The organism is Gracilibacillus ureilyticus, from assembly GCF_900111195.1.
Classification (GTDB): Bacteria; Bacillota; Bacilli; order Bacillales; family Amphibacillaceae; genus Gracilibacillus; species Gracilibacillus ureilyticus.
The window spans coordinates 51,906-109,576 of sequence record NZ_FOGL01000014.1 but is presented as its reverse complement, the minus strand read 5'-3'; the positions used below and the strand labels follow the sequence as shown (position 1 = coordinate 109,576).

Genomic DNA, 57,671 nt, shown 5'->3' with positions numbered 1-57,671 from the left:
AGAAAGGTAATATTGCTTTCATTATTATTGCTCCTTATCTTTACTGTAATAACGATATTTTAACAAAAATAAACGGCTTCGTGTATGGAATTATTAATCTTGTCTCACACTAGACGAGAGGTGATAGCGAATGACAACAAGAGATTCCATAGAAAACTTGTTAATTGAAGGCCAGCATATCATTCAGCAGGCTGAGGAACAATTAGATATGTCCAACCGAAGTCAATTTATGATGAATGAGGATTACAGAAATGCACAATTGGAATTGGAAAAACTGGCACAGAGTATAAACAAAGTGATGACAAGTGCCAATGCCCAGCAAAGAGAGCAGCTGCATCGTTTCCAGCTTGTCGTTAATGAAAGACTGAATGATATGATCCTTGACCAGGTAGATGTCACGAGATTTGAATAAAAAATGGTGGGACATAACTTCTTATGTTCCACTCAATAAATGTTAATGAAATAGATAATACGTTTAGCAGATTTTTTTCAGCTTATTTGCTTTATGGATTGTTTTTTTATTTGTATTAGTGTACTATTTTGATAGTACACTAATACATGAGGTGATTATATTGCAATTTATCGGGTTGTGGAAAAAGGAAATGGCTATGATGCGGGGATTCCACATTATTGTGGGACTTGGCCTGTTGGCAGTGATCGTCTGGATGATCTTTAATAAAGGTGATGAAACACAAATTGTCAGTATCACCGGACTGGCTAGTATAAGCTTGGTTATAATGCCGGCTACTATTATTTTCAGCTTAAATATGGAAGTGCATGAATTGGTTCTCTTTTTGTATAGGAGAAATACGATAGCAAAAATGATCCATATTAAATTTTTGCATGGATTTTTAAACTCTGTCGTCTTTTTTATTGCAACACTTTTGCTTGCTTTTATATTGAAGTTATTTAATCGAATTCATTTTAATCTAAGTGATTTCTTTCAGGAATTTGCATTTAATATGCTCGATTTTGGATTAATATCGATTGTTGGATCGATATTATTATATTGTGCATGGGTGCTGCAACAGTGGCTTAAATACAAAATAGGTGCTTCAATCAGCATGGTAATTATAATCGCACTGATTTACCAATGTACTTACCTTATCCCTATGATTGGTGATTTTTTAACATTTTTCAGTGGTCTGTGGAAGGTTAAATACAACGTCTTTTATGAAAGTAATCAATTGATACTCGAAGAAAATTATATTTCCTTCAGCTATATAATTGCGTTAATTCTTTTGCTGATACTTATTTATTCACTTGTCACACTGCTATTAAAGAGGAAGGTGGAGGTTTAACGGTGGCACAATATTTTCGTACAGATAAGCCGATCTATCTTCAAATAGCTGATGAGATCATTCAGGAAATTGTTAGCAATAAGAAAAGCGAAGGGGAAAAGCTGCCTTCTGTCAGGGAGCTTGCAATTGATAAAGGAGTCAATCCAAATACAATACAACGTGTTTACCGGGAATTGGAAGGAAAGAAACTAGCTGAGACAAAAAGAGGGCAGGGGACATTTGTAACAAGTGATCAGCAAATGATTAGCCAGTGGAGAAGCTTACTTGTTAAACAATATGTTCAACAGTTTATGCAAGATATGAAAAAGCTGGGATTTACCAGTGAGGAAATTCAGTCAAATTTGTCCCAATTTAAGGGGGGAGAAGAAGATGATTAAAATCGAGAATATAAGTAAAAAAGTGAGAATGAAAAGAATTCTCCACGATTGCAATGCTGAGCTGAGAATCGGGAGAATAATCGGAATTGCCGGGGAAAATGGTTGTGGAAAGACTACTTTAGTAAAGCTTCTTGCAGGCATTCTTAAACCAACCCATGGAAAAATTACAATGAATAATAACAAAGATAGAAGCAGTGTGGTTGCATTTAGTCCTGATAGTGAGTATTTTTATCCGTGCTTTACAATAAAGCAATTAATCGAATTCTATCATTCTCAGTTCAAAGACTTTGATGAAAATAAAGCAGAACAAATGGCGGATTTTTTTCAATTAGATAAAAGTGAAAAAATAAAATATTTGTCAAAAGGACAATTAGGAAGAGTGAAGATAGTGGTTACACTCTCCAGGAAAGTGCCATTTCTCATATTGGATGAACCGCTTGCCGGGCTGGATCCTATTGTGAAGCAAAAGATTATTAAAAGTATCATTCAATTTGTGAATCTGGATGAACAAACTTTATTGCTTACAACCCATGAACTATTGGAAATAGAACCATTACTCGATGAGATCATTGTAATGAAGAATGGATCCATAATTGAGCAGATGGATGTGGAAGATATTCGCACAAATAAAGAACTGGGGTTACAAGACTGGATGGAAGAAATTTATATTTGAATGTAATAATGAGTATGTGCTTACAAGTATAAAAAATTGATAATTAATTAATCTGTGGTGAAGTGGGCCGGAAATACTGAAAGTCTCATAGATGAAAAATAAATGAAACCTTTCGCACTAGTGAACCGTAAAGTATTACAGAAGATCAGAAAGGGGACATTATTAATGATAGGTGTTCTAATAGCATCATTAATAGCGATGATTATCTATTTCATCGGAGTAATTATTACAGTTAGTATCTCAAAAGAAGGGACAACGAATATATTAAAAAAAGGATTAGGGTGGTTTTTGGTTGGTTATGCAGTAACAGCAGTAATCTTTTATTTCATAATGCCGACTGTTACTGTACCTAACATGCTGATTGCTAATACTATTATCGCTGTAGTATTACTCCCGCTTTTCCTGTATTCCATACAGGTTGGGGAAAAAGCAGAGACAAGAAAACTAACTCCATTAGTTGCATTAATTACCCTTGCGGCAATAGGAATTATTATAGTAACCATTGCAGGCTTCGCCAGTCTAGATGAAGCACATCAGTCGATAGATGTATCAATGGAAGAAGAGGCAAAACCACTGTCTAAAGATGAAACACCAATAACGGTAGCACCGGAATTTGCCCGAAACAAGATTCAAAAATCAATGAGTGTTGTACCTAATCCACAATTTTATGACTTAGGCAAGCTCCAAGTGCAGAAAGTTAATGGTGAGGTAGTTTATGTAGCACCTGTTGAATTTTCGGGATTTTGGAAATTTGTACGCGGAAAAGAAACACCGGGTTATTTTACTATCTCTGCAACGAATGTAAATGCACAACCGGAATTCCATGACAGTCCAATGCAGTACACTAACTCAAGTTACTTTCACAAAAATGTCAACCGCGTAATTTATAATAAATACCCGCAATATATTCAAAGTGGGGAAGCGCAAATTGAGGTAGATGAAGATGGAAAACCATGGTATGTGCAATCTCTTTATCGCCCTGTGCATATAACAAATAAACCCGATATGAAGGAGCTTATGGTAGTTGTAATAGATCCGGTAACGAGTGATATGAAAATGTATCATACAAGTGAAGCACCGGAATTTATTGAGGGATCCATCAGTTCTGAAATTGCTTCATTGCAAAATGATTATTTTGGTAAGTATATTCACGGATGGCTGAATAGTGTATTTGGTAAACGTGATGTAAAGATTCCTAATGAGTCAGGGTCTGAATCTAGCGTGACACCAATATTTGATGAAAATGGGTCTATGTTTTACTTTACTGACCTGACTTCACCAAAAGAGAATATTGATTCTGCACTGGGATATACATTAATTGATGCCAGAACAGGTGAACTGACTTATTATAGTGGAGAGACCAATAACGCTATAATGGATAGTGAAGGTGCGAAACAAATTGTGAATAAAGAATTTCCTGAAAAACGCTGGGAAGGCTATATGCCTGTTTTGTATAATATTGACGGTAATCCTACATGGGTTGTAAATGTTCTTGATCCAAATGGCTTACACAAACAATATGCATATATTAAAGCAAATGATTCTGATTTTGTTGTTTTTGGAGAAACTGCAAACAAGGCACTCGATGCCTACCGGATGGCACTGCTGCAGAATCCAGGTAATGTCGGAGCGACGGATGAAGCTTTGTTGGAGACGAAAACAGGTGAAATTAACCGCGTTCTCGTTACTTCAACAGAGCAAGGGCAGGTTGTACAGTTTTTATTACAAGCAGATCAAACAATATATACAGTAAATGCAAGTAACGTACCTTTAGCTATATTTTTAGAAAAAGGTGATAAAATTACTGCAGAAGTTAATATGTTAGACAACGGAACGGCAACTGTTGAAACAATGAAAATAGAAGGATTAACACAATAGGAAAAAGCATGGTGCTCAACTTGTGAGCCCATGCTTTTTCTATAAAATATTTTCTGCCTTTTTTAGTCTTCGGTAAATCTCCATACATATAGTCCCGCACAATAATGCAGTGAGGGCAAGGAAAAAATAACCTGCCTTCATGCCTAACTGATTACTAGCTTCATAGGTTGGGCGTAGTGATAATACTGTAACGCCCTGGATAATATAACCGATCAGTAAATTCGATAATACGGTACCAATTCCAATTAATGTAACAGTAAATGTAATTGCAGTATCTGTACCTTTAGTGTATTTTTTCGCAATAAGTGCCATCATTGTAGGATATATGGGGCCAATACCGAATCCGGAAACAGCAAATAATATGGCAAATTTCTCCCCAGCGAATATAGGTATCATACTGGTGATCCCTGCAAATAGGGAAAAGAGAATGATAGACTTCGTATATCCGAAGCGATCTGTTACAGGACCGAGTAAAAGCCTTGCCAGCATAAATGAGAAAAAGAATATCGATAACATAGCTGAAGCATCCTCTAATTGCCATTCATTAACTTTTACTAAATAATTGACAAGCCATGAAGCCATCCCTAACTCCGCTGTCACTGCCATAGATAATGCAAAAACGATTAACCATGCAATAGGATCCTTTAATAGTTTTTTGATAGATGTACGATCTTCTGTCTCATCATTGTTATTTTTTGGAAATCTGCTCAGTAGGACGGGGACTAATGGTAATAAAGATAAAGACAGCATAATCATATACATTCCCCGCCAACCGAGAATGGCAGAAGAAATTTCCCATCCCATCAAGTGTGCTGCAACGATAGGTGCCACTGTTGAACCAAGCCCGTAAAAAAAGTGTGATAAGTTAAGCATCGTGCCTGTATTTTTAGTGAATATTCTTGCAGCAATTATTGCGAGTCCAATCTCCAGCATTCCATTTCCTAAATATAGAAGGAAATAGCCTCCTGCCAGTGTAGTAAAATTTATAGATAAGTAAATAGAAAACCCGGAAAAGGCCATTAAAACAAATGTAATAATACTTGTAACTTTTGCGCCGATCTTGTCAATTAACCATGAAGTAAAAGTACAGGCAATTAAAAAGCTAAAAGAGTTAATTGCGAGTAAAAGTCCGAGCTTACCATCGCTCAGATTAAACTCTGTCTGCATGTCGGGGAGTGCTGGCCCCTTAATATTTTCCGAAATACCGAAAATTAAAAAACCACCGAAAACAACCATCAATAAAAGGGCGTAATTTGTTCTGTTATGAATATTCATGAATTCTTCTCCTGTATTCTTCTAAGTATGACTATATTGTAAGTGCTTAGATGAAAAGTGTAAACAACCATGTACCCAAATGCTTTCCCGAGAATTTAACTTTGTTCCACTACTATAAATAATGCATCATTTTTACATATAAGAGTGCATTAAATGGACCGGTTCTGCCTGTTTTTTGGACAAAAAATGTCTGATAAGAATTTTATGTATGAATTAACGTACCTTTTTCAATTAATCATTAAAAATATGTTATGATTATAGAGGAATATAATTACTGATGACGAAGTAAGGGAAATGAATATTACTTGATTTGGGATGGATGGATCAGGAGGAAAAGAATGATCGAATTTACGAAAAGGCAACAGGAAATTATTGAAATATTAAAGAAACATGAACCTATAACTGCAGAACAAATAGCCGAAATGCTTGGAGTCAGTAAAGGGACGATTCGGTCTGATTTGGCTGTACTGGTAATGACCGGAAATATTGAAGCCAAACCTAAAGTAGGATATTTTTTAGGAAAGAAAAGTCTTAACCATATGGAACGGTCAGAATGGTGGCATAAAACACCTGTAAAAGAAATTCAGAGTGTTGCTGTTACTATAGATGCCTCGACTACTGTTAATGATGCGGTAATCTCACTTTTTCTAGAAGATGTGGGAACATTAGTTGTTGTAAATGAAGATAATTTCCTTTCGGGAATTGTCTCCCGGAAAGATTTATTAAAAGTAACATTAGGGAATGCGCAGGCTGCTTCTATGCCAATTCAACTTGTTATGACAAAAAAACCAAAAGTTTATACAGTTGAGCCTGATGACAGTGTGTATGAGGCTGCTCGGAAGTTAATTTATTATCAAATTGACAGCTTGCCTGTTGTAAAAAAAGTAAACGAAAATCCTCATTCATTAAAGGTAGTAGGAAGGATTACGAAAACAAATATTGTTAAGTCATTAATTGAAGTGGAGTCAGAAGCATAGAACAAAGGGGAGCGTAAGTATGGTATTAAATAATAGGTTTATTTATGTATGTTCAGATGCTGTTGGAGAGACTGCCGAGGCAGTTGTAAGAGCTACCATCAGACAGTTTACTAACAATGAAGTCGGAGTTAAGAGATATAGTCATATCCAGACTGAAGAAGAAATTGAAGCAATTGTTGGTAAGGTAAAGCAAAATCACAGTTTTATTGCATATACTCTCGTTCAGCCGGAATTACGTGCAAAAATGCAACAGGAAGCAATTCGCCAGGATATTCGGGCGGTTGATGTTATGGGTCCGATGATGCAAGCATATATAGACACCTTTAATGATAATCCGAAACCGGAGCCTGGCCAGAGACAAGTATTGGATGAAGAGTATTTCAAACGTATCGAGGCAGTCGAATTTGCAGTTAAATATGATGATGGCAAAGATGTAAAAGGATTACTGCTAGCGGATGTTGTGCTTATCGGCGTTTCGAGAACTTCAAAGACACCATTGAGTATTTTCCTGGCACATAAAGGGATTAAAACAGCTAATTTACCTATTTTGCCTGAAATGGAACCGCCAGAAGAGTTATTTGAACCAGCTGACAGAATGGTAGTCGGTTTGACTATCGATCCGGGACATCTGCTTAAAATAAGAACAGAACGTTTAAAGACATTAGGTTTGCCTGCACAGTCAAAGTATGCATCAATGGATCAAATAAAAAAAGAACTGAAAACAGCTGATAATTGGATGAAACAATTAGACTGTCCTGTGATTAATGTCTCAGATAAATCAATAGAGGAAACCGCAGGAATTATTATGAAAATTCGTTCAGAAATATAATTTAATTGTTTTACTATGGAGGAGTGAGTTGATGAAGAAAAAGGTATTAGTTACAGAACCAATCCCACAAAAAGTTATCGAGTATTTAGAAAAGGAAGTTGAATTAGAGAGATGGGATAAATCAGAAAAAATGCCAAGAGAGCAACTACTTGAGAAAATCCCGTCTTTTCATGGATTACTAACCTCTAAAGATACTATTGATAAAGAGTTTTTGCAGACAGCTAATCGTTTGGAAGTCGTTAGTAATATCTCAGTTGGTTACGATAATTTTGATGTGGAAGCGATTAAAAAAGCGAATGTTCTGGCAACACATACTCCATATGTCCTTGATGAAACAGTGGCAGATTTAATTTTTGGATTATTATTGGCAACTGCCCGTCGTATTCCCGAGCTGCATCAATATGTGAGAGAAGGTAAATGGAATCGGTCTGTTGATCATACCTTATTCGGATATAATGTTCATCATAAAAAACTGGGTATCATTGGTATGGGAAGAATTGGCGAGAAAGTGGCCAGACGAGCAAAATCAGGGTTTGAAATGGATGTTAGTTACCACAACAGGAATAGGAATAAAAAGGTGGAAGAAGAGCTTGGTGTATATTATGAAGAAATGGAAGAACTGTTGCAAACTTCGGACTTTATTCTGTTAATGACACCGTTAACAAAACAAACCTTTCATTTAATCGATGAAGAGGCATTTCGAAAAATGAAGCGAACCTGCTTTTTCATTAATGCTGCGAGAGGTGCTGTAGTTGATGAAGATGCACTGATTAATGCTTTAAGGAATAAGGAAATATTAGGGGCAGGATTGGATGTATTTGAACAGGAACCGGTCAGTCCGGCAAATCCGTTACTTAAAATGGAGAATGTTGTTACATTGCCGCACATTGGATCTGCAACAGCAGAAACTCGCGAACAAATGAAGTTATTTGCAGCAAAAAATATGATACAAGGCCTAAGAGGAACAAAACCTGATGCATTAATTAAAGAATTGCAGTAGAAAGAACAAGAGAAGTCATGGGATAATGGGCATTTTTTAAAAGATATATCATATAATGCGAGCACAGCGAACCTTAGCAGGATTCTCTGTGGCATGAGAAAATGCAGAAAAATGCTTTCAAATTGGAATGAATCATGTATGATAGTATTTGTGAATATATGATTGGCAGAAAAATGTGGTAATGAGGTGGGAAAGTGGATATAATTAAAGAATCAATGCAACTCCCGGTTGATAATTTTTTAGGAATGTTAATTTATGCTGTAATATATATGTTGACTGCCGGTGTTGTTGCATCCTTGGCACTCCGTTTTATACCGAATAAAATCCCATATGGTGTAAAGAGTGTTATTGTTTTTCTAGTAATTCTTATAAGTATTTTTCTATGGTGGCAGACAATAATTAAACCTACAATCTAAGAAAGAATTTAATAGCAAAGTACTTCTTATAAAGAAAAGCGTTTTTCTTATTCCTTTTTTAAGAAGTATTTTTTTAATTAAAGGAAATCTACTTAAAAGCAGGTTTGTGAAGTGATATCCATGGTTATTTACATATTAATGGTGGAATAATGAAGTAACAGTATAGAAAGAATCTAATATCAGCATTTATTCACTGTTCGTCCAATGAGGAGGTATAGCCATGAACCATATAATTTCAAAAGGCAAGTCTGTAGAAGAAGCTGTTGAACGTGGTTTGCTTCTGATGGACGCAGCCAGGGAAGAGGTAAATATAGAAATTATTCAGGACAGCACGGGAGGATTCTTAGGGTTACGAAAGAAACCAGCTATTGTAAAAATATCACTTTCTGCTAAAAAGAACGGCGAAGAGTCCAATACTCAATCAGAAGAACCATTACTTGAGGAAATGATAGATTCTCTGGAAGAATTATCAGAACCAGAAGTAAGACCAGCTCCAGTTAATAAATCTCATTCCATTGGTAAGAACGATGCAGAAATAGCATCGGTAAATAATAATCGACTTTATATTAAATCTGACGACAGTAAGCATTTTGCCACAATATCAATTGGTGAAGGAATAAGTTTCTTTAAAAATGGTCAGTTAATTTCAGATAAATCAGTAATTGTCAGTCCTAAAGATGATTACAGGCTGGAATATGAAAGTTATGAAGAAAAACCTACTTCATGGACGGTAGTAGTTTCTAAAGACAAGTTAGAGGCAATATTGGAAGTTAAACCTGGTGAGGTTATTCTAAGAAATTTAAAAAATGTTCCACCCGGTGATCACATTGCTTTAGAGTTGGAAGAGTCCGTAAAGCCTGTTAATTCACTAACACGAGAACAAATAATTGAACAATTGAAAAATGACAATGTTACATTTGGATTAAATGAGAAGGCTATCCAGCATGCGATAGAATCTAAGAATAACGGAAAGTTTGTCGTTGCAGTTGGTAAAGAGCCAAAACATGGATTAGACGCAGAACTGGAAGTTAAGGTTCCGGTAAATACTGAAAATGGACTTGTAGAAGATGAACATGGAAATGTGAACTTCCGTGATACAACGATTATACCAAATGTTGAAGTTGGGACAATTATTGCTATTTTACATCCGTCAATCCCCGGCTTACCAGGGATGTCTGTATTAGGAGAAGAACTTGCTGCAAAACAGCCCAAAGATCTGCGCGTTATCTCCGGTTCAGGTACTAATATCCTGGAAGATAAAATAATATCAACAGAATCCGGAAGACCAGTTATCGAACAAAGAGGCAGAACAGTTAAAGCAATGATTATGGCAAAGCTTGTTCATGATGGCAATGTGAATCTTTCTTCAGGGAATATCCGCTTCAGTGGCGATATAGACATACTGGGGGAAGTTGAAGAGAATATGACAGTTGAAGCCGGTGGAGATATTTTTATTCACAAGGCAGTAAGTGAAGCTGTACTTACTGCTTCCAAGTCCATTATTACAAAAGGAAATGTCTTTAACTCAAATTTGACAGCGGGGAAACATAATCTTCTTATCATGGAACTTGGCCACATATTACGAATCCTTGATAAGCATATGGATAAAATGCTGCAAAATATTCAGCAGCTGACAACAGCTAAAGCTTATAAATCAAATGAACTGCTCTCCAAAGGATTAAAGCCGTTAATTATACTGCTGCTGGAAAAAAAGTTTAGAGATTTCAAAACTCAGGCAAAAAGGTATGTAGATATTGTGGGAAAAGCTGCCGATTTTATTGAAGAACCTGAATGGAAAACTGTTGCGGTTGAGTTGAAAGCACTTTTTTTAACATTGTCAAATCAAGTTGTTTCATTAGATAAGCTGGAAAGACTTCAGGAATTAATGAAAGAACTGGCGAGCTCAACCGAAGCAGATGTTGAGCCCAATTCGTATATTACCCTTGCCAATGTCACAAATAGCAAAATATACTCAAGTGGAAATGTAACGATAATAGGTAAGGGATGTATCAACTCAAAAGTACACTCTGGCGGTAAGTTAAACATCAGTGGAATTTTAAGAGGTGGAGAGGTATATGGCCGACTTGGCATAAATGTCGGAGAGGTCGGCACAGTTACTGGAACAAAAACGGTATTATCGGTTCCTGAAGATCAATCAATTATTATTATGAAAGCGCATGAGGGAACCATAATAAGAATCGGAGATGCAATTAGACCAGTTGTTAAAGAAACGACATTTATTAAAGCGAAGCTCGATAAGGAAGGACAAGTCGTATTTGGATAGGGAGGGTTGTAAATGCTTGAATATCAAGTAAAACATATAAATGACAGGTGTACAGTTTTATTAGCAGGTGATCTTGATTTTGATTCTACTGAAAAAGTAGCCGAGGATCTCGCACCACAAATCCTCCAGTATGAATCCATTCAATTAGACTTCCAGAAAGTTAATTTTGTTGATTCATCAGGAATGGGTTTATTAATTCAATTAGTAACCACATTAAAAGACAATGATAAAGAAATTAAAATTGTGAATGTGAATAAAGATATTTTAGAAGTTTTTGAGCTTGTTCAAATGCCGGAGATTATAGGACATGATGTCATGGAAGATAACTAGCAGAAAATAAAGTGAGACCGCCCGTTGGAAGTCTCACTTTATTATTAGTTGATTCTCGCTAATTTTTTTGTGACGTTGGTTTTTGTACTTAGCTTTGATTGCAGTTGTAAGGTAAGTGTTGTTAAGAAGCAAAGTAATAGTCCAATGGAAATAGTGAGAAAGAATATGTTATATTGAGAAACATTTAATACAGCCAGAAAGCACAATGAACCAATATTTCCATAAGCACCGACCATTCCGGAAATTTGTCCTGTCTGGTTTTTCTTAATCAGTGAAACCATGGAAAAAATTGCTCCGGAAGCTGCCTGGCTGATCAGTGAGCAGCATACAATCAACAATATGACTAAATAAATTGGCCAGCTGTTTTGCATAAATGACATACCTGCATATAAACATGACAGGAGTGCGAGCAAAAGTAACAATATTTTTTTTCGGCCGAACCGGTCACTTAACCATCCGCCTGCCGGTCTTGCAAACAGATTGGTAAAAGCAAAACTGCTGGCTATCGTACTGGCAATAACAGCATTTACAGCAAAGCTGTTTTGGAAGTACATTGGCAACATGGAAATGATAGCTAACTCTGATCCGAATGTAGTAAAATAGCCCATACTCAGAATAGCAACATTTTTCATAGAATACTTTTCAGTGTCAGGTACTTTATTTTTAATATATTCTTCATTTCTTCTCCACCTTTTACCCATGTTGAATAAATAAGTGGTCCCTGTAATTAGAAATGACAGCAATGCTAAATGATCAGAAATGATATTATTTTGATTGAGGGTCCATATGAGTATTCCAATCCCGCCATAAATTGGGAAAGAAATGATTGTTAATATGATGAGATCGCTTTTAGTAGTTGCTTGTAACGGTGCCACATTTTTTGTATATGGAAACTCTCTCCAATCAGGTGTGTTCTTTGCTGTAAAGTAAAAAACTATTCCGTAAATTAGCGCTAATATACCAGTAAGCAGAATGGCATATCTCCATCCATTTTCTCCGCCGATAATTAATGCAAGTGGTGGTAAAGTTAGTGCAGCAAACGATGAGCCAAAGTTCCCCCAACCAGCATATATTCCCTGTGCAAAGCCTACCTTGCCTGCAGGAACCCACTCTGTTACCATCCGGATTCCGATAACAAAACTTGCACCAATTGTCCCGAGGATAAGTCTGGATATTAGCAACTGTACGTAATTTGTCCCAATAGCAAAAAAGAAACAAGGTACACTCATTGTTATTAACAGGATAGAAAATACCTTTCTCGGTCCGTAGCGGTCTACTAACCGGCCAATAATGATTCTGCCGGGAATACTTAATGCAAGATTAACGATCATTAATGCTCCAATTTCTTTATCTGTCAAATCTAGCTGTAACTGTATAGTTGATTGAAATGGTGCCATATTAAACCAAACCATTACACTAATGAAAAATGCAAGAGTAGAAATGGTTACCATTTGCTTTTGTCCGTGATAATTGTTTTTGGTTGTCATAATAATCTCCCTGTAATAAAGGTTCGTAAAATTAGTTAGTGATGGAAAGGACTAATTGTGGCTACACTCATCTTAAATCCAGGCATTCGACAATAGGGATCAAGCTGTTCTCCTACAAGCCTGTTGACATTTTGGTTTTCTGCCCAATGGAATGGTATAAAAATGGTGTCTTTACGAATAGACTCAGAAAATTGACTGCGAACAATGATCCAGCCTTTTTCTGAAGTTACTTTCACTAGTTTGTTTAGTTCTATGCCGAACTTCTGTGCAGTATCTGGATGGATCTCCATATAGGCTTCCACATTTCTTGCTGCTAGTGATGGACTCTTTCTAGTCTGTTCACCTGTTAAATAATGGGACATCACTCTTCCGGTAGTAAGGTAAAGTGGATAATTTGAGCTTATTGCAGGTTTGCGTTTTATCGTATCAATTTTTACTACTGCCATTCTTGCTTTACCACCTTCATGAGCAAATTTTGTTTCAAATAGACGTATCGTTCCTGGTGTTTCTTCTGATGGACATGGCCATAGAACGCCATTTTCTCTCCTTAGGCGATCATAAGTAATTCCGTAATAATCAGCTTTACCCCCGCGGCTCGCAACCCTTAATTCTTCAAAAATACTTTCAGCAGAATCATAATTAAAGTATTTTTCTTTGCCTAACACTTTGGCAATTTCACATAAAATTTGCCAATCATGTTTTGCCTTCCCCTGAATAGGGAAGCTGGCTTCTCTTAACAAAACCCTGCCCTCTAAATTGGTGAATGTACCCTCATCTTCGAGATAGGATGTGGAAGGTAAAACAATATCTGCTAACTGAGCGGTTTCTGATAAAAACAAATCAGCAACAACTAAGAAAGATACTTTTTCCAATGCCTTTTTCACGAAGTTAGTATTTGGATTGGAAATAACAGGATTGGAACACATAATAAACATACTCTTAATCTTATCCTTATTAATATGCTCAAACATTTCGTAAGCAGAAACACCTTTTTTCGGGAGGTCCTTTTCCCTTATGCCCCATACCTCTGCAATATAATTTCGATCAGCTTTATTTTCGATCGATCGGTATCCAGGCAATTGATCGGCTTTTTGACCATGTTCTCTTGCTCCCTGGCCATTTCCTTGTCCTGTAATGGCACCATAGCCGGAATAAGGTTTACCGATTTTTCCTGTTGCAAGTAAAAGATTTAAAAAAGCCATAACGGTTTCGGTACCGTTGATTTGCTGCTCGATCCCCCGGGCGGTAAATATCATTCCTGATGGCTCATTAGCAAACACTAACGCTGTTTGATAAAGTTCTTCCATCGAGATCCCTGTTTCATTAATAATTTCTTCAAAATTTAATGAAAGAATGTAGTCTTTTACGAGATCAAAATGCTCCGTGCGATCAGCAATAAATGCATCATCAATTAATCCTTTTTCAATCATTATTTTCAACAGACCATTTGCAAGAGCGATATCTGACCCTGGTTTTAATTGAAGGTGTAAGTCAGCGAGTTTAGTTGTACTTGTTTCTCTTGGATCAACTGCAATAATATATGCTCCATTTTCTTTTGCTTTTTCAAAGTAGGGCATGATCGTTGGCTGGCATTCTGCAATATTGGTGCCGGCGAGAATCATCACACGCGTGTTAGGAATCTCATTTAAACCGAATGTAAACCCGCGGTCAAGTCCAAATGTCATATTAGCGCCTGTCGCAGCAGAGGCCATACAGAGTCTGCCATTATAATCAATATATTTTGTCTGTAAGGCTACTCTTGCAAATTTTCCTAGTAAATAGGCTTCTTCATTCGTAATAGATGCACTGCCATAAACGGAAATGGCATCTTTGCCATACTCATGCTGTATTTGCTGAAACTTGTTTTTAATAGTTCTCAATGCAGTTTCCCAGGATACTGGAACCAATTCATCGTTTATTCTCATTAAAGGCTGTTTCAGTCTGTCATTATGAAGGGCGTGCTGATGGGCGTTCATTCCTTTTACACACAATCTGCCCTGGGAAGTTGGATTGTCCTTACCAATCGTTTTGTATTGCTTTCTTGATACAATTTTCTGTTCAATTAATTGCATTTTGCATTGCATACTGCAATATGGACACTGGGTATCATATACTTTTTCTGACTGTGCGTTTTGCTGTTTATCACGGAAATACTTTAACATTAGTTCTGTCATACGGTGGTCATCCTTTCTAACGAGTTCACAATTATTCTCCGTATTTAATGGAGGTGGCTTCACCCAGTGCTATAACGTCTGGTTTTGTAATCATCTCATATTCTCACTTTACTGTTTTCTTTTTTCTAATCGACTGGTCTTCCATTAACCTGGCTAATAACAGATTTTGCAACTCTTTATTAAATAGTGCTTCGCGTATGTGGACAAGTCCGACTCGATTCGCCCAGTTTCCAATCGATTCATTGAAACTGGCGGACTGCCTGTAATATTGAATGAAAGAAAGCACTATTTTTTGTGTATCCTTAAGCGAACGGGTAACAGTTAGTAAATTGTGGCTGTAAACAGAAGGATCATATACATAAATTTCCCAAAAGTCATTCGCTGAAATTATATAGATGTCTTTAGAGATCATTGCTTGTCCGGACGGAACGGAATCTATAATTTCCATATCGATCCGGCAGGGCATTTTCAAATATTCCGTTTTTTCCTCAATAAACGTTGCGAGAGATAAAGCAGATGGCGAAGTGTCCACTTCAACACTTTTTATCATATTGTCTGTAAAGGAAAATAACTTCATATTCAACTCTTTGCAGACAGAAATGAACTTTCGTTCTGGCACATCGTGAAGAATGATTCGATTATCCTTAATTTTTGCCGGAGATAGCTGATTGTTTAAAACTACCTCACTTATTTTCAGTAATTGTTCACCGGTAACTGTACCTCCGTAAAGTTGCGGAATAATAGTATAGCTGCCATTATGCTGCTTAGTTGCATTTATATTTTCATCAACATAGATAAATTGTTGATCATGATTATTTTCCGGATAAATCATTTCCAGATAATAAAGCAGTGCTGCCTCACAATGCGGGCAACCATTGAGTGTTTTCCACCTTAGTTCTTTTCGAACAGTATCTATGGAAGACAAGTTTCTTGTCTGGATTTCACTGATAACATCATCTTCGGATAGCTCCGTACAAGAACAAAAGCGAAGCTCTTCAGTAGTTTCATAGAAATGATCACTTCTTATATATGCAAGTAATTCTTTGACAACAGGCTTACAACCGCCACAGGAACTGGACGCTTTGGTACAGCTTTTAATTTCGTCAACTGTCTGCAGGTCTTTCGACAGTACATTGTCAATGATGTTCCCTTTTGTCACGTTATTGCATGTACATACATGCGCATCTCGTTTCAAGCAAGCGGCATATGAATCTTCAATATTTACGGGTTGTAAAAGATTAGCTTTTTCTTTATCAGGAGTGAATTTTTTCTTCTTTATAATATCCAGTAGTCTGGGACCTGAAGAAGTCTCTCCAAAGAGTACAGCCCCTATCACTTTGTTCTCTTTGAATAGGACTTTTTTATATATGCAGGACACTTCGTCATAAGCAGAAATAACTGTAGTATCATCAGAGGTATTAATGTTTCCGACTGAAAATACATCAACCCCTGAAACTTTCAATTGGGTTGATAACACCGACCCTGTATATGGTTCTGTTTTTTTCCTGCATAAATATTTAGCTAAAATCTCGCCCTGCTCATATAATGGTTTTACTAATCCATAAACAATTCCTTTATGTTCCGCACATTCGCCAACTGCAAAGATGTCTTTTTGATTTGTTTCCATCCATTCATTAATGACAATCCCCCGGTTTGTCTGGATTCCGCTGTTTATAGCTAACTCTGTGTTTGGCTTAATGCCGGCAGCCATCACTACCAGATCTGTTGATAATTCACTTCCGTCTGTGAAGCGTATTCCTTCCACTCTGTCTTTTCCGATGAATTCTGCTGTTTCTTTCTTCAAAAGAAAACTCATTCCCTGATCTGTCAATACCCTTTGAAGCATGGCGGCAGCCTTCTCGTCTAATTGGTTATTCATCAACCGATCAGCTAAATGAATTACGCTTACTTCCATTCCTAAATTCAATAATCCGCGAGCTGCTTCCAAACCTAGAATACCTCCACCAATAACTGCAGCTTTCTTATAACTTTTTGCTGTATCGATCATTCGCTTACAATCATCAATTGTTCGAAATGCCATCACACCTTCTTTATTGCTGCCGGGAACAGGAAGGATAAACGGAACAGAGCCAGTTGCTATGATTAATTTATCGTAAGCAATTTGACGTTTTGATGTACTTACTGTTTTATTTGAAGAATTAATCAAATGGACGGTTTCGTTAGGATAAAGGGTAATTTCATTCCTTTCATACCAGTCCCAGTCATTTAGTATGATCTCATTAAAAGAAACATTACCTTGCAGAACAGAAGACAACATAATACGACTGTAATTTGTATAAGGCTCTGAACCGAAAATTGTTATATGATAAAGACTGGAATCTTCTTTTAAAATTTGCTCAATACATTTTAAACCAGCCATTCCATTTCCTATTAAGATAAGCTTCTCTTTCCCCATCAGGTGATACCTCCCACAAATACTGCTATCTTTACATGTAACGAAAGTTAACATGAAATTTAATAACAACCTTCTATAAGGTTCTTTTTTTAAAATAGCCAATTCCTTTAAATAAATCGTACCATCGTCCATACTTTGATGTCTTTCTGTTTGTAAGGTTATTTAACAGATTTTTCATGAAGGATTCATTGTGAAGGAGTTAAAAACCATGTAAGAAAACTTAACAAATGTTTGGAAAGTATTAATTTAAAAGGGTACGCTTTATACATGTTAAATTTCCGAAAACAAATTGGGGGACTAGGCATGGAGAAGAAAAAACTTGTACTGATAGGTAATGGTATGGCGGGTATCCGAACTATTGAAGAGATCTTGAAGTTGTTACCGGAAGAATTTGAAATTACGGTGTTTGGTAAAGAACCTTACCCGAACTATAACCGAATACAGTTATCAAAAGTATTGCAGGGTGATACGGAAATAAAAGATATCACATTAAATGAATGGGATTGGTATGAGGAAAATAACATCCGATTATATCCTGGAGAAACAGTTACAAAAATCGATAAAGATATTCAAACGGTGTATACCGATAAAGGAAAAGAAACACCGTATGATTATCTTATTATCGCAACAGGCTCTAATCCATTTATGCTCCCGCTGCCGGGTGCAGATAAAGAAGGGGTAACGGCATTTCGAGATATTGAAGACTGTGAGAAAATGATTCATGCATCAAAGAATTATAAACGCGCAGCAGTAATAGGTGGTGGTTTACTAGGTTTAGAAGCAGCCAGAGGACTTCTGAATCTAGGAATGGAAGTAGATGTCATTCATATCGCAGATTATTTAATGGAGCGTCAGTTAGATCGTTCGGCTGGTAAATTACTGCAAGAAGAGTTAGAAGCTCAAGGCATGAACTTCCTGCTGGAAAAGCAGACAGCTGAAATTTTAGGAAAAAAACGTGTCACTGGCTTAAGATTCAATGATGGAGGGAAAATACCAGCAGATCTAGTTGTAATGGCAGTAGGGATTAAGCCAAACGTTCAGTTAGCAAAAGACACGGGGTTAGAAATTAACCGGGGGATTGTAGTTAATGATCATATGGAAACAAATGTCCCGAATATTTATGCGGTAGGGGAATGTGCAGAACATAATGGGATGGTATATGGTCTGGTTGCACCGCTTTATGAGCAAGGTCAGGCACTGGCAAAGCATATTTGCGGGATGAATCATCAGGGCTATAAAGGTTCTGTATTATCTACCCAATTAAAAGTTTCTGGTGTGAATGTATTTTCAACAGGATTAATTAACGAAACAGACCAGACGAAGTCAATTAAAGTGTTTGATGAATGGAGAAACACTTATAAGAAAATTTTAGTAGAGGATGATAAATTAGCGGGAGCAGTGCTTTTTGGTGATACGAAAGAAGGTACTAAACTACTAAGCTTAATTAAAAAAGGTGCAAATGTAGAAGAATATTTAGAAAGTTCCCAGAGCCAGGATGATAATGAAAGTATTGTAGTATCCATGGGTGATGAAGAAGTCATTTGCGGGTGTAATGGTGTAACAAAAGGCACCATTGTCAATGCTATCAAAACTCAAAATTTAACCTCGGTAGAAGAAGTAAAAGGCTGCACAAATGCTTCGCGATCCTGCGGTACTTGTAAGTCGCTTGTTGCTGATTTATTAACACATACTTTAGGTGATGAGTACGAAGCGGATGAAAAAGAAACAGTTTGTGCATGTACAGATTTATCAAGAGATGAAGTGATCGCAGAGATTAAAGAAAAACATTTAACTCATTCAAGAGAAGTGATGAATGTACTCGGTTGGAAAACAGAAGAGGGCTGCTCAAAATGTAAACCTGCATTAAACTATTATCTAGGGATGGTTTATCCTAAAGAACATGAGGATGAGCGTGAATCAAGATTTGTTAATGAAAGGCTGCATGCGAATATTCAGAAAGACGGTACTTATTCCGTTGTACCGAGGATGTATGGCGGGGTTACAAATGCTGAGGATTTAAGAACAATAGCAGATGTTGCAGAGAAGTATGATGTTGGCATGATTAAATTAACTGGTGGTCAGCGGATTGATTTACTTGGCATAAAAAAAGAAGACTTGCCAAGTGTATGGAAAGATTTAGGGATGCCATCTGGTTATGCATACGGGAAGACCCTTCGTACAGTAAAAACATGCGTGGGAGCAGAATTCTGCCGTTTCGGCACACAAGATTCTACAGGGATGGGAATCAAACTCGAAAAGAAATTTGAAGGGTTAAATACTCCGCACAAAGTGAAAATGGGTGTATCTGCATGTCCTCGAAACTGTGCAGAAGGCGGAATTAAGGATGTAGGTGTCATAGGGTTAGATGGTGTATGGGAAGTATATGTAGGGGGAAATGGTGGTACGGATTTACGAAAAGCTGATCTGTTGGCAAAAGTGAAAACAGAAGATGAGGTATTAGAGTATACAGCAGCATTCCTGCAATATTATCGTGAAAATGCCCGATATCTGGAAAGAACTTCTCACTTCGTTGAAAGAGTTGGATTAGAGCTAATTCAGGAAGTAGTTTTCAATGATGAATTACGCCAGGAGCTTTGTAAAAGAATGGACGATGCACTATCTGTCTATAAAGAACCTTGGAATGAAGTGTTAGAAAGTGAAACGACATTAAGAGATTTATATGAGAAAGTGCATGCAAAATAATAGATGGGGGATTTTACTATGGAACAGACAGTTAAGAAAGTATTTGTCGGCAAATATAGTGAACTGCCAGAGCGTCTGGGAAAGACTGTAATATTAGAAGATAAAGAGATTGCAGTTTTCAAACTTGCAAACGGTGATGTACGTGCGATTGAGAATCGCTGTCCTCACCGCGGCGGAGTGCTGGCAGAAGGTATGGTTAGCGGTGAACATGTGTTTTGTCCTCTACACGATTGGAAGATTAATGTTACAGATGGATTGGTACAAGCACCTGATGAAGGGTGTGTACAAACGTTTGAAATCATGAAAGAAGATGAACAAGTATATGTTCTCGTTCCAAGTGAAATAACACAATCTTAGAATGAATGAGGAAAGTGCACAATTATGCACTTTCCTCTGCTATTTATTCATCAAAATTGAGGAGGAAGTGTAATGGGAAAAGTTTATTTGGTAGGAGCAGGGCCAGGGGATCCAGATTTAATTACAGTGAAAGCCTTAAAGTGTATTCAAAAAGCGGATGTTATTTTATATGATCGTCTGGTTAATCAGCAATTGATCAAAGAAGCAAAACCGGATGCAGATCTTATTTACTGCGGAAAATTACCAAAGATGCATTTTATGAAACAGGAAACGATCAATCATTTGCTGGTCAAATATGCAAAGAAAGGGAGAACTGTGGTAAGATTGAAAGGTGGTGACCCATTTGTTTTTGGCAGGGGAGCTGAAGAAGCAGAAGTCTTGGCGAAACAAGGAATTGAATATGAAGTGGTCCCTGGTATTACTTCAGGTATAGCAGCTCCTGCATATGCTGATATTCCCATTACGCACAGGGAAGTAGGCAGATCTTTTGCTGTTATTACTGGTCACTGTAAGAATGGTCAGCCTGGTGAGATTAATTGGGAGCAGCTGGCGAATTCTGTTGATACTTTAGCTATATATATGGGGATGAGTAATCTTTCTTTTATTATCGATCAGCTCTTGAAAGCTGGTAAAAGAAAAGAAACACCAATCGCGATTATCCATGCTGGAACAACTGAACAGCAGCGTATGGTTTCGGGTACTTTAGACTCCATTCTGGAAATTGTAAAAGCTGATAAGATAAAAAATCCGGCTATGATTATAATTGGAGAAGTTGTGCAAATTGGAGAAAACCTGAGGCGATTAAAAAATATACAATGGCAAGAGGATTTAAAAGAGGTTATCGAAGCGTACTAGGAGTGATAAAGTGGAAGCTGTAATATATATTTGTCATGGAAGCAGGGTAAAAGAATCAAAGACAGAATCTTTTGAATTAATAAATAAAGTAAAGCAGAAGATTTCTGTTCCTATACAGGAAGCCTGTTTCTTAGAGTTACAGGAACCGAATTTGGCAGAGACGGTTAAAAAAGTGGTGAGCCTCGGGGCAGAAAAAATTACTATTCTTCCTGTATTATTATTAACTGCAGGACATGCAAAAGTAGACATTCCAGAAATAATTGATAAAGAGGTAATGAAATACCCGGAGATAGATTTCCATTATGGCAGACCGATCGGTGTAGACGATAAGATGGTGAGAGCAGTGAAGGATCACATCGAGAGAACAACTGATAATGTGGAGAAATATGATATTGTCTTCGTAGGTAGAGGGAGCAGTGATCTACAAGCTATACAGGATACCGAATCGATAGTTTCCATGTTAAGAAAAGAGTATCCTCACAACAATATAGAGAAATGTTTTTTGGCTGCGAGTAAACCAAAGTTTGAGCCATTTCTAAAAGAGAAAGTAATAGACCTGGAAAAATCGGTGTTAATTGTCCCGTATCTGTTATTCACAGGACTGTTAATTAAAGGAATTAAGGAATATATTGAACAATTTTCCTTAAAAGAAGGACAGGAAATTCTTCTTTCTGAGTATTTAGGCCATCATGAAAATGTTGTGTCCGTTTTACAAGACCGGGTGGAAGAAGCCAGAGAGGAGTCGAAGCTCAGTGCAGCAATGGATTAAAGAAGTAGCAAGAGGCCAAAAAGGAGCAAAAGATTTAAGCTATGAAGAGACAATAGAAGTAGCGGAAGCTATTTTTTCCAAGTCAGCAACAGATGCACAAATTACTGCTTATTTAATTGGTGAGCGAATTAAGACCGAATCTGCGGAAGAGTTACTAGCATTTATCCGAAAGTTACAAGATTATTCTCGTAAATTTACGGTGTCAGAAGAGATCAAGGCAAAAATGATAGATTTCGCCGGACCTTATAATGGCCGTAACTCCTTTGCGGCAACCATTCCTGTTTCACTATTGCTGGCAGATTACGGTATTCCGGCCTATTTGGCTGCAAGTGATACGTTACCTCCTAAATTCGGTACATCAATTAAAGAAATTATGGGAGAACTGGGCTGGCATGAGAACTTATTGAATTTGGAAGAAAATAAAATTATTCATTTGGACCCGGAAGCGTACTGTGAACCCCTGAAGGAATTAAGACGCATCAGGGAAGAGATTGGTGTAAGAACATTACTGAATACTGTTGAAAAATTGCTGAATTTAGCTAATGCTAAAAGTATAATGCTAGGAGCCTTTCACAGGACTGCTATTAACAAACTGAATGACGTTTTTAAACAGTTGGATTATGACAATGTATATATTGTGCAGGGGTTAGAAGGCTCAGAAGATGTCCCGGTTCATCGAAACAGTTTTGTATTTCACTGGACCAAGGATAATTTACAGTCATTCACAGTTAAACCAGCAGATTATGGACTGCTATGCAAAGAGTTTGATAAAAACCAGAAGTTGTCTGCAGTTGATCAGGCAAAGATAATTAAATCAATCCTATCTGGTGAGAGAGTGGAAGAGAACACTTATTATTATAATCAAACTATACTCAATGCCGGACTTAGATATTATTTGTTCGGAGTGGCTGTATCAGTGGAAGAAGGAATTGAAGTGGCCAAAAAGCAATTAGATAAAGGAAATATAATTGAGCTTATCAGTAGCTGGAAAGAGAATGCTATAAAGACATAAGGGCAAATGTGGGAATTTTTTTCACATTTGCTCCTTTAATTTTAGCAAAAAGGCAGCTTGCTCTTTGCTATTGAAAATAGGTTCTTCAACTACCGAATAAAGAATGTGATGCTTCTGCTCATCTGGCAGTGGTGAATTTTTTACCAATCCCCTTACCTGAAATAGAAAATCTACATATGATTCATAACTGACTGTATATGTATTTTGAAGCTCTTCTTTAATTTTTTTAGCTAAGAAGGGACTGGATGCACCGGTGGATATGGAAATTTGTAATTTTCCGCGTTCAACTGTGACGGGGAAATCAATGTTTCCTTTTTCAGAATCGTGACATGCATTTATCCATGCATCGGCAGGTGCATTTGTCAATACCATTTGATTAACCGTATCGTTGTTTGTTGCAATAATGATAAGATCGTGACATGCTAGATCATCTGGTGAAATTTGTTTCTTTAACCAGGTGATATTCTCTCTCATGGTTAGTTTATTCAAACCTGAGGTTATTTCCGGACTGATAATTGTAAGGGAGCTGCAATGGTTATACAATCTTTTTACACGTCTTTCGGCTATCTTTCCACCACCGATTATCACTATCGATTTATCCGATAAATCGACCATTAACGGAATTTTTTTCATTGACAAGGCTCCTTTTTTAAAAATAATACTTCTTCCATATTGTATTATGAAAAAAAAGCCAGGACAAGCTAATTGACAGATAATGTAGCGTTTTTTAAACTAATGATATAGATAAAGATAAAGTTAAATAAATATTTCGAATTTGAGATAATAAGTGATAGAAAGGTTGAGTTGATGAAACATATTTTTAAAAAAGGGAAAAGCTTAAATGGTCCTACTTTGTTATTGTTACATGGCACAGGAGGGACAGAAAATGACTTATTAGGGTTAGCAGAGATAATTGATCCTGATGCTAATATTTTAAGTGTTAGAGGGAATGTTTTGGAAAATGGAATGCCCAGATTCTTTAAACGTCTTGCAGAAGGTGTATTTGATGAAGAGGATCTTATTTTAAGAACAAAAGAATTATATGAATTCATTGACGAATCTGCAGAAGAATACGGCTTTGACCGCAATTATGTCGTAGCAGTTGGTTATTCAAATGGAGCAAATATTGCCGGAAGTCTGCTTTTCCACTATCAGGACGCCTTAAATGCTGCTATTTTACATCATCCGATGGTTCCGCGCCGCGGTATTGAATTACCTGATCTAGCCGGTGTGAAAGTGTTCCTCACAGCAGGACATAATGATCCAATATGTCCGGAACAGGAATCAATAGATTTAGAACGAATTCTTACGGAAAACGGCGCGATGGCAGAAATTCACTGGGAAAACAACGGCCACCAGCTAACAAGATCAGAAGTGGAAGCTGCAAGCGAATGGTACCAGCAAAATATATTATAAAGAGAAGCTATGTATCTTTTTTTGATACATAGCTTTTTTTTACAGCTATAAATTGGAAAAAAGCTTCTCACATTTGATAATAATTTAAATTGTTCTTGCAATTTTGATTTTTTACAATATAATTAAACTGTACTAAACATACTAATACAGTTAATACAATTAATACAGATCATACAGTAGAAAGGTAGGGAGGCTATGTTTGAGCTCGATTTGCGAAGTAGAAGGCCGATTTATGAGCAATTAGTCGATAAGCTGAAGCAGTTGATCATTAATGACGTACTTAAACAAGATGAACAATTACCATCCGTCCGTACACTGGCTCAACAGTTATCGATCAATCCAAACACAATTCAAAAGGCATACCGCGAATTGGAAGCACAAGGATATATATATTCTGTGAAAGGGAAGGGAAGTTTTGTGAGTCAAATGGTAGCAGAAAATAATGAGCACCAAATAAAACAAGCCAAAGACCAATTAAAGAAGCAAATTGCTGAAGCTTTGTTTATTGGTTTAACCGTCCAGGATTTGAAAGAAATACTTGAAGAGGTCATTGGAGGTGAACCGAATGATTCTAATGCAGAACGTAAATAAAAAGTTTGAGAAGGATCCCATTTTAAACAATGTTTCTCTTAATGTGAATAAGGGTTCCATTTATGGGTTATTAGGATCAAATGGAGCGGGGAAAACTACTTTATTAAAAACAATGGCAGGAATTATTAAACAAAAAAGTGGTACGGTGGAAATTGAACAAAAGCCTGTATTTGAAAACTATTCCATCAAGGAAAGGTTAATCTTTATTCCGGATGTATTATTCTTTTTCTCTCAATATACAACAAGGCAGATGGCAAACTTCTATAAGAATATGTATCCGAATTGGAATAATGATAGATTCACTCAGATGCAACTGCTGCTGGATCTTGATCCTGACAAGAAAATTCACCGGTTTTCTAAAGGTATGCAACGTCAAGTAGCTTTCTGGTTAGCGCTTTGTGCAATGCCCGATTATTTAATTTTAGATGAACCTTTCGATGGATTAGATCCGGTAATTCGTAAAAAAATTAAATCATGGGTCATTCAGGATGTTGCAGATCGTGAGATGACGGTTGTCGTATCATCTCATAACTTATCAGAAGTAGAGGATATTTGTGATGCAGTGGGAATCATTCATCGTGGCGAACTACTGCTTGAAAAAGAGCTGGATGATTTAAAATCTGATATTCATAAAGTCCAATTAGCATTTAAACAAGAGGTGTCTGAAGATATCTATCAAGGATTGGACGTTCTTCACAAAGAAAAAAGAGGCAGTGTTCATGTTTGCATAATCCGTGATGACTACTACGAAATTGAAAAACAAATGGAACCGTATGATCCAGTTGTATTCGATATATTGCCGCTAACATTGGAAGAGATTTTTATCTATGAAATGGAGGGTGCTGGATATGCAATCGAGAACATTCTACTTTAAAAAAGAACTTTTGAAGCAGAGTTTCCGAACAACAGGGTGGATTGGTATTGCATACTTTATTGCATTAACCATTATATTACCATTGCAAGTGGTCATGGATATATCAGCTGAGCGGGACGAATATAATACGTATTATTTTGAGAGAGTTGATGACCTGTTTGATATTAATGGTCCATTACAAATTATCACAATTTTAACGGTACCTTTCCTAGCAGGAATATTTGCTTTTCGGTATATCCAGGTAAAAGGATCTGCAGACTTTATACATAGTCTTCCATTATCCAGAAACAAATTATTTCATCATCACTTTTTGGTTGGATATGCAATGGTCGTCATCCCGGTAATTGTCACAGGATTAATCTTGTATATTATGAGTAATACGATGGATGTGGAAGAATTATTTCTTCAACGAGATGTTGGAGTATGGCTGTTTTTCACTGTCATTATTGTCAGCTTAATGTATTCATTTACTGTTCTGGCCGGGGGAATTACTGGTGTATCCGCGATACAGGGAATGCTAAGTTATATTTTTTTAATCTTTCCGGTTGGAATCGTTTATTTAATTTTCTTCAACCTTGAAATGTTATTAAGCGGCTTTTCTCCAGGATATCTGTGGGAAGAAAATTATTCCGGATGGTCTCCAATTGTACAGTCTGTTTTTTTCTTTGAGTCTGGAGAAATTGATTATAATGTAATGTGGATATATGCTGTGATTGCCGTGATATGTTACCTTATAGCACTGGTTCTGTATCGTTGTCGCCCAGTAGAAGCTGCATCACAAACGTTAATCTTTCATTACTTAAAGCCAATCTTCAAAATAGGCGTAACCTTTTGTTTTATGTTATTGTTCGGAACTTATTTCGGGATGGTGCAGGAGCAATATATTGGCTGGATAACTTTTGGCTATATATTTGGGGCATTACTCGGATATTTGATAGCAGAAATGTTAATTCAAAAAACATGGCGTGTGTTTGGCGAGTGGAAAGGCTTCTTCATCTATATCGGCATTTCTTTACTTGTCCTCGCATCATTAGTTTTTGACTGGTTCGGTTACGAAACAAGGGTTCCTCAAGCAGGAGAAGTAGAAGGCATCCAGATAATTGATTTTGTCAGCTATTATGATGATCCTTCAGTTGAATTTGATGAGTTACCGAAAATCGAAGACGAGAAACTAATAAAGCTGATTACTGAATTTCATCAGGAAATCATAGATACAGGGACTTTGGATAGAGACTGGCAATCAGATTCATCAGAAATATATATCAATTATTATTTAGATAACGGCACCAATATTAAACGCCAGTATTTTATTCCGTCTGTTAAAGAATTTAAAGAATATTTAAAACCGGTGTATGAAAATGAAATTTTCCGGAAAAACAGCCGCCATTGGCTTTTTAGTGAAAAAACCGATGTGAAAAATATTAGAATTCACACTTACAGAGATGATGCAGTAATAAGTAACACGCTTGAGTCCCGATTAATGGATGCATTACGGGAGGATTATTTAAATGCTTCTTTCGAGGAAATTATGGCAGGAGAAGAAAGCATTCTAACAATTGAATTCGAATTGGAGGATAATAATTACTATTCTCCCTTTATAGATGTACCACGCAGCTATACAAATACAATGGATCTGCTCGAAAAAGAAGGATTTCATAAATTTACTGATCTTACGGAACAGGAAACGGTAATGATAGCAGTGAAAAACGAATCTTCAAAGCTTAAGTATCTTCATGAAGTCCCTTTTACGGACGCAAGTAAGTTAAAGGATGTATTTGTTACACAAGATCTAAACCAGATTGAACAAATAGTGAAGCTTGAAAAAGAATATGATTACGATGGCAAATGGACGATTGCTGCATTTGGACCAGGAAGAGATGAATACATTACTTCTTTTACTGTTAATGAGGAACAGTTGCCAGCATTCGTAAAAGATTATTTTAAATAGGTAACGAGGGAGGTGATCCAATGATAGGTGTTGAAAACAGAGAGATATGCTTTGCAGATTTGGTAAATAAATATCAGGAGATGATGTTCTATACTGCCCTGCAAATTTTAAAAGACTGCCAGCTTGCAGAAGATGCAGTACAGGAAGCATGGATTAAAGTATTTCGATTTTCAGTTGATCAAAGTAAAATCGATAAGATTTCCGCATGGTTAAGAACGGTCACCTCCCGAACAGCCATTGATATGTTGCGTAAAGAGAACAGATCGAAAATGATTTTACTTGAGGAAGATATAAATATAGAGGAGTTAAAAATATGTTCTGTGGAGCATGTAAATGAAGAAATGGCTATAAAAGGAACGTTTGAAGAAATAAAAAAATGTATGGATCATTCAAGTGATAAATTAAAGTCGGTCTTTTATTTGAAAGTGGTGAAAGGATATCAGGATACGGAAATATCAAGTATATTGAAAATTTCAGAGTCTGCAGTTAAAACAAGGCTATTTCGTGCCCGGAAACTGATAAAACAGCATTACAAAGTATACAACGATATTAAGCCAGGAGCATAAAATATGCTTCTGGTTTTCACTTTTTGAGAAAAGAGTTATAATGGTAGTGATAAAGTTGCTGAAAAAGGATGAAACAGATGAGCTTCATAATATATGTTGTCCTCCCATGGATTTTTTTATGCTTATTTATTATTGGCGGAATCTACAGCTTGTGGAGAAAACTACCGTACTGGTGGGGATTTGCCAGTTGTGCAACTGGTGTTGTTATTTACTTAATTGGTAATGAAATTGTGGGAGGCTATAACGGAATGAGTTTAAGCCTGATTGGCGCATTGCCATTTACCATTGGGTTATTTATTTTATTCTTTTTATTCGTGGGAAGTAAGTTTCAGTAATCCATAATTTGTTCATCATAAGCTTGCCGCAGATGGAGATCATATAACTGTACCCAAATGATTAGGAGGGATCCTTATGCGTAGACGTAATGCGGTATTGCCGATGCTTGCTTCCATTGGAATTGGTGCATATGCTTATTTCCAAATGCGAAAAGGTAAAAACCCTACAAACATGGGCTAATTCTTAAAAATGAGTGTTGAAAAGTACCTCAACGGGTCTTTTCAGCACTTTCTTTATTATTCCATTATTAGAATTTTCAAATTATCTTTGATATAATGGGGGAGTATGACATGATATAAGAAATGAGGGACAAAAGCATGGCGAACAAACGTTATATTGGTTATGTTGGTACATATACGAAGAAAACAAGTAAAGGTGTTTATCGTTTTGAGTTAGATCTGGATAAAAAAGAGTTAAACAATGTCCAGGTAGCGACGGAATTAGATAATCCTACATATGTAACAGTAAGTAAAAACAATAAATTTCTTTATGCGGTTTCTAAAGAAGGAGATCAGGGTGGAGTGACATCCTTTTCTATTAGTGAAACTGGTGAGTTGAAAAAATTGAACAGCAAGGCATCTGCGGGTTCTCCACCTTGTCATGTGAGTGTTAACAGTGACAACAGTCTGGTTGTTGCAGCGAATTATCATACCAAATTAGTGGAAGCATATACAACGGAAACAGATGGTTCTTTAATAGAAACAGCTTCTGCAGAACATAATGGTTCCGGACCGCATCAGCGTCAGGAAAAACCTCATTTGCATTATGCAGGATTCACTCCAGATGAAAAATATGTAGTAGTAGTAGATTTAGGGACAGACACTGTAACAAGTTATCAATATACAGAAGGAAAACTGGAAGAAGTGGCTGTTCTCCAGACACAAGCAGGAAGCGGACCAAGACATCTTGTTTTTCATCCAAATGGGGAATACGCTTATGTGATGACTGAATTAAGTAATGAGGTAATTTCACTTCGTTATAAAGGTGAGGGAAAATTCGAAGAGATTCAGTATTTGTCAGCTATTCCTGAAGACTTTACAGAAAACAGCCAAGGTAGTGCCATCCATATTTCCTCTGATGGAAAGTTTGTTTATGCAGGTAACCGTGGCCATAATTCCATTGCTGTTTATAAGGTAGAAGATGATTTTACACTTTCCTTTGTGGCATGGACGGATACAGAGGGCGACTGGCCAAGAGATTTTGTACTGGATCCATCTGAGCAATTTGTTATCGCATCTAACCAGGAATCGGACACTCTCGTTTTGTTTGAACGGGATAAAGAAAATGGAACACTTACACTCATACAAAAAGATGTAAAAGTACCTGAGCCTGTTTGTGTAAAATTTTTAAATCAATAAACCGGAAATAGTGAAACTCGAACGTATTATAGACGTTCGAGTTTCATAATTTCTTATTCAAGAATTCTGTGATTTACATCTGTATCAATGATTGGATGATCGTCTTCTTCCACTTTTGATACAAAACCATCCCCATTGCAAATGGAACAGGTGTAATGCCATTGTTCATCATCCATTAGCATTCCAGATCCTTCACATGCTTTACATCTCATTTCTTGTGACCCCATTTTGACCAACCTTTCCTATGCTTTGTTTTTAATCCAGTTAATAACCCCGCCCTGGAGAATGATATCAATATGACGTTCTGTTAAGTCATGCTCTACTTGAATCGATTTGTTACTATCCTTTATTTCCACCTCGAACCGGGAAAGCTGCTTAATTGTTTCATGAATATTCTTAAATGACAAAATACTGCCTTCCTGAAGTTTATTATAATCTTCTGTATGAACAAATCGTAATGGTAAAATACCGAAATTTATTAAATTCTGTAAATGGATACGTGCAAAGTCTTTCACTAAAACAACTTTTAGCCCTAAATATCTTGGAGCTAATGCTGCATGCTCGCGACTGGAACCTTGGCCATAATTGAATCCGGCTATAATGGCGTGACCATGGTCATCTCTTGCTTTCATTGCTCTTTCATAATAGGTGTCGTCAACTATTTCAAATGCGAAAGTACTAATCCGTTGTATATTACTTCGATAAGGTAAAACTCGTGCACCACCTGCTAAGATTTCATCAGTAGATATATTATCCGCCATCTTGAGTAAAACAGGTATATCAAAATTATTTTCGATTGGAGCAAAACCAGGGAGTGACGTAATATTCGGACCTTTTTCTAATAAAACAGTTGTATTATCTTCAGGAGGTGCTTCGAGCATACCGTCATCCCCAGCCCTTTTTGGTAACTTTATTTTTGGATAGTTCATATCTAAAGTTCGCGGATCTGTAATTACACCTGTCAGAGCAGATGCCGCTGCAGTTTCTGGGCTGCAGAGAAATACACTATCCTCTCTGGTACCAGATCTACCTGGGAAGTTTCTTGGGGTTGTGCGCAGGCTGTTTCTGTCACTTGCAGGGGCCTGCCCCATTCCGATACAGCCATTACAGCCAGCTTGATGCATTCGTGCGCCTGCTGCTAATAAGGTACCGATATATCCATTGTCGCTAAGTTGTGTTAAAAGCTGCCTTGAAGTTGGATTAATATCAAACGAAATACCAGGCGCGATTTTTTTTCCTTTGACAATCTCAGCTGTTATAGCAAAATCTCGATAGCCGGGATTAGCAGAAGAACCGACATATGATTGGTATATAGGCTCGCCAGCAACTTCACTCACAGGTACAACATTTCCTGGGCTTGATGGTTTTGCAATAAGTGGCTCGATTGTTGATAAATTTAATTCTTCATGTAAATCATAATCGGCACCACGATCTGCTTTTAGTTCAATCCAGTCACTGCCCCTGTCCTGGTTTTGTAAAAATTCTTTTATCACATTATCTGAAGGAAAGACAGTCGCTGTTGCTCCGAGTTCCGCCCCCATATTGGCTATTACATGACGATCCATTGCAGATAAGGTGTCTAGACCAGGTCCATAATATTCAATAATTTTCCCAACCCCGCCTTTTACACCATGTCTCCTTAACATTTCAAGGATCACATCTTTGGCACTGACCCAGTCGGGAAGCTCCCCCGTAAGCTTAACACCCATTATTTGAGGCATTTTTACATGATATGGTTCTCCGGCTATAGCCATTGCTACATCTATACCACCTGCTCCCATTGCCAGCATTCCCATACATCCGTTGGCACATGTATGGCTGTCAGAGCCGAGCAAAGTTTTTCCTGGTTTGGCAAGGCGCTGCATATGTACCGGATGACTGACGCCATTTCCAGGTCTGCTGTAATAGATTCCGAATCTTCTCGCAGCACTTCTTAAAAAGAGATGGTCATCCGCATTTCGGTAATCTTCCTGTATGACATTGTGATCAACATATTGGGCAGAAACTTCGGTCTTTGCTTTATCTAGCCCCATAGCTTCAAGTTCCAGCATTACCATTGTACCTGTAGCATCCTGGGTTAAAGTCTGGTCGATTTTTAAGCTGATTTCCATACCAGCTTTCATCTCTCCATCAATTAAGTGAGTTTCGATTAATTTTTGTGCAACATTTTTTTTCAATGAAATAACCTCCACGCATGAACTATAAAAATAGTTTGCACAGTTTCCGGGAAAATAATCAAAGGAAAAAAGCCTTCACACCAAATGGTATGAAGACTATATAAGTTATTTAAATCATTACTTTGCACATATCATTCGTTAATGCAACGGGATCTTCAACAGGAAGACCTTCGATAAGGAGAGCCTGGTTATATAAAATGTTAGTATATAATTTTACTTTCTCTTTATCTGTGTTATGTGCATTTACTAATGTATTAAAAATCTCATGCTTATTGTTAATTTCGAGTACTTTGTTTGCTTGGATATTCTGATTATCAGGCATTTGACGGAGAACCTTCTCCATCTCAATTGATACATCACCTTCTGCTGATAAGCAGACTGGATGTGATTTCAATCGTGTTGATAACTTCACATCTTTCACTTTATCTCCTAAATGTTCTTTCATTTCTAAGAGTAAGTCCTTATGTTCTTCTTTTTGTTTCTCTGCCTCTTTTTTTGTTTCCTCATCTTCCAGGTTTAAATCTCCACTTGAAACAGATTTAAATTCTTTTTCATCGTAATTCAATAACATTTTAATCGCAAATTCATCCACTTCATCCGTGAAATAAAGTATCTCAAATCCTTTGTCTTTAACCATTTCTGTTTGTGGAAGTTTCTCAATCCTTTCATGGGATTCACCAGTTGCATAGTAAATATGCTCCTGTTCTTCTGGCATTCGTTCCACATATTCCTTAAGACTGACTAATTTCTTTTCTTTAGAAGAATAGAATAGCAGCAGATCCTGAAGCTTATCCTTATTTGCTCCAAAATCACTGTATACACCATATTTCAACTGGCGGCCGAAAGCATCAAAGAATTTTTCGTATTTCTCACGGTCATTTTTCAGCAGGCTCTTTAGATGGTTACTGATTTTCTTTTCGATATTTTTTGCTATTAATTTAACCTGGCGATCTTGTTGCAGAATTTCACGTGAGATATTCAAGGATAGATCCTCAGAATCCACAATACCACGAACGAAACTGAAGTAATCTGGTAGAAGATCTGCACATTTTTCCATAATCAATACACCATTGGAGTACAGCTCCAGCCCTTTTTCAAAGTCTTGGGAATAGTAATTGAAAGGCAACTGCTCCGGAATATATAAGATCGACTGGAACCTTACCATTCCGTCTACACTTACATGTAAATGGCTTAATGGCTGATCGAAACCAAAGTGCTTCTCCTGGTAAAAGGAGTTATAATCTTCATCTTTTAATTCCTGTTTGTTTTTTCGCCAAATCGGAACCATACTGTTAATGGTTTGTTCCTCTGTTACGTCTATTAGCTCATCTTCATTATCACTTTTCGGCTGCTTTTCGGTTACATCCATTTTAATCGGATAACGAATGAAATCAGAATACTTTTTAATTAATGATTTCAATCGGTATTCTTCCAGGAATTCGTCATAATTCTCGTCCTCAGTATTTTCTTTTAGGTGGATGATAATTTCAGTCCCAATATCCGCTTTGTTAAATGGCTCAATGGTGTATCCGTCTTGTCCATCTGATTCCCACTTATATCCTTCCTCATTATGTAACGCTCTCGTGTATACTGTCACTTTATCTGCAACCATGAAGGAGGAGTAGAAACCAACCCCGAATTGACCGATAATTTCCTGACCATCTTCCATTTCTATTTCCTTTTTAAAAGCGAGGGAGCCACTTTTTGCGATTGTACCTAAGTTTTCCTCAAGTTCATCCTGATTCATTCCTATTCCAGTGTCTTTAATTGTTAACGTTCTATTTTCTTTATCTGGCTCAATCCGAATAAAATAATCATCTTTGTTGAAAGAGATGCTATCATCAGTCAACGCCTTGTAATAAATTTTATCAATAGCATCACTAGCGTTTGAGATTAATTCACGTAAGAATATTTCTTTTTGAGAATAAATGGAATGAACCATCATTTCTAGTAGACGTTTTGATTCAGCTTGAAACTGCTTTTTCTCCATCTCATTTGCCTCCTACTTTTTACTTTTTCTATGTATGGTTAGCACTCGAACATACAGAGTGCTAACACCTATTAATTTAGTACAAATAGCAAGGCATGTCAAGGGATTGACGAATGGATCAGTGATCAGCAGTTAGTAAAAAACTTGCTTATGCTGTATAAACAAGCTACAGAAGTAATTTATTTTTCATCCAGTTGAGGATGATCGCATTGCATTCATTATAATACTTTGTGGGCACCTGGTGTTTCGATTTTTCAATAAACGCTATTTCCACATCTTTCACTTTCTCTTCATATAAATACTGATATTTATGAATATAAAAATCATGAGCTCCGTAAATCAGCAGCAGTGGTACATTTATCTGCTCCAGATTATTAGTATTAATATATTTTAAACCTGTTATATATTGTCTTACTAAGCTTGATGGATCAGTCTTCCTTATTTCCTGATAAATTTCGTTAGCTGCATCTGAATTTCGAAAGTGATTTTTAGATAGAGCAAGAGCTAAGATATTTATTAGCCTCTTTTTGGCTACCCAGATCCCCAGTTTATACTCTTGTCTTAATAGAAAACTGCTTACTTTATAATAGCCTCCTATCAAGATTAATCCCAGTGTCCGTTCTGGATATAAGCTTGCAAATGCCTGAGCAATAACTCCACCATTGGAGTAACCGCAAATTATTGCTTTTTTAATTTCATTGGTATCTAAAATTCGTAAAACATCTTTAATGAGCAACTCCATATTAATTGGGTGATCACTTTCTTCACTCCGACAATCACCTCTTATATCGAATGTAATAACAGTACACCATTTTTGCAGCTTTCTTTGATAACGGAAAGTTAAATGACCCATGGCAGGCGGGGGGATAAATAGTAGTGCCGGACCATTTCCTTCTTTCTCGAAATATATGGAGGGTTTATCTTTTGTATATGGCAAATTATTCACTCCCTAGCTGTTAATTAGTTCTTATTGTTTCTAACGTAGAGAAAAATAATTGCAGATTATATTTCTAATATATGGAATTCATATTCTGTGAACGTTAATGACAACCTAAAAATAGAAATAATAGGGGAGGTAGTGAAATGTTAGAACCAACTGATTACAATCATTATAAAGCAGGTGATGTTGTTTACGTGTTTTACCGTAATCCGCATACACAGGATGTAGCAAACATTCAGGAGGCTGCTGTTGTAAGAGATCCTGAAAATCCTGACGGTCTCGCTCTGTTTTTATATGAAACATACTATCCATTATCCAGTGAACTTGCTGTATATCCGAATGAGCAGTCAGCAGAAGCAGCATATCAGCATTATTTTGATGGAGAAATATACGATGATTAAACCATTCATGCCTAAATTAGTTTATTTTGAACCAAAGGCTCTTGACTATCCTTTAGGCGAGAGGCTGATGGAAAAATTTAAGGATATGGATGTAGAGATACGCTATACGACTTCACATAATCAGGTAAGAAATTTACCGGGAGACAATGATTTTCAAAAATACCGTAATGCCAAATCAACCCTTGTCGTTGGAATTAGAAAGACATTGAAATTTGATACATCAAAGCCGTCAGCTGAATATGCAATTCCATTTGCGACAGGTTGTATGGGACATTGCCATTATTGTTACTTACAAACAACAATGGGGAGTAAACCATATATACGCACTTACGTAAACGTAGAGGAAATATTCGAATCTGCTGAAAAATATATGGAAGAAAGAGCACCGGAATTTACTCGCTTTGAGGCGTCGTGTACCTCAGATATAGTAGGGATTGATCACCTCACACATTCATTAAAAGAAGCGATTGAGTTTTTTGGTAAATCAGAATATGGAAAATTGCGATTTGTGACAAAATTTCACCATGTCGATCATTTACTTGATGCAAAACATAATGGGAAAACTCGCTTTCGGTTTAGTATCAATGCAGATTACGTGATTAAATATTTTGAACCTGGTACATCACCATTAGCGAAAAGAATTGAAGCGGCGGGGAAGGTAGCGCGTGCTGGTTATCCACTCGGATTTATTGTTGCCCCTATCTATTTACATGAAGATTGGCAGGAAGGTTATTATCACATGTTTGAACGCCTGCATGAAGAGTTGCCTGAAGATGCAAAAAAGGATATCACATTCGAATTTATTCAGCATCGATTTACGAAGCCAGCAAAACGCGTTATTGAAAAGAACTATCCAATGACCAAATTAGAATTAGATGAATCGAAGCGAAGATACAAATGGGGGAAATACGGGATAGGAAAGTATATTTATCAGAAGGAAGAGGAAGAAGAAATAAAAACTGAACTTTTTAAATATATGAAAAAATTTTTTCCTAATGCAAATTTGGAATATTTCACATGAAGAATTAAAAGTGGAGGGTGAGTGACTTGGAATTAGATTGGATCTGGAAGGCTGTCCTGATCATTATCGTCGGAACGTTATTGCTTAGAATTGCTGGAAGAAAATCCATTTCACAAATGACACTAGCACAAACGGTATTAATGATAGCTATCGGTTCCCTGCTGATTCAGCCAGTAGCAGGGAAAAGTATATGGGTAACATTCGGCGTAAGTGCTGTATTAATCATCACCCTGATTATTGTGGAATTTACCCAGATAAAGTCAGATAAATTCGAGAAATTTATTACAGGCAAGTCTGTTACATTGATAGAGGGTGGAACACTGAATGAGAAGAATTTAAAGAAATTCAGGATATCTGTAGATCTCCTGGAAATGTTATTAAGACAGCAGAGTGTTCAGAATATCAATGATGTGGAATGGGCAACTCTGGAACCTAATGGACAATTAGGCTACATATTAAAAGATGAAGCACAGCCGATTACCAAGCGGGATCTTAACAAGTTGATTACCCAGTTAGAACAATTACAATTGTCCCTGACTAATCGGGAAGTACAACAGAAACAGACTATATTTACTGAGGTGGCGAACAAGGGTCATCAGAAACCACTTGGAAAGCATCTGGAATAAGAAGAACAAAAAATAGCAACTGGAACAAAACCAGTTGCCGATTTTTTGTTTTACCTTCCTGTATAAAAAATGGATGTGACATCATTTTCGTCTAAATAATCTTCATAACGCTCATGATTTTCATTAACTCCGATAAATTTCCCGTTGATATCTGAAAGCAGAAAATTCTCCAATTCTTCAACACTTCCTACAGATTCATCAGAATTAAAGTACATATCATCAAAACTTTTTTCTGTATCATAAAAGTCGGAAGGACCGTCTGATGAACCGAATTGCTCCACACGCTGCCAGGCATCCTCTGCATCAAACAGTGTTGCTTCCTCTTCGTTAAGATCATCATTAAGGTTAGCAGGAATTACATGCTCTTCTTCCGGTCTTGTTTTCTCTATATATTTGTCGGCATGTTGCAGACATTTTTTCGCTGTTGGAATTGCCATCAGGCGATCAGCCGGTATATCTGCACCACAGACTTCGCATTTACCATAGGTTCCATGGTCAATGGCTGTTAAAGCTTCATTAATATCTTTCCATTCACGCTCAATATGTTCATTTAAAGCGATGTCTTTTTCTCTTTCAAATAACTCTGTCCCATGGTCACCGGGATGGTTATCATAATTGGATAATTCAGACATTGACTCTTTTATTAACTCAAGATTCAATCCGAAGTGGTCTTCTAAGTGTTCAGCAATTTCATTCCTTCGCTCTAAAAGCTCTTGCTTACATGCTTTTACCTGCTGGTCTGTTAGCATAAGTTTCACCTCCTGCTTTGCTTAGTATAACCTAATGGATTGTATCTCACTAAAGAGGATTTTGGTAACACTGACATAAATTCAAAAGAGTAGGGGAGAATAGATAACAGAGAAGGGTGGGGAAGGGAAGATGTTTTCTCGTAACTGTTGGTTGATGAGGAACATAAGCATAACAAAAAAACTGACTCCCTAAAATAGAGAATCAGTTCTTAGTCTTATTAATCACGTGCTGCTTCAAATTGATCGATTTTACCGGCATGTGTCAGAGTAACTGCGATATCGTCCCAGCCATTCAGTAACATTTCACGTTTATAGTCATCTAAATCAAAAGATGCCTCAAAGCCTTTATTGTCATATACTTTTTTCTCTTCCAGATCAACAGTTAACTGATACTTTTCTGTTTCCGCATTTTTAATTAATGTTTGTACTTCGTCGTCTGTTAATATTACAGGCAATATACCATTTTTAGTACAGTTATTGTAAAAAATATCAGCATAGCTTGGTGCAATAATTACCCTGAATCCGTAATCCTGGAGCGCCCATGGTGCGTGCTCACGCGAAGAGCCGCAACCAAAGTTTTCACCGGCAACCAAGATGGATGTTCCATCATACTTTGGCTGATTTAGCGAGAAATCTTCCCGTAATTCACCTTTTGAATCAAAACGCCAGTTATAAAAAACAAATTGGCCAAAACCTTTTCGTGAAATACGTTTTAAGAACTGTTTAGGAATAATTTGGTCTGTATCTACATTCGCACGATTTAAAGGATAGACTAAACCTTCATGCTTTCTAATTGGTTCCATTAATCGTTACCCCCTTATAAAATAATTCAATGTTAAATTGGTGCAGGAATCTCTAAATGACGAACATCAAAGAAATGGCCTTTTATTGCAGCTGCTGCGGCCATTTCAGGGCTAACTAAGTGAGTACGTGCTCCGGTACCCTGACGCCCTTCGAAGTTACGATTAGATGTAGAAGCGCAACGCTCGCCTTCTGGTACAACATCATCATTCATTGCCAGACACATACTGCAGCCAGCCTCCCGCCATTCAAAACCGGCGTCTTTAAAAATCACATCAATGCCTTCTGCCTCTGCTTGTGCCTTGACACTATGTGAGCCAGGTACAACAATTGCGCGAACATTTGGATGGACTTTATGACCCTTAATAATTTCAGAAGCTTTCCTTAAATCAGCAAGGCGGGAATTCGTACAAGAACCGATAAAGACATGTTCTATTGAAACAGAAGATATTGGTTCGCCACCTTCAAGCCCCATGTATTCCAATGCGCGTCTGATTTCTTCTTTTTCAATATCGTTGTTGCCATCTTCTTCTGTAGGAACATTAGCACTTACCGGAATACACATGCCGGGATTTGTACCCCATGTTACTTGTGGTTCGATTTCTTCTGCATTAATCTCAACTGTTTCGTCATATACAGCACCCTCATCTGAAGCAAGGGCTTTCCACTCTTCAGCAATCTGATCAAATGCTTCTCCCTCAGGAACATGGCGGCGACCGCGAAGGAATTCGACTGTTGTATCATCCGGACTAATTAAGCCTGCACGTGCACCTGCTTCAATTGACATGTTACAAACAGTCATACGACCTTCCATAGAAAGGCTGCGTATCGCCTCACCAGTATATTCGATGACATATCCAGTTCCGAATTTAACACCAAATTTACCAATAATCGCTAAGATCAAGTCCTTAGCTGTTACACCTTTCCCTAATTTACCATTTACCTTCACATTTAGTGTTTTAGGTTTTGACTGCCAAATTGTCTGGGTTGCTAAAACGTGTTCTACTTCACTTGTCCCAATACCAAAAGCTAAAGCACCAAACGCTCCGTGTGTAGATGTATGGCTGTCTCCACATACAATTGTTTTTCCTGGTTGTGTAAGTCCCAACTCCGGGCCAATAACGTGCACGATCCCCTGATCCGGGTGATGGATGTCAGCTAAAGGCACACCAAATTCCTCACAGTTTGTTTTTAATGTTTCCATTTGCGTTTTCGAAACTTCATCTTTAATTACATTGCGGTGTATTGTTGGTACATTATGATCCATTGTGGCAAAAGTACGGTCTGGACGGCGAACTTTTCGGTTATTCATTCTTAACCCTTCAAATGCTTGGGGGGAAGTTACTTCATGAACTAAATGCAAATCGATATATAATAAATCTGGTTTCCCTTCTTCGTGATGAACAACGTGTTTCTCCCAAATTTTCTCAATAACTGTTTTAGGTCTTCTCATCTGTTTCACTCCTTACGTAAATTTATCGAAAATCAGTACTTTTGAAAAAACATCGACGTAAGTACGCCGAAGCTTAGTATATCTTTATTGAAAAACAATGTAGGTAAAACTTTCGGCAATCGCTTATCATTCATGCGAATGCCGAATTTTTTACAAGTATAATTAGTTTAAAATAGCTTTGACAATAAGCTCTGTCATTTCTGTTGTATTAACTAGTTTCCCATCATTGCTTTTTAAATCTGCTGTATGGTAACCTTGATTCAATACATTTTCAACAGAATCTTCAATGGCTTGGGCTTCATCGTTCATGTCAAAAGAATAGCGAAGCATCATTGCAGCGGATAAAATCATTGCAATTGGGTTAGCGATACCTTTTCCTGCAATATCTGGCGCAGATCCATGTGCAGGTTCGTATAAGCCGACGCCATCTTCAGCTAAACTTGCTGAAGGAAGCATTCCAAGTGAACCTGTTAGTACAGAGGCTTCATCACTTAAAATATCACCAAACATGTTCTCTGTAACAATGACATCAAAGTCAGTTGGATTGGTAATGAGCTTCATTGCAGCCGCATCTACTAAAACGTGTTCAACTGTTACATCAGGATATTGAGCTTTCTTTTCTTCAACAATTTCACGCCATAGTTTACTAGATTCTAACACATTTGCTTTATCAACAGAAGTGAGGTGTTTATTTCGTAATTGTGCGCTTTGGAAAGCTTTATCAATAATTCGCTCAATTTCTTTTCTCGTATAGGAGAGCGTATCGACTACAGAGTTACCATTATCCCGCCGTTCACTAGGTTCTCCGAAATAAAGACCGCCAGTGAGTTCGCGTACAATCAGTAAGTCACTTCCTTGGATAATATCCTGGCGAAGTGGTGATGCGTGCAATAATTTTTCAAACCCTTTAACAGGACGCAAGTTTGCATAAAGATCAAGGGCTTTACGGATACCTAGCAACCCACGCTCAGGACGTAATTCGGACGGATTATTATCCCATTTAGGTCCGCCAACAGCTCCTAAGAGTACAGCATCTGCTTCTTTACAAGCAGTTACAGTTTCATCTGGAAGGGGAGTACCATGATTATCAATTGCGATACCACCAATATCAAAGGAAGAAAATTCGAACGATTTATTAAACTTTTTACTAATTGCTTCCAGGACATCTTTTGCTGCATAGATAACTTCAGCACCAATTCCATCTCCAGGAAGCAGGACAATTTTATTGCTCACTTGTTGAACCTCCTTAACATTTTCCAACAGTCTATTCTGATTTCTGGTGGTAAATTGCTCGATTTACGCCATTAAGATAGGCTTGAACGGCAGCTTCCAAGACATCCTGTGCGGACCCGCGTCCACTAACAGATAAACCATCAACCGTTAAGCTTACGTGGACTTCTGCTAGTGCATCACGCCCTTGGCCAATAGAGTTTAATTGAAAATCTGTTAAGTGGGTGTCTTCATGAATGATTTGATCTAATGTATTATATAATGCTTCCACACTGCCTTGCCCTGTACCGGTATCTTCAATCTGTTCATCATTTGGTGTTTTTAATCTGACAGTGGCACTCGGTTTATCAGAAGAGCCATATTGGACTTTAAAATCCTCTAAAGTGTATCGTTTAACATTAGATGTGTCTGTCTGTATATCTGTAAGAATAGCAAATAGGTCATCATCTGTTACTTCTTTTTTTCGATCTGTCAGAGATTTAAACGCTTTAAATGCTTCTTTAACCTTATCGTCTGTAAGCGAAAATCCTAATTGACTGATTTTATCTGTAAATGCATGTCTCCCGGAATGTTTACCCAATACTAAGTTATTCGATTGAACCCCAACTAATTCTGGTGTGATAATTTCGTAAGTTTGGGCATTCTTTAATACACCGTCCTGGTGAATACCTGATTCGTGTGCAAAAGCATTCCGTCCGACCACTGCTTTATTCCCTGGAACTGTCATACCCGTGAATTTACTCACCATATCACTTGTGCGTTTAATTTCTTTTAAGACAACGTTTGTATGATAAGGATAATAATCGTTCCGGATATTCAAAGCGACACTGAATTCTTCTAACGATGCATTCCCGGCACGTTCTCCAATTCCGTTAATTGTACCTTCCACTTGTGTAGCACCATTTTCTACAGCGGCAAAAGAATTAGCTAATGCCATCCCTAGATCATCATGACAATGACAAGACAGGTCTACTTTGTCGATATTTGGAACATTTTCTTTAATGTAGCGGAACATAGCACCATATTCCCGAGGCATCGTATACCCAACAGTATCAGGTAAATTGATAACAGTTGCCCCTGCGTCTATAACTTTTTCAATAATTTTAGCAAGAAAGTCAAGATCTGTACGTGAGGCATCTTCCGCCGACCATTCGATATTATCAAAGAATTGTTTGCCATACTTCACCATTTCTACAGCTGTTTCGATCACTTCATCCGGTGTTTTCTTTAACTTATATTCCATATGAATAGGGGAGGTTGCGATGAATACATGCAATCTCGGATTCTCAGCATTTTTGAGAGCATCCCGACAGGCATCAATATCTGATTTTACTGCGCGGGCAAGTCCAGCAACTTGCACATTTTTAACAGTTTCAGCAATCTTCTTTACTGCGTCAAAGTCACCTTGGGAGGAAGCAGGAAATCCTGCTTCCATAATATCAACCCCAAAGCGTTCTAATTGTTTAGCTAGTTCTAATTTTTCCAATTGATTCAGATTCACACCAGGTGATTGTTCACCATCTCTAAGTGTGGTATCAAAAATCTTAATTTGAGTCATTAGAGACCACTTCCTTCTTATTAATCGCCTTTTGCTTTACAAATGGCATTAATTCACGAAGCTCTTTCCCTACCTTTTCAATTTGATGTTCACTTTCTGCACGTTTAATTGCAGTGTAGCGTGGACGGTTTGCCTGGTTTTCAAGAATCCAGCCTTGAGCAAATTTACCTGTTTGAATATCAGTAAGTACATCTTTCATACGTGCTTTTGTGCTTTCATCAACAACACGCGGTCCTGACATGAAGTCTCCCCATTCAGCAGTATCTGAGATAGAGTGGCGCATGTTTTCAAGTCCGCCTTCATACATTAAGTCAACGATTAATTTTAATTCGTGAAGACACTCAAAGTATGCAACTTCTGGCTGGTATCCAGCTTCAACTAATGTTTCAAAACCAGCTTTTACAAGGGCAGAGGCACCACCGCACAGTACAGCTTGCTCACCGAATAGATCAGTTTCCGTTTCTTCCTGGAATGTAGTTTCTAAGATACCAGCACGACCTGCTCCAATTCCTTTAGCGTATGCAAGAGCGATGTCTTTTGCTTTGCCTGTAGCATCCTGGAAGATACCGTAAAGACCAGGTACACCAGCACCTTCTTGATATGTTCTACGTACAAGGTGACCAGGTCCTTTTGGAGCTACTAAGAATACATCTACATCAGCAGGTGGTACGATCTGGTTAAAGTGGATATTAAAACCATGAGCAAATACTAAAGCATTTCCTGCTTCTAAATTTGGTTCAATAGCTTCTTTATAAATTGCAGGTTGATATTCGTCTGGAAGCAGGATCATAATAACGTCTGCTTCTTTAGAAGCTTCTGCTACTGTTTTTACTTCTACACCATCTTCTACTGCTTTATCCCATGAACGTCCCTTACGAAGGCCGACAACTACGTTAAATCCACTTTCTTTAAGGTTTAAAGCATGGGCATGACCTTGAGAACCATATCCAATAATAGCGATTTTTTTTGATTGTAAAACCTCTTCGTTAATGTTGTTGTTATAAAGTACTTTTGTCATGAAAATTACATCCTCTCAATGATTTAAATTTATTATTTATTTTATAGTAGTAGAAAGGCCTAACTTGTAAGCATTTCTATTATATATGTTGGAAATTACCCTAGAATAGAGCTGCTGTCATTGTTCACTGGCTGCTGTCCGCGAACTAATGCAGTCACGCCGGTTCTTGCCAGTTCTTTAATACCATATGGTTTTAACAACTCGATTAATGCTTCGATTTTTTCCGGCTTACCTGTTACTTGAATGGATAAACTGTCTTTACTAACATCAATGATGGAAGCACGGAATGGATCAATAATACCTTGTATTTCACCACGAAGCTGGCTGTTGCTGACAATCTTAATCAGTGCAAGCTCGCGGGCTACAATTGCTTTATCAGAAATATCTGAAACTTTAATGACGTCAATCTGTTTGTTTAATTGTTTTGTAACCTGTTCTAATTTTTGAAAATCTTCAACGTCTACCACAAAGGTCATTTTTGACATACCTTCTGTTTCTGTTCTCCCAACGGAAATACTCTCAATATTAAATTGTCGACGTTGGAGCAGACTTGTAACGCGATTTAAAACACCACTGCGATTTCTAACGGTTGCTGTTATGATTCGTTTCATGGTTTCACCCCAATCATTTCATTTAACCCTTTACCTGGAGCGATCATCGGAAAAACATTTTCCTGTTGAATAACACGTGCATCAACAACTACTGGACCTTCATAATCGAAGATTTCAGGCAATGCTTTTATAAAGTCTTCTTGTGTATCAACCTTAAGACCTTTAATTCCATATGATTCAGCTAGTTTAACGAAATCTGGCTGAATGCTGAAGATTGACTGTGAGTATCTTTCTGAATAGAATGCTTCCTGCCACTGTCTAACCATTCCTAATGCCTGGTTATTTACAATGATTACTTTAACAGGCAATCCGCGTTCCTGAAGAATCGACAGTTCTTGTAGTGTCATTTGGAAACCGCCATCTCCTACAATGGATACGACCGTATCGTCTGGTTTAGCAAGCTGGGCACCAATTGCAGCAGGAAAGCCAAATCCCATTGTTCCGAGTCCACCAGAAGATACCCAACGATCAGGTGTATTAAACTTATAAAATTGAGCTGCCCACATCTGGTGTTGCCCAACATCTGTTGTGACAATCGCTTTACCTTCTGTCTTCTCATGAACTTTCTGGATTACCCATTGTCCAATCATCTCAGTGTTTGGGTTATTAAACCATAATGGGAATTCCTTCATGTTTTCATGGATTCTAACTAACCAATCATCATGAGCAGGTTGCGAAATATCGCTTTGTAATAATTTTTTCAAAGCCTCTTTTGCATCCCCAACAATCGGAATATCTGTTGGGACATTCTTGCCAATCTCTGCTGGATCAATATCGACATGTGCAACTGTAGCGTTTGGGGCAAAAGATGCCAGATTTCCTGTTAACCTGTCATCAAATCTTGCGCCAATGTTTATCAGTAAGTCACACTCATAAAGTGCGGTATTTGCTGCATATGTCCCATGCATACCTGCCATACCGAGGAACAGTGGATGTTCTCCGGGAAATGCACCTAAGCCCAGTAATGTTGAAGCAACAGGCAAGGTATATTTTTCAGCAAATTCCTTAATTTCTTCGGAAGCTTTAGCAAATAAAATTCCAGCCCCAGTTAAAATTATTGGTTTTTTTGCATTTCCAATTGCTTCTGCTAACTTTTTGATTTGTAAAGGGTTTGGTTTTGTTGTCGGCTGATAGCCAGGTAAATCCAGTTCTACATTTGACTGAAAGCTTTCCTCAATGACTTCAGCTGAAATATCTTTCGGCATATCAATTAATACAGGGCCAGGACGTCCGGTTGTAGCAATGTGGAAAGCCTCTTTTACAATTCTTGGTAAGTCTTTCACATTACGTACCTGATAATTATGTTTAGTAATAGGTGTGGTAACACCCATTACATCAACTTCCTGGAATGCATCTGTACCAATAATCCCCTGTGCTACCTGGCCAGTAATGACTACTAATGGGAGTGAGTCAATCATTGCATCTGCAATACCCGTAACCAAATTTGTAGCACCAGGTCCAGAGGTGGCAATTACTACACCAGGCTTACCAGAAACCCGGGCATAGCCCTCTGCAGCATGGATTGAGCCTTGTTCGTGTCGCGCTAAAATTTGTGTAAAAGATTCCTGTGCTTTATATAGTGCATCGAAGATTGGCAGGGCAGCACCACCTGGATAACCAAATAGTGTTTCTACACCTTCATTAATCAACGATTCGACTAGCAAGTCAGCACCTGTCTTTGGTTCTTTTTTCATTGCTGTTTCTTCTGCTTGCTTTTGTGTTCTTTCCACTTTAATCCCTCCTATAAATAAAATTTATCGAAAATTTAATAATGGATTCGTTGATTGTGACTCCATCTTTCACTGTATGAAAAAAGGCCATTTCTATCTTGTTCATCGCTCACAAAAGTTAAGAGCTATCAACAAGGGAGAAAAGGCCTTTCTTTTCACGGTACCACCCTGATTCGCAATATTCTTACAAATACTGCCTTATGAAGCTAACCATTTTAAAATAGCAGCTTCAGTTTTGGTAACAGGTGATGGACACCTGGCTGTACCTACTAAGAGACTCTGTTCAGTACAACACTCAGGGATGAGTATTCAGAATAAGGTGTATTACCAAGTTTCCAGCATCCTCGGCTCTCTATTAATACATAATCCTAATCCTTTGTTCCCGTCTTCGTTTTTATCGATTCTATATGTTTGTCGCTATAGTTTATACTATACGAAAGATTTCATTCTGTCCATATCTTCCAAGTAAAAAATATAAAAAGAAAATATCTGATTGACGACAATAATACAACCAATTTCACAAATGGTCAACCGTTTTTTAATAATTTTCTGACATTTCAAAAAAGTCTCTATAACAGTAAGCGATTACATGATTATTTTTATTGGATTTCAAAAAGCAAAAAAAATGTCGTACTTTTTAGGGGGTGGGATGCTAATATTTCATTTCTCTATCGTTTTTAGTTACAATATATTTGTAAATTTTAATTTAAAGGGCTGATAATTTGGAAAAGCTTTGTGTGATCCCCTGTGGAAAAAGAAAAATATGGGATAAATATCCTGATAAAGGAGCAGTACGAGCGGAAGAAGCATATATTGGTGTACTGCGACAGCTTACGCTGGGATATGCAAAGAAATTTATCAAGGAATGGGTCACCATATCTGCTAAACACGGTTTCCTTCTCCCAAGTGACCTCGTTCAGGAAAATTATGATCTAACATTTCAACCAAACAATCCGGAAGTAGTAACAGTCAATCAGCTTAAATATCAGTTGCAAGAAAAGAAACTGGATCAATACGACCATATCATTATTTTAACAGGAAAAAAATACCAGAAAACGATGGAGAAGGTATTTGATCATGCTAAGTTGGTTGAATTTCCTCTTCTAGGGACAAAGGGGATAGGTGATATGCAAAACCTTCTTAAGGAGAGTATTAATAAAAATCAACCGTTACATAAGAAAGGATGATATGAATGAAGGCATATGTGGTTCAAAACGGTGAATACAAAATGAAGGAAGTAGAGGAACCTTCTGTGGAAGGGAATGAAGTGAAAGTACAGCTGAAAACGGCTGGTTTAAATCACCGTGATCTTATGATCAAACAACGTGTTGGTACAACAGAGACGCCGTACATTTTAGGTTCGGATGGTGCGGGAGTAGTGGTGGAAGCAGGGGTCGACTGCAGCCGATTTGCTGTAGGGGATGAAGTTATCATTAATCCAGGTTTAAATTGGTATGAAAAAAGTGAAGCACCACCTGAGAACTTTGAAATTGCAGGGGTGCCGTATCCGGGAACTTTTGCAGAGAAAATGGTCATTTCAGAAGATTTCGTTGAAAAAAAACCTTCCCATTTCTCCTGGAGCGAGGCAGGTGTATTCACTTTATCTGGTTTAACTGGTTACAGAGCTTTATTTACACAGGGCAAAATAAAAGAAAGTGACACATTATTTATCCCTGGAGCAGGTGGTGGAGTAAACTCTTTTATCATTTTATTAGCGAAGGAAATTGGTGCAAAAGTTATCACTACTTCACGGGACAAGCAAAAACTGAAACAGGCACAAGAGAAATTAGGATATGACGTAGGAATTTTAACTGAAGATAACTGGGTGGAGAAACTGGGAGACGAAACAGTCGACTTAGTTATCGAGAGCATTGGCGGGAAAACATTTAACCGTTCATTAGAAGTATTAAAAAAAGGCGGAAGAATTGTTACGTATGGCTCGTCAACTAATGATGAAATAACATTTGACTTACGCAAATTCTTTTATGGACAATACAGAATGACCGGTTCAACGATGGGGAGCAGGGAGGAGTTACATGAATTGTTATCTTTTGTGGAACAGCATGATATAAAGCCGGTAATTGATAAGCAATTTGCCTTTTCTAACATTGACAAGGCATTTGACTATTTAGGAAAGCAAAATCAACTTGGTAAAGTTGCAGTATCTTTTTAACTTATAACTAACCGCCTTTAATTTGGCGGTTAGCCTTTTGGTTTAAAGATCAGGGCACCAATCATACCGAAAATAATAGCAGACGAGATACCTGAACTTGTTACTTCAAACATTCCCGTAATAACTCCAATTAATCCGTGTTTTTCAGCTTCTTCTAAAGCACCATGCACGAGTGAATTTCCAAAACTCGTAATCGGAACAGTTGCCCCTGCGCCAGCAAAGTCAATAAGTGGCTCATATAAGCCGAATCCATTCAATATTGCCCCAATAACTACAAGGATACTCAAAGTATGTCCTGGGGTTAATTTAGCAACATCTAAGATCAATTGACCAATTACACAAATAATCCCGCCTACAATAAATGACCATAAAAATACCATCCAAAGCACCTCCGGCTTATGATAAATTTTCAATTGATACAGCATGAGCAATACATGGTATAGATTGCTTTTGCTGAACAGTTAACGGAGAAAGTAAAGCACCTGTTGCGACAACTAAAATTCGCTGATATTCATTTTTCATTAATTTCTTTAGAAGATGCCCATATGTTACGATAGCTGAACAGGCAGGTCCGCTTGCACCGGCGAAAACTGATTGATCATCTTTGTACACCATTAAACCGCAATCCTTAAATTTTGATTCATCAATCGGTCGTTGATTTTTGGAGAATAAATCCAGGCAGATCAAACGGCCATATTTTGCTAAGTCACCAGTAATAATAAGGTCGTAATATGTTTCATCCACATTGCGGTCATTAAAATGCTGGGTAATAGTATCAAAAGCAGCTGGAGCCATTGCACCTCCCATATTAAAGGGATCTGTCATTCCTTCATCAATTACTTTGCCAATTGTTGCAGAAGTTACCCGAGGGCCCTCACCATCCTTTGCTACAAGTGCCATTCCTGCTCCTGTCACTGTCCACTGGGAAGTATCAGGTTTCTGGCTGCCGTATTCTGTTGGATAGCGGAATTGTCTTTCTGCAGCTGAGTTATGACTCGCTGCTCCAGTTAAGGCGTAGTCTGCATTTCCTTCACTTACAAACAAGGAAGAGATGGCTAATCCTTCCATGGAAGTGGCACATGCACTAAATAATCCTAAGTATGGTATCTTTAGTTCCCTTGCAGCGAAGTTGGTAGGGGTTATCTGATTAATTAGATCACCATGAAGAAAGAAATTGACTTTATCTTTTGATACATTTGCTTTTTTTAAAGCGATCGTACTTGCTTCCTCGATCAAATGGCTGTGAGCTTGTTCAAAAGATTTTTCCTCCATCCATTGATCTGAAAAGAACAAGTCAAAATCGTCTGCAATGTTCCCCTGTTCCTCGAAAGGCCCGCCAACAGTTCCTGTAGATACAATAACCGGCGGATTTTTAAAAGTCCAGGTAGCTTTTCCCTGTAACATGTAATCAACTCCAATATGAAAAAATCGTTTTAATTAAAGCGATGATAAAAGCAGAAAATACACCAAATAAAATTACAGAGCCTGCCAGTTTGAACATATTACCACCAACACCCTGAACAAAACCTTCTGTCCGATGCTCTATAGCTGCTGAAATCACTGCATTTCCAAAACCGGTGACTGGTACAGCTGTTCCTGCTCCGGCAAACTGCGCTATTTTATCATAAACACCAAAGCCAGTTAGCAGCATAGTAATAAAAATTAATGTTGCAACAGTAGGGTTACCGACTGTTTGTTCGGTAAAATCAAAGAAATACATATAAATGGTAGAAATTAATTGACCAAACACACAAATTAAACCGCCAATAATGAACGCTTTAATACAATTTTTAAGGACAGGGCGTTTAGGTTCCAGCTTTTGTTCATATTTCTGATAGTTAGTTTTTTCTTTAGCCATATTGTCAACTCCATCATGTTTGTTCTTTTAGAAGCTTTTTCATGTCTTTAACTTTCTTTTCTATTTCCTTCTGATCGATTTTCTCTTTTCTTTGTAATTTCTCTAATTCCATAAGAAATTTAGTATCAGAAGTAACATTTACTTCTTTATCTTTCATTTTTTTCTTTATCTTTTTTTGGATTTTTTTAGCAATATCCTGTTCGTTCATCTGGTTTATACTGGTTAATTGGACGGCTATGAATAGGTCTTTCTTTGTCTGTACAGCTCTATACTTAACCATCTTATTTTCTTGTTCATCCATCACTTCTTGTGCTACACTTGGAAGACTAAATGTTGAGTTGGTTTCTGTCGATATTTGCTTTGGCTGACTGGTTGAGGTTCCATTCGACTCATTATTCTCTGCATTGCAACCTGTCAATATCGAAAAAAACACAATAGTGGTGAATAAGAATGCTTTTAAATTCATCAGGTATGTTCCTTTCTGATAGTGAAATGGAAGCACAAATGTAAATGCTTTATATAAGATATCATGTTAAAAAATGACTAAATTATACTGTGGAAAATTTGGGATTTTTTAAATGGTTAATGCGAATAGAGAATTTTTGACAAATTTTATAGAAATTTTGGAATTATGAAACTTTTGACTAATCTAAATCGTCATATAAGAAGAGGGGTCGAGGAGGAGTGTCAAATGTGGAAAAAAATAATTGTAACGATTCTTTTGATCGCTTGTATTGGCCTGTTAGTTACAGCCTTTATTAAAGAATCGATGAAGACAAACTTGGCTGAGACTGTAAAAATTAATGAACAATATGAGGATTATATCATACACATCCGAATTGAAGCCGTAAATGATGGATTCCAGGTGCTTCGGTCATTAGAATATACAGGGGATGAAAAAGTGGAAATTAAACACAGAAATCCCTTAACTGCAGTTACCATTAACAAGGATAATCCCGTTTTTACCGGTAGTGATCGTACGATGGTCTTAAACCCTGGGAATAATTATCATCCCCAGGAGCCTGTGGAGTTTTCCAACTTACCAAAAGGTTCACATACTGTTTATATACATACGCAGTTTTTTGTGGACGGTGAGCGTGTAGATATCAAATCAAAAGGAGAGCTTAAGTTTGAATAAGCTCTCTTTAATCTTGATATTTTTCTTCAGAATCTTTCGAATAGAGTATTTGCTGTGTGTCTTCACTTTCTGGTAAAGATAATTCGACGGAAAACTCACTTTCATTTATCCATAAAGGATTGGAAAGCCGTATATTATCATTATTTAGCGAAAAAGGTTCGTATTTCTCCCGTTTCCACTCCTGTAAATTGAAGACAGTAACATAGTCAGCTTCTTTTTTCCCGAATATAAATAGCAGTTTATCCCCTGATGGCGAAGGCAAAAAACTTTTAAGTGTAACAAAATCATCCAGTAATCTGGACTGATCAGTTGCAGAATGATCAATTAACATATAAGAGCAATTATCAATATTACAGTTAAAAGTGAGCAAATATAAATTTTCTAAGTGCAGTGTTTCTAATGCCATAGTGCTAATTCCGTCTTCTCTGTCAGCAAATGTACTAAGAAAGTTTTCAAGTATCGGTATCTTCTCAGTGTCTATTGTGATAATTTTGTTATCAACAAAAAAGTCAATGGTAGTGTCAATCCGTACTGATTCCTCTTCAATGGGAACACTTTTAATTGAATTAGCGATTACTTCATTACTTCCTGTAATCTCTTCCGGCAGTGTCAGGTTATCTTCTGAATCCGCATTTGTACAGCCGGTAATAAAGAGGAGGAGTAAAATAGTTATAGTTTTTTTCATTAAGTGAATCACCTCCACAACGTCTACTGATAAGTATGGTAATATTCTGGATCAATATTCATAGTAATTATTTCATAAATTGAAAATAATTCAATAACAAAGTGACAGTCTGCAACTTAATTTATTCATTATCTTTCTCTACGTCGATTAATTCTTAGTTGTATTCAAAAAAATATGAAGTATAATAGAGGCATAAACAGAAATTAGTGAGGAGTGAATGTAATATGTTCGGAATTATTTCAATGATCTTACTAGTGGCACTTATCGGTTTTAGTATTTTTGACCGAGTATAAAAGGTTATTACATAGCAAAAGAAAAATCCTCTTAAAACAGAGGTTTTTTCTTTTATCCTTTAACTTTAGCGAGTTCTTTTAATACCGTAATAATTCTGTGGTGATATTCTTCAGAATGTTTTAAGGAGATTCCGCATTGAATATAATCTCCATAATCAAGACTCCATACTATTTTACCAATAACTTTAAACTCTTCCTCTATTAATTTATATTTTATATTAATAGCAGTATTCTCGGATATAGGATGAATCGAATTTATTTTCATTCCCGATGGACTAACATCAATTATTTGAACTGTAATTTCCTCTGATTCTTCGTGGAATGCCAGGCCGCTAACGGGTTGAGTAAACGTATAGCGAAAAGCTTCTTCTCTTTTATAATGCATATTTTCCATCCTTTTCTTTCAGCCATATTACAGTAAATATACCATACTTTTAAAATTCTTTGTCGAATTAAATGATAGAATAAGAGAAAAAGAGATTTTTTTGTCTGCTTTTCTGCATCTATTTACATCCTTTTATTTTTTTGGGATAATTAATAACATTCGCGGCAACTTTATCTGTATATACATGTTTAGAAAAAAATAGAAATGGGTAATGTTAGATGAATTAACTGTTAATCCCAGATGTTTATATGTTTCTCGGAAGTATAGCAGAGAAGGGCAAGTCTCAATTTTAAAGGGGGTAACACGGTACGATGACAAGAAATACAGTGGAATTAATGAGTAAAATTGAAAAGCTCCGTCAGGAAATGGCCGATGTTGCTCTGACTAAGGGTATCACCAGTAAAGAGTCTTTATATATAAGTCAAGAACTGGATCGGTTGCTTAATGATTATGAATATCGCAGAAAAAATACTAGTGCTGAGCAAGGTGAATTGTGGTAAATTCATCAATTGCTCAGCACTTTCTGTTTACTGTAAAATATTTTTAAAGTAATTTTCTAACCTGTCCATACCTTGTTGAAGTGTTGTTAAATCATAAGCATAAGACAAACGTAAAAACCCTTCACCATATTGAGAAAATGCACTTCCAGGGACAAGGGCTAATTTTGCCTTTTCAACAATATCGAGTGCAATATCAAAGGAAGAAGATTGCAAATGTGATATATCGATAAAGAAGTAAAAACCTCCATCAGGAACATATGTATGTAATTTCATTTCCTTACATCTTTTGATAATATAATCTCTTCTCATTTTGTATGATTTCTTCATTTCCTCCGGATCCTCAGCTCCATTTTTGATTGCTTCCAATGCAGCATACTGGCTGATGGAACTTGCACAGGAGACATTATACTGATGGACTTTTAATATGTGCTTTGCCAACCATGACGGAGCCAGAATATATCCGATTCGAAATCCGGTCATAGAGTGGGATTTGGATAACCCATTAATAATAATGATTTGGTCTCGAATACTTGTAAAACGGCCGATTGAATAATGCGACTGATCGTAAACTAATTCACTGTAGATTTCATCCGCGATCAGAAAGATTTCTTTCTGATCAATTAATGTAGCAATTTCCTCCAACTCACCTTCATTTAAGGTAACACCTGTTGGGTTAGAAGGATATGGTATAAGGATTGCTTTTGTTTTTGGAGAAAGGTGTGATTTGATTAAATCTGCTGTAAGTTTAAAACCATTTTCCCTTGTATCAATAAAAACGGGTTTTGCCCCCGCTAACTTGATTAATGGTTCATAACCTGGATATACAGGTCCCGGAAGAATTACCTCATCGTCTTTTTTTAATATTGTTCGCAAAGTAATATCAATTGCCTGAGATGCACCGACAGTTACGATTATTTCATCTTCTGGCCGATAGGACAACTGATACTTTTTGTGGACGAATGTGGAAATAGCTTCCCGCAGTGGAAGAATTCCGGCATTATGCGTGTACGTAGTGTGATTCATATCAATGGCATGCTTTGCACTTTTCTTTACATGCTCCGGTGTATAAAAATCGGGTTGACCAATAGTTAATGACAGAATATCTTCTTTTCCCTGCACTAAATTAAAAAATCTTCTAATTCCTGATATTTCAATAGCTTTTACTGCATCATTCAGTAGATGATCCATAAATTTAACCTCCTGAAAAACGATTGTGTATTATAAAAACGAGCATATTTGGCTATTACTTTATATAGTACGGACATATTTTATCATAAAAATAAAATGTAGAGAAAGAAGGAATATTATTGTGGACAAAATCTGGAATGAGATTGTGAGATTAATGGACGTCTTGATGATTACAATGCAAAAAGAACTAATCATGTTAATAATTGCTGTATGCTGTCTTTTAACAGGGTATTATATAGTATATCCATTCATTAGAATAATGATAGCATTAGAGTGGGGAACTTTCTTAACTTTTATATTAGTAAGTATAACAGGAATATGGTTAATGAGTTATCTTGTACCAGAAATTCCCGGAAAGTATTATATTTTTGCTATCATTATTTTCTCTCTTTGTATATGTTCTAGAAGATTACTGGCGATATGGAAAGTGAGGCTAAATACTAAACAGATTTAGCCTCACTTTTTCCTTTTATGATAGAAAGGCGAGATAGAGGCAGGGTGCAAATAAGAGGATGTCAAAGGAGGAGAATTCCTGTTCCTTTTAATTTTAGCAGGGCGTTCTGTCCATTTTAAATATTCTGTCAGTATTTTTTTTGCCTTGGAGAGAGATAAGTTTGGGATAGGATTACGATAATTATTGTCAAGCTTACCTAAATGTTTCAGTCCCTTCATATCCTCTTTTGTCGGCGGCATATGGAAGAAATAGTTACCCACTTTTACTAACATTACAGAATGCTGCCTGCTATGCTTCGGATTGTTGGAAAAGTGCAAGCCCACTTTTTCCGCTTTCCTTTCCATCAGGAGCTGTTCCATTGTTGCTTTCTTCAATTTATAGAGATAAGAAGGGTCAGGGGCTGTTTTTGCATGCCTGTTTACAATAAACAAAGCTTGTCCAATTAATTGTGTATTGTCTGTCAAGAAGTCCACCTCCCAAATGATTAGTAAAAAAGCAGAAGCGTAAAGCCTCCGCTTCTACTACTACATTAATTCATCGTTTTAATATCTTCAACTATTTTCTTCATGTTATCAGCTTTTGAGCCATTGTATCCCTTAATAGCAAACCCATCTGGTGTTACAAGATAAAAAGTTGTCTGGTGAACGACCTGGTCACTATTTTCAGGGTTCTCCACAAATGCTTTAAAGGAATTGAGGGCAAATTGTTTGATTTCTTCATCACTGTAACCTGTTAACAAATTCCAGTTTTCAAATGTTGCGCCTCTATCCTCTGCGTATTGTTTTAACTTTTCTGGAGTGTCGTTTGCCGGATCTACCGAAAAAGAGACAAGCTCTGCATCAATTCCTTCTTGGATTAACAAATCCTGAAGTCGTGACATGTTCGCAGTCATTGCTGGGCATACAGTGGTGCAGTTAGTAAAAACCATATTAGCAACCCAAAACTTTCCATCAAGCAATTCTTTCGAAAATTCTTCTCCATTCTGGTTAGTGAAGATAAAATCCTCTACTTGGATTTCGAAGTCACCTTTGTATTTGGTTGAATTGTTGTCAGCGTCACTTCCTGAGGCGTTATCACCATCTGCTCCAGTCCCGCATGCAGTTAGTATAATACTACACATCAGAATTACAAATAAAAACTTTGATTTCATTTCAATCATCCTTTCTTCAGTTCATATACCGTAATTTCCGGTTTGCAAAAAAAACGGTAGGGAAGCCTGGTTGTACCAATTCCTCGGCTCACATAAAGCTGAAGAGGTTTGCTGCCAACCTGGTATCTTCCTTCCACATACTTTTCTGCTAAGTAGGGTGTATAAATATAACCTACAAATGGAAGCTGCACTTGACCGCCATGGCTGTGTCCGGAAATTTGAACATCAACCTCGTAATCTTTCACAGTATCAGCAAAATCCGGTTCGTGAACTAATAATATGGTGAAGTCATAGTCTTCTGCCGATTGAATAGCAGCACTAATATCAGGTTGTCCCAGCATAATATCATCAAGGCCAGCTAGCATGATCTTATCACCATTCCTGTTTAGAAGTCTATGGCTATTTTTCAACAATTGAAATCCTGCTTCATCAAATACTTGTTTAACAATATCTGTTCCGTAGCCTCCGTGATCATGGTTGCCGTAAATCCAGTACTTCCCATCAGCGGCATTCATGCTTGCTAATGTAGATACAATTTCACTGTTCCAGTTGAATTGCTGAGGATGATCAACTAAATCCCCTGTAAAAGCAATAAGGTCAGGGTTTAATCCGTTAATTTCCAAGACCAGTTCTTTAAGCTGATCAATAGAATAGTGAAATCCTATATGCGTGTCACTAAATTGTAAGATTTTATAAGAATCAAAACTTGCCGGGATTTTCGGTGATTGAATGGTGACATGGTGTATGTCAAGCAGCTTTGGCTCAACTTCTTTAGCGTAATAGTATGTCCCGCTCCCAATACCGAATATCGAGATGATTCCTCCAATCATTCGTTTTAAAAATGTACGACGTTTCATTATAAGATACCTTTCTTTCATCAATGTTAAAATCTATTATAACATGAGTTGGTGAACTACTCCCACCAACCACCCTTACGGGTTGCTTGAAGTGGGGGCTTCTTGGGTAATCGTCCCTTTTGGCAGCTGACGAAATGGACCAAGCTAACCCTCTTGTTCCAAGAGTTTATCCTTTCATTCGGCACTTGTTAATATGCGAATGCCTTCTTTTTTATGTTTAGCGCAGCATTGTAATCTCTATCAAGATTTAGTCCTCAAGAACAAACATACATCCTAACATTCATAGGCATTGGTAGGGTATTTCCACAACACGAACAAGTTTTAGTAGATGGAAACCATTTGTCAATTTTGATCAGTTGTTTTCCTTGTTCTTTTAATTTGTACTGTAAGAAAGAAGTGAACATTCCCCATCCACTATCCGCTACGCTTTTACCGAATCTAAGTGCTTGTGACATTCCTTTCATGTCTAAATCTTCTATTACC

59 protein-coding genes and 1 pseudogene (1 of these 60 only partly in view) are annotated in these 57,671 nt (G+C 37.1%); 31 read left to right on the top strand and 29 right to left on the bottom strand.

The window, feature by feature from the left end:
- On the bottom strand, positions 1–22 hold the 5' portion of the coding sequence (gene mnmM / locus BMW36_RS13805; protein ID WP_089742102.1) for a tRNA 5-(aminomethyl)-2-thiouridylate-methyltransferase MnmM. It extends 554 nt beyond the left edge of the window; only the first 22 of its 576 coding nucleotides appear in the window; the start codon lies at positions 20–22; its stop codon lies off the left edge, out of view.
- 108 nt (positions 23–130) lie between these two features.
- On the opposite strand from mnmM, the gene BMW36_RS13800 reads away from it, so the two are divergent.
- From BMW36_RS13800 to BMW36_RS13780, 5 genes are all read left to right on the top strand, one after another.
- Complete coding sequence (locus BMW36_RS13800; RefSeq protein WP_089742100.1) at positions 131–412, top strand: DUF2524 family protein; 282 nt, start codon at positions 131–133, stop codon at positions 410–412.
- Between the two features lie 160 nt (positions 413–572).
- Entirely contained in the window at positions 573–1,301 is a 729-nt protein-coding gene (locus tag BMW36_RS13795; RefSeq protein WP_089742097.1) for a hypothetical protein, read from the top strand.
- A gap of 2 nt (positions 1,302–1,303) precedes the next feature.
- On the top strand, positions 1,304–1,678 hold the full coding sequence (locus tag BMW36_RS13790) for a GntR family transcriptional regulator (RefSeq protein WP_089742095.1): 375 nt from the start codon (positions 1,304–1,306) through the stop codon (positions 1,676–1,678).
- On the top strand, positions 1,671–2,351 hold the full coding sequence (locus BMW36_RS13785) for an ATP-binding cassette domain-containing protein (protein WP_089742093.1): 681 nt from the start codon (positions 1,671–1,673) through the stop codon (positions 2,349–2,351). The genes BMW36_RS13790 and BMW36_RS13785 overlap by 8 nt, the downstream gene beginning before the upstream one ends.
- A gap of 102 nt (positions 2,352–2,453) precedes the next feature.
- On the top strand, positions 2,454–4,229 hold the full coding sequence (locus BMW36_RS13780) for a DNA-binding protein (RefSeq protein WP_245711687.1): 1,776 nt from the start codon (positions 2,454–2,456) through the stop codon (positions 4,227–4,229).
- A gap of 39 nt (positions 4,230–4,268) precedes the next feature.
- Here BMW36_RS13780 and BMW36_RS13775 read toward each other — a convergent pair whose 3' ends face one another.
- On the bottom strand, positions 4,269–5,504 hold the full coding sequence (locus BMW36_RS13775) for an MFS transporter (RefSeq protein WP_089742089.1): 1,236 nt from the start codon (positions 5,502–5,504) through the stop codon (positions 4,269–4,271).
- Between the two features lie 338 nt (positions 5,505–5,842).
- Here BMW36_RS13775 and BMW36_RS13770 point away from each other — a divergent pair, with 338 nt between their 5' ends.
- The 6 genes from BMW36_RS13770 (at position 5,843) to BMW36_RS13745 (ending at position 11,340) form a co-directional block, all read left to right on the top strand.
- The gene (locus tag BMW36_RS13770) at positions 5,843–6,481 is read left to right on the top strand and encodes a helix-turn-helix transcriptional regulator (protein ID WP_089742087.1); all 639 of its coding nucleotides are present in this window, start codon (positions 5,843–5,845) and stop codon (positions 6,479–6,481) included.
- Between the two features lie 19 nt (positions 6,482–6,500).
- Positions 6,501–7,310: a pyruvate, water dikinase regulatory protein gene (locus tag BMW36_RS13765; protein WP_089742085.1), complete on the top strand. Its 810-nt coding sequence runs from the start codon at positions 6,501–6,503 to the stop codon at positions 7,308–7,310.
- 31 nt (positions 7,311–7,341) lie between these two features.
- Positions 7,342–8,310 carry a 2-hydroxyacid dehydrogenase gene (locus BMW36_RS13760; RefSeq protein ID WP_089742083.1) on the top strand — a complete coding sequence of 323 codons (969 nt, stop codon included), beginning with the start codon at positions 7,342–7,344 and terminating at the stop codon, positions 8,308–8,310.
- 194 nt (positions 8,311–8,504) lie between these two features.
- Complete coding sequence (locus BMW36_RS13755) at positions 8,505–8,726, top strand: hypothetical protein (RefSeq protein ID WP_089742081.1); 222 nt, start codon at positions 8,505–8,507, stop codon at positions 8,724–8,726.
- Positions 8,727–8,946: 220 nt separating this feature from the next.
- The gene (locus BMW36_RS13750) at positions 8,947–11,010 is read left to right on the top strand and encodes a flagellar assembly protein A (RefSeq protein WP_089742079.1); all 2,064 of its coding nucleotides are present in this window, start codon (positions 8,947–8,949) and stop codon (positions 11,008–11,010) included.
- Between the two features lie 12 nt (positions 11,011–11,022).
- On the top strand, positions 11,023–11,340 hold the full coding sequence (locus BMW36_RS13745) for an STAS domain-containing protein (protein ID WP_089742077.1): 318 nt from the start codon (positions 11,023–11,025) through the stop codon (positions 11,338–11,340).
- Positions 11,341–11,384: 44 nt separating this feature from the next.
- On the opposite strand, the gene BMW36_RS13740 is transcribed toward BMW36_RS13745, so the two are convergent.
- From BMW36_RS13740 to nirB (BMW36_RS13730), 3 genes are all read right to left on the bottom strand, one after another.
- Complete coding sequence (locus BMW36_RS13740) at positions 11,385–12,827, bottom strand: MFS transporter (protein ID WP_245711686.1); 1,443 nt, start codon at positions 12,825–12,827, stop codon at positions 11,385–11,387.
- Positions 12,828–12,862: 35 nt separating this feature from the next.
- Complete coding sequence (gene nasC, locus BMW36_RS13735; protein ID WP_089742074.1) at positions 12,863–15,001, bottom strand: assimilatory nitrate reductase catalytic subunit NasC; 2,139 nt, start codon at positions 14,999–15,001, stop codon at positions 12,863–12,865.
- Between the two features lie 103 nt (positions 15,002–15,104).
- Positions 15,105–17,417 carry a nitrite reductase large subunit NirB gene (nirB, locus tag BMW36_RS13730; RefSeq protein WP_089742072.1) on the bottom strand — a complete coding sequence of 771 codons (2,313 nt, stop codon included), beginning with the start codon at positions 17,415–17,417 and terminating at the stop codon, positions 15,105–15,107.
- A gap of 303 nt (positions 17,418–17,720) precedes the next feature.
- Here nirB (BMW36_RS13730) and nirB (BMW36_RS13725) point away from each other — a divergent pair, with 303 nt between their 5' ends.
- The 5 genes from nirB (BMW36_RS13725) (at position 17,721) to BMW36_RS13705 (ending at position 23,113) form a co-directional block, all read left to right on the top strand.
- Positions 17,721–20,120, top strand: a complete 2,400-nt coding sequence (gene nirB, locus BMW36_RS13725; RefSeq protein WP_089742070.1) for a nitrite reductase large subunit NirB — start codon at positions 17,721–17,723, stop codon at positions 20,118–20,120.
- Positions 20,121–20,138: 18 nt separating this feature from the next.
- On the top strand, positions 20,139–20,477 hold the full coding sequence (gene nirD, locus BMW36_RS13720; RefSeq protein WP_089742068.1) for a nitrite reductase small subunit NirD: 339 nt from the start codon (positions 20,139–20,141) through the stop codon (positions 20,475–20,477).
- 72 nt (positions 20,478–20,549) lie between these two features.
- Positions 20,550–21,332 carry a uroporphyrinogen-III C-methyltransferase gene (cobA, locus tag BMW36_RS13715; protein ID WP_089742066.1) on the top strand — a complete coding sequence of 261 codons (783 nt, stop codon included), beginning with the start codon at positions 20,550–20,552 and terminating at the stop codon, positions 21,330–21,332.
- A gap of 10 nt (positions 21,333–21,342) precedes the next feature.
- The gene (locus tag BMW36_RS13710) at positions 21,343–22,101 is read left to right on the top strand and encodes a sirohydrochlorin chelatase (protein WP_089742064.1); all 759 of its coding nucleotides are present in this window, start codon (positions 21,343–21,345) and stop codon (positions 22,099–22,101) included.
- Positions 22,085–23,113 (top strand): anthranilate phosphoribosyltransferase, encoded by a 1,029-nt coding sequence (locus tag BMW36_RS13705; protein ID WP_089742062.1) that lies wholly within the window; start codon positions 22,085–22,087, stop codon positions 23,111–23,113. The genes BMW36_RS13710 and BMW36_RS13705 overlap by 17 nt, the downstream gene beginning before the upstream one ends.
- Positions 23,114–23,134: 21 nt before the next feature.
- Here the strand turns inward: BMW36_RS13705 and BMW36_RS13700 are convergent, their stop codons facing one another.
- Complete coding sequence (locus BMW36_RS13700) at positions 23,135–23,746, bottom strand: NAD(P)-binding protein (RefSeq protein ID WP_089742060.1); 612 nt, start codon at positions 23,744–23,746, stop codon at positions 23,135–23,137.
- Between the two features lie 174 nt (positions 23,747–23,920).
- Here BMW36_RS13700 and BMW36_RS13695 point away from each other — a divergent pair, with 174 nt between their 5' ends.
- The 7 genes from BMW36_RS13695 to BMW36_RS13665 all read left to right on the top strand — a co-directional run bounded on the left by BMW36_RS13695 (position 23,921) and on the right by BMW36_RS13665 (position 30,202).
- A complete protein-coding gene (locus tag BMW36_RS13695) occupies positions 23,921–24,529 on the top strand; it encodes an alpha/beta hydrolase (RefSeq protein ID WP_089742058.1) in 609 nt (202 codons plus the stop codon).
- Between the two features lie 195 nt (positions 24,530–24,724).
- A complete protein-coding gene (locus BMW36_RS13690; protein ID WP_089742056.1) occupies positions 24,725–25,120 on the top strand; it encodes a GntR family transcriptional regulator in 396 nt (131 codons plus the stop codon).
- Positions 25,095–25,994, top strand: coding sequence for an ABC transporter ATP-binding protein (locus BMW36_RS13685; protein ID WP_089742054.1), 900 nt, complete (start codon positions 25,095–25,097; stop codon positions 25,992–25,994). The genes BMW36_RS13690 and BMW36_RS13685 overlap by 26 nt, the downstream gene beginning before the upstream one ends.
- Entirely contained in the window at positions 25,969–27,942 is a 1,974-nt protein-coding gene (locus BMW36_RS13680) for an MFS transporter (RefSeq protein ID WP_089742052.1), read from the top strand. Before BMW36_RS13685 ends, BMW36_RS13680 begins: the two co-directional genes overlap by 26 nt.
- Before the next feature lie 20 nt (positions 27,943–27,962).
- Positions 27,963–28,508 (top strand): RNA polymerase sigma factor, encoded by a 546-nt coding sequence (locus tag BMW36_RS13675; RefSeq protein WP_089742050.1) that lies wholly within the window; start codon positions 27,963–27,965, stop codon positions 28,506–28,508.
- 77 nt (positions 28,509–28,585) lie between these two features.
- The gene (locus BMW36_RS13670; protein ID WP_089742048.1) at positions 28,586–28,843 is read left to right on the top strand and encodes a hypothetical protein; all 258 of its coding nucleotides are present in this window, start codon (positions 28,586–28,588) and stop codon (positions 28,841–28,843) included.
- Between the two features lie 318 nt (positions 28,844–29,161).
- Positions 29,162–30,202: a lactonase family protein gene (locus BMW36_RS13665; RefSeq protein WP_089742046.1), complete on the top strand. Its 1,041-nt coding sequence runs from the start codon at positions 29,162–29,164 to the stop codon at positions 30,200–30,202.
- A 53-nt stretch (positions 30,203–30,255) separates the two neighbouring features.
- On the opposite strand, the gene BMW36_RS20410 is transcribed toward BMW36_RS13665, so the two are convergent.
- From BMW36_RS20410 to BMW36_RS13650, 4 genes are all read right to left on the bottom strand, one after another.
- Positions 30,256–30,414, bottom strand: a complete 159-nt coding sequence (locus BMW36_RS20410; protein ID WP_175480464.1) for a hypothetical protein — start codon at positions 30,412–30,414, stop codon at positions 30,256–30,258.
- Between the two features lie 30 nt (positions 30,415–30,444).
- Entirely contained in the window at positions 30,445–32,379 is a 1,935-nt protein-coding gene (locus BMW36_RS13660) for an aconitate hydratase (RefSeq protein WP_089742045.1), read from the bottom strand.
- 109 nt (positions 32,380–32,488) lie between these two features.
- Entirely contained in the window at positions 32,489–34,369 is a 1,881-nt protein-coding gene (gene htpG / locus BMW36_RS13655) for a molecular chaperone HtpG (protein WP_089742043.1), read from the bottom strand.
- Between the two features lie 166 nt (positions 34,370–34,535).
- Positions 34,536–35,306 (bottom strand): alpha/beta fold hydrolase, encoded by a 771-nt coding sequence (locus BMW36_RS13650; RefSeq protein WP_089742041.1) that lies wholly within the window; start codon positions 35,304–35,306, stop codon positions 34,536–34,538.
- Positions 35,307–35,452: 146 nt separating this feature from the next.
- On the opposite strand from BMW36_RS13650, the gene BMW36_RS13645 reads away from it, so the two are divergent.
- Genes BMW36_RS13645 through BMW36_RS13635 form a run of 3 tightly spaced genes read left to right on the top strand, consistent with a single transcriptional unit; the run spans position 35,453 to position 37,357 of the window.
- On the top strand, positions 35,453–35,710 hold the full coding sequence (locus BMW36_RS13645) for a transcriptional regulator SplA domain-containing protein (protein ID WP_089742039.1): 258 nt from the start codon (positions 35,453–35,455) through the stop codon (positions 35,708–35,710).
- Complete coding sequence (gene splB / locus BMW36_RS13640; RefSeq protein WP_089742037.1) at positions 35,703–36,731, top strand: spore photoproduct lyase; 1,029 nt, start codon at positions 35,703–35,705, stop codon at positions 36,729–36,731. Before BMW36_RS13645 ends, splB begins: the two co-directional genes overlap by 8 nt.
- A gap of 26 nt (positions 36,732–36,757) precedes the next feature.
- Positions 36,758–37,357, top strand: a complete 600-nt coding sequence (locus tag BMW36_RS13635) for a DUF421 domain-containing protein (protein WP_089742035.1) — start codon at positions 36,758–36,760, stop codon at positions 37,355–37,357.
- Between the two features lie 50 nt (positions 37,358–37,407).
- Here the strand turns inward: BMW36_RS13635 and BMW36_RS13630 are convergent, their stop codons facing one another.
- From BMW36_RS13630 to ilvB, 8 genes are all read right to left on the bottom strand, one after another.
- Complete coding sequence (locus tag BMW36_RS13630; protein WP_089742033.1) at positions 37,408–38,106, bottom strand: TraR/DksA C4-type zinc finger protein; 699 nt, start codon at positions 38,104–38,106, stop codon at positions 37,408–37,410.
- A gap of 218 nt (positions 38,107–38,324) precedes the next feature.
- Entirely contained in the window at positions 38,325–38,909 is a 585-nt protein-coding gene (leuD, locus tag BMW36_RS13625; protein ID WP_089742031.1) for a 3-isopropylmalate dehydratase small subunit, read from the bottom strand.
- 32 nt (positions 38,910–38,941) lie between these two features.
- On the bottom strand, positions 38,942–40,360 hold the full coding sequence (gene leuC / locus BMW36_RS13620) for a 3-isopropylmalate dehydratase large subunit (RefSeq protein WP_089742029.1): 1,419 nt from the start codon (positions 40,358–40,360) through the stop codon (positions 38,942–38,944).
- A 162-nt stretch (positions 40,361–40,522) separates the two neighbouring features.
- Positions 40,523–41,593, bottom strand: a complete 1,071-nt coding sequence (gene leuB, locus BMW36_RS13615; RefSeq protein ID WP_089742027.1) for a 3-isopropylmalate dehydrogenase — start codon at positions 41,591–41,593, stop codon at positions 40,523–40,525.
- Positions 41,594–41,624: 31 nt separating this feature from the next.
- Positions 41,625–43,148: a 2-isopropylmalate synthase gene (locus BMW36_RS13610; RefSeq protein WP_089742025.1), complete on the bottom strand. Its 1,524-nt coding sequence runs from the start codon at positions 43,146–43,148 to the stop codon at positions 41,625–41,627.
- On the bottom strand, positions 43,135–44,166 hold the full coding sequence (gene ilvC / locus BMW36_RS13605; RefSeq protein WP_089742023.1) for a ketol-acid reductoisomerase: 1,032 nt from the start codon (positions 44,164–44,166) through the stop codon (positions 43,135–43,137). Before ilvC ends, BMW36_RS13610 begins: the two co-directional genes overlap by 14 nt.
- Before the next feature lie 95 nt (positions 44,167–44,261).
- Complete coding sequence (gene ilvN, locus BMW36_RS13600) at positions 44,262–44,777, bottom strand: acetolactate synthase small subunit (protein WP_089742020.1); 516 nt, start codon at positions 44,775–44,777, stop codon at positions 44,262–44,264.
- Positions 44,774–46,471: a biosynthetic-type acetolactate synthase large subunit gene (gene ilvB / locus BMW36_RS13595; RefSeq protein WP_089742146.1), complete on the bottom strand. Its 1,698-nt coding sequence runs from the start codon at positions 46,469–46,471 to the stop codon at positions 44,774–44,776. The genes ilvN and ilvB overlap by 4 nt, the downstream gene beginning before the upstream one ends.
- Positions 46,472–47,229: 758 nt before the next feature.
- Here ilvB and BMW36_RS13590 point away from each other — a divergent pair.
- Both BMW36_RS13590 and BMW36_RS13585 read left to right on the top strand, forming a co-directional pair.
- A complete protein-coding gene (locus BMW36_RS13590) occupies positions 47,230–47,694 on the top strand; it encodes a DUF6884 domain-containing protein (RefSeq protein WP_089742018.1) in 465 nt (154 codons plus the stop codon).
- A 5-nt stretch (positions 47,695–47,699) separates the two neighbouring features.
- On the top strand, positions 47,700–48,680 hold the full coding sequence (locus tag BMW36_RS13585; protein WP_089742016.1) for a zinc-binding dehydrogenase: 981 nt from the start codon (positions 47,700–47,702) through the stop codon (positions 48,678–48,680).
- Positions 48,681–48,709: 29 nt separating this feature from the next.
- Here BMW36_RS13585 and spoVAE read toward each other — a convergent pair whose 3' ends face one another.
- From spoVAE to BMW36_RS13565, 4 genes are read right to left on the bottom strand one after another with little or no spacing between them, the layout of a single operon-like run.
- The gene (gene spoVAE / locus BMW36_RS13580) at positions 48,710–49,060 is read right to left on the bottom strand and encodes a stage V sporulation protein AE (RefSeq protein ID WP_089742014.1); all 351 of its coding nucleotides are present in this window, start codon (positions 49,058–49,060) and stop codon (positions 48,710–48,712) included.
- A 16-nt stretch (positions 49,061–49,076) separates the two neighbouring features.
- Positions 49,077–50,084 (bottom strand): stage V sporulation protein AD, encoded by a 1,008-nt coding sequence (gene spoVAD, locus BMW36_RS13575; RefSeq protein WP_089742012.1) that lies wholly within the window; start codon positions 50,082–50,084, stop codon positions 49,077–49,079.
- A 4-nt stretch (positions 50,085–50,088) separates the two neighbouring features.
- Positions 50,089–50,538, bottom strand: a complete 450-nt coding sequence (gene spoVAC, locus BMW36_RS13570; protein ID WP_089742010.1) for a stage V sporulation protein AC — start codon at positions 50,536–50,538, stop codon at positions 50,089–50,091.
- A gap of 13 nt (positions 50,539–50,551) precedes the next feature.
- Positions 50,552–51,004 carry a hypothetical protein gene (locus tag BMW36_RS13565; protein ID WP_089742008.1) on the bottom strand — a complete coding sequence of 151 codons (453 nt, stop codon included), beginning with the start codon at positions 51,002–51,004 and terminating at the stop codon, positions 50,552–50,554.
- Positions 51,005–51,229: 225 nt separating this feature from the next.
- Between BMW36_RS13565 and BMW36_RS13560 the strand changes: the two genes are divergently transcribed.
- Positions 51,230–51,676, top strand: a complete 447-nt coding sequence (locus BMW36_RS13560) for a hypothetical protein (protein ID WP_089742006.1) — start codon at positions 51,230–51,232, stop codon at positions 51,674–51,676.
- A 7-nt stretch (positions 51,677–51,683) separates the two neighbouring features.
- Here BMW36_RS13560 and BMW36_RS13555 read toward each other — a convergent pair whose 3' ends face one another.
- Together BMW36_RS13555 and BMW36_RS13550 are read right to left on the bottom strand one after the other, a co-directional pair.
- The gene (locus tag BMW36_RS13555) at positions 51,684–52,361 is read right to left on the bottom strand and encodes a hypothetical protein (RefSeq protein ID WP_089742004.1); all 678 of its coding nucleotides are present in this window, start codon (positions 52,359–52,361) and stop codon (positions 51,684–51,686) included.
- Between the two features lie 345 nt (positions 52,362–52,706).
- The gene (locus tag BMW36_RS13550; RefSeq protein WP_175480473.1) at positions 52,707–53,039 is read right to left on the bottom strand and encodes a PilZ domain-containing protein; all 333 of its coding nucleotides are present in this window, start codon (positions 53,037–53,039) and stop codon (positions 52,707–52,709) included.
- A 311-nt stretch (positions 53,040–53,350) separates the two neighbouring features.
- Between BMW36_RS13550 and BMW36_RS13545 the strand changes: the two genes are divergently transcribed.
- Complete coding sequence (locus BMW36_RS13545) at positions 53,351–53,539, top strand: aspartyl-phosphate phosphatase Spo0E family protein (RefSeq protein WP_089742000.1); 189 nt, start codon at positions 53,351–53,353, stop codon at positions 53,537–53,539.
- A 27-nt stretch (positions 53,540–53,566) separates the two neighbouring features.
- Here the strand turns inward: BMW36_RS13545 and BMW36_RS13540 are convergent, their stop codons facing one another.
- The gene (locus BMW36_RS13540) at positions 53,567–54,727 is read right to left on the bottom strand and encodes an aminotransferase A (RefSeq protein ID WP_089741998.1); all 1,161 of its coding nucleotides are present in this window, start codon (positions 54,725–54,727) and stop codon (positions 53,567–53,569) included.
- 121 nt (positions 54,728–54,848) lie between these two features.
- On the opposite strand from BMW36_RS13540, the gene BMW36_RS13535 reads away from it, so the two are divergent.
- The gene (locus BMW36_RS13535) at positions 54,849–55,181 is read left to right on the top strand and encodes a hypothetical protein (RefSeq protein ID WP_089741996.1); all 333 of its coding nucleotides are present in this window, start codon (positions 54,849–54,851) and stop codon (positions 55,179–55,181) included.
- 2 nt (positions 55,182–55,183) lie between these two features.
- Here BMW36_RS13535 and BMW36_RS13530 read toward each other — a convergent pair whose 3' ends face one another.
- The 4 genes and pseudogenes from BMW36_RS13530 to BMW36_RS13515 all read right to left on the bottom strand — a co-directional run.
- Positions 55,184–55,645: a YkyB family protein gene (locus BMW36_RS13530; protein ID WP_245711685.1), complete on the bottom strand. Its 462-nt coding sequence runs from the start codon at positions 55,643–55,645 to the stop codon at positions 55,184–55,186.
- 65 nt (positions 55,646–55,710) lie between these two features.
- Entirely contained in the window at positions 55,711–56,331 is a 621-nt protein-coding gene (locus BMW36_RS13525) for an SCO family protein (RefSeq protein WP_175480471.1), read from the bottom strand.
- Between the two features lie 5 nt (positions 56,332–56,336).
- The gene (locus BMW36_RS13520; protein ID WP_089741993.1) at positions 56,337–57,188 is read right to left on the bottom strand and encodes a metallophosphoesterase; all 852 of its coding nucleotides are present in this window, start codon (positions 57,186–57,188) and stop codon (positions 56,337–56,339) included.
- A gap of 257 nt (positions 57,189–57,445) precedes the next feature.
- A pseudogene (locus BMW36_RS13515) lies at positions 57,446–57,671 on the bottom strand (zinc ribbon domain-containing protein); the annotation flags it as partial.

Coding starts and splice junctions, on each gene's coding strand:
- BMW36_RS13800 (WP_089742100.1), top strand. CDS start 131: ATGACAACAAGAGATTCCATAGAAAACTTGTTAATTGAAGGCCAGCAT.
- BMW36_RS13785 (WP_089742093.1), top strand. CDS start 1,671: ATGATTAAAATCGAGAATATAAGTAAAAAAGTGAGAATGAAAAGAATT.
- BMW36_RS13780 (WP_245711687.1), top strand. CDS start 2,454: ATGAAACCTTTCGCACTAGTGAACCGTAAAGTATTACAGAAGATCAGA.
- BMW36_RS13775 (WP_089742089.1), bottom strand. CDS start 5,504: ATGAATATTCATAACAGAACAAATTACGCCCTTTTATTGATGGTTGTT.
- BMW36_RS13770 (WP_089742087.1), top strand. CDS start 5,843: ATGATCGAATTTACGAAAAGGCAACAGGAAATTATTGAAATATTAAAG.
- BMW36_RS13765 (WP_089742085.1), top strand. CDS start 6,501: ATGGTATTAAATAATAGGTTTATTTATGTATGTTCAGATGCTGTTGGA.
- BMW36_RS13760 (WP_089742083.1), top strand. CDS start 7,342: ATGAAGAAAAAGGTATTAGTTACAGAACCAATCCCACAAAAAGTTATC.
- BMW36_RS13750 (WP_089742079.1), top strand. CDS start 8,947: ATGAACCATATAATTTCAAAAGGCAAGTCTGTAGAAGAAGCTGTTGAA.
- BMW36_RS13745 (WP_089742077.1), top strand. CDS start 11,023: ATGCTTGAATATCAAGTAAAACATATAAATGACAGGTGTACAGTTTTA.
- BMW36_RS13740 (WP_245711686.1), bottom strand. CDS start 12,827: ATGACAACCAAAAACAATTATCACGGACAAAAGCAAATGGTAACCATT.
- nasC (WP_089742074.1), bottom strand. CDS start 15,001: ATGACAGAACTAATGTTAAAGTATTTCCGTGATAAACAGCAAAACGCA.
- nirB (WP_089742072.1), bottom strand. CDS start 17,417: ATGGGGAAAGAGAAGCTTATCTTAATAGGAAATGGAATGGCTGGTTTA.
- nirB (WP_089742070.1), top strand. CDS start 17,721: ATGGAGAAGAAAAAACTTGTACTGATAGGTAATGGTATGGCGGGTATC.
- nirD (WP_089742068.1), top strand. CDS start 20,139: ATGGAACAGACAGTTAAGAAAGTATTTGTCGGCAAATATAGTGAACTG.
- cobA (WP_089742066.1), top strand. CDS start 20,550: ATGGGAAAAGTTTATTTGGTAGGAGCAGGGCCAGGGGATCCAGATTTA.
- BMW36_RS13700 (WP_089742060.1), bottom strand. CDS start 23,746: ATGAAAAAAATTCCGTTAATGGTCGATTTATCGGATAAATCGATAGTG.
- BMW36_RS13695 (WP_089742058.1), top strand. CDS start 23,921: ATGAAACATATTTTTAAAAAAGGGAAAAGCTTAAATGGTCCTACTTTG.
- BMW36_RS13690 (WP_089742056.1), top strand. CDS start 24,725: ATGTTTGAGCTCGATTTGCGAAGTAGAAGGCCGATTTATGAGCAATTA.
- BMW36_RS13685 (WP_089742054.1), top strand. CDS start 25,095: ATGATTCTAATGCAGAACGTAAATAAAAAGTTTGAGAAGGATCCCATT.
- BMW36_RS13680 (WP_089742052.1), top strand. CDS start 25,969: ATGCAATCGAGAACATTCTACTTTAAAAAAGAACTTTTGAAGCAGAGT.
- BMW36_RS13675 (WP_089742050.1), top strand. CDS start 27,963: ATGATAGGTGTTGAAAACAGAGAGATATGCTTTGCAGATTTGGTAAAT.
- BMW36_RS13670 (WP_089742048.1), top strand. CDS start 28,586: ATGAGCTTCATAATATATGTTGTCCTCCCATGGATTTTTTTATGCTTA.
- BMW36_RS13665 (WP_089742046.1), top strand. CDS start 29,162: ATGGCGAACAAACGTTATATTGGTTATGTTGGTACATATACGAAGAAA.
- BMW36_RS20410 (WP_175480464.1), bottom strand. CDS start 30,414: ATGAGATGTAAAGCATGTGAAGGATCTGGAATGCTAATGGATGATGAA.
- htpG (WP_089742043.1), bottom strand. CDS start 34,369: ATGGAGAAAAAGCAGTTTCAAGCTGAATCAAAACGTCTACTAGAAATG.
- BMW36_RS13645 (WP_089742039.1), top strand. CDS start 35,453: ATGTTAGAACCAACTGATTACAATCATTATAAAGCAGGTGATGTTGTT.
- splB (WP_089742037.1), top strand. CDS start 35,703: ATGATTAAACCATTCATGCCTAAATTAGTTTATTTTGAACCAAAGGCT.
- BMW36_RS13630 (WP_089742033.1), bottom strand. CDS start 38,106: ATGCTAACAGACCAGCAGGTAAAAGCATGTAAGCAAGAGCTTTTAGAG.
- leuD (WP_089742031.1), bottom strand. CDS start 38,909: ATGGAACCAATTAGAAAGCATGAAGGTTTAGTCTATCCTTTAAATCGT.
- leuC (WP_089742029.1), bottom strand. CDS start 40,360: ATGAGAAGACCTAAAACAGTTATTGAGAAAATTTGGGAGAAACACGTT.
- BMW36_RS13610 (WP_089742025.1), bottom strand. CDS start 43,148: ATGACTCAAATTAAGATTTTTGATACCACACTTAGAGATGGTGAACAA.
- ilvC (WP_089742023.1), bottom strand. CDS start 44,166: ATGACAAAAGTACTTTATAACAACAACATTAACGAAGAGGTTTTACAA.
- ilvN (WP_089742020.1), bottom strand. CDS start 44,777: ATGAAACGAATCATAACAGCAACCGTTAGAAATCGCAGTGGTGTTTTA.
- ilvB (WP_089742146.1), bottom strand. CDS start 46,471: ATGAAAAAAGAACCAAAGACAGGTGCTGACTTGCTAGTCGAATCGTTG.
- BMW36_RS13585 (WP_089742016.1), top strand. CDS start 47,700: ATGAAGGCATATGTGGTTCAAAACGGTGAATACAAAATGAAGGAAGTA.
- spoVAE (WP_089742014.1), bottom strand. CDS start 49,060: ATGGTATTTTTATGGTCATTTATTGTAGGCGGGATTATTTGTGTAATT.
- spoVAD (WP_089742012.1), bottom strand. CDS start 50,084: ATGTTACAGGGAAAAGCTACCTGGACTTTTAAAAATCCGCCGGTTATT.
- spoVAC (WP_089742010.1), bottom strand. CDS start 50,538: ATGGCTAAAGAAAAAACTAACTATCAGAAATATGAACAAAAGCTGGAA.
- BMW36_RS13565 (WP_089742008.1), bottom strand. CDS start 51,004: ATGAATTTAAAAGCATTCTTATTCACCACTATTGTGTTTTTTTCGATA.
- BMW36_RS13560 (WP_089742006.1), top strand. CDS start 51,230: ATGTGGAAAAAAATAATTGTAACGATTCTTTTGATCGCTTGTATTGGC.
- BMW36_RS13555 (WP_089742004.1), bottom strand. CDS start 52,361: ATGAAAAAAACTATAACTATTTTACTCCTCCTCTTTATTACCGGCTGT.
- BMW36_RS13550 (WP_175480473.1), bottom strand. CDS start 53,039: ATGCATTATAAAAGAGAAGAAGCTTTTCGCTATACGTTTACTCAACCC.
- BMW36_RS13545 (WP_089742000.1), top strand. CDS start 53,351: ATGACAAGAAATACAGTGGAATTAATGAGTAAAATTGAAAAGCTCCGT.
- BMW36_RS13540 (WP_089741998.1), bottom strand. CDS start 54,727: ATGGATCATCTACTGAATGATGCAGTAAAAGCTATTGAAATATCAGGA.
- BMW36_RS13525 (WP_175480471.1), bottom strand. CDS start 56,331: ATGAAATCAAAGTTTTTATTTGTAATTCTGATGTGTAGTATTATACTA.
- BMW36_RS13520 (WP_089741993.1), bottom strand. CDS start 57,188: ATGAAACGTCGTACATTTTTAAAACGAATGATTGGAGGAATCATCTCG.